Source organism: Butyricicoccus porcorum, from assembly GCF_002157465.1.
Classification (GTDB): domain Bacteria; phylum Bacillota; class Clostridia; order Oscillospirales; family Butyricicoccaceae; genus Butyricicoccus_A; species Butyricicoccus_A porcorum.
The window spans coordinates 1-57,220 of record NZ_NHOC01000011.1; the positions used below are offsets into that span (position 1 = coordinate 1).

Consider the following 57,220-nt stretch of genomic DNA (forward strand, 5'->3'; position numbering starts at 1 on the left):
TCGTTAAAAATAAACAGGTAAAATCAGTGCACCATTTCTGGTTAATGGATTCTGCCTTAAAATCCTGATGGAGCTTATTCTCAAACACTTTATGAGGTGCACCGTATTCATAGTCCGGCTTGCGTTTCCTTACAATTGAGAATAACTGAAGCTCTGTATTCATGTATTTATGGACAGTTATGCGACTGATGTTATATCCTCTGCGAAGGAGATAAGCATGCATGGTTCTGTAACCATCTGTGCCGTTGTGAGAGTGGTATATATTCACAATTTCACGCTTGATTTTGTCCTTATGCTTATGATAATCACATTTTCTGTTTTTCAGAAAATTATAATAAGCATTTGGTAAGATATTCAGTCTTTTCAACAACCAACGGACACCATATTTGTGCCCATACTGCTGAATAAATCGATAAGCCGCTAATCGATTTCCTTCGCAAAGAATGCCGCCGCTTTTTTTAGGAAGTCATTTTCCTTCTGAAGTTCTGCCAACTGCTTTTTCAATTGCAGATTCTCCTTCATGTAATCATAATCAGCTTTGGCTTCTTCATTTGTTTGGCATTCTTTGCGGAACTGCTTGATCCAGATAGATATACTTGCCTTGGATACACCATATTCGGCAGCAAGCCCTTTGAGGGTTCTTCCCTCCTCAAGATGAAGACGAACTATCTTCTTCTTGAATTCTGGTTCATAGTGTTTACTCATTTGTGACATACCTCGTTTCCTCCTAAGATTATATCCTATTAGGTCGAGGTGTTACAACTATATTATATCACAACATATATTATATTATTGGGTCAAAATTTTTGACTACCCTGAGTAAAAAATTTTGACTACCCCCAGTCAAAAAATTTGACTACCCCACCCAAAAATTTTGACTACTCAGTAAAAATTTTTTACCACCCCCCTGCCGGTGCTTGATGCACCAGCAGGGGATTTTTTGTTCTTATCAGACATATTCGTCTGGAACCTTTCCAAGCACCTCGCCAACAACGCGGATATATTCGCTACCGGGAATATCGTCGTAGTCGGGATTATGTGATAATAATCCAAATTCGCCACATTCTTTGATATACCATTCATTACCTAAAGTAAAAATGCCGATATCACCATGACGAACGTGATCCGTTTTTCTTACATACACCAATTCTCCATCAAAAAAAGTTGGCTCCATACTATCACCAAGCACACCTATCACAAAATCTGCGCCCGGCATATATGGCACTAATTTTTGTTCTGTAGGGATATCTTCAAAAGCAAATGATGTTCCTGCACAGGCAATTCGATGCAAATAAGGGTATGGGTGCATGTCTATATCTGAGGTATTGTTTGCTTTCGTTTCAAGCTCTGCAATTCGCTCAGTCTGCTGTTGGACGATTTTTGTCCGTTGCAACTCTCTATCCAATACAATTTGTACCGTTTCCTGGCCATGTTGGTCAAGGGAACGGTATTTTTTTATTAGTAGTTTTTCCGACGGTGAAAAATCATCAGACGAAGATGCCAGCAAATAGTTGGGGGAAATTTCTAATACACCACACAGTAGCTCGATGGTATCTGGATCAGGCTTATTCTTGTCGTTTTCCCAATCACTAACAGAATTGTGTGCAGCACCGATTTCTTTTGCAAGTTGCTTTTGTGTGAGTTTTTTTAATTTTCTAGCGGATTTTATTTTTTCTCCGAACGAGAGTGCCATACAAACACCTCCTTTTCAAATAAAAGTATATCATGGGATTTCGATTTTGTAAATGGAAAAATTTCGAAAAAGTCGAAAAAATATATTGACATTTCGAAATTACCGTATTATTATAAAATAAACTTCGAAGAAATCGAAATGAGGTGATAGAATTGGAAGTAGGGCAGAAAATCAAGGCATATGTCGCTTGTCCTGTATGGCAAACTCGATGCTTTGAAAGCCGGTGTTGTATACGATATCAAGTTTTCCTCCGGATATGAAAAGGGAAAATATTTCAGCAGTACCCAGCATCCAACATATCTTGAACTGATTCCTGAAGCATCGGAGTTTACATATCTTGTAAGCAACGGAAATTCGGTATGGTATGAAACATACCGCAGAGATGAAACGCCCAGCATTATTCCAATTATCTGTGACTTCTTTGACTGGCTGAGAGCATAATTCTTTGATCGTCATAATAATAGCTTCCTCCTTGATTTTCTGCCTTACGTTTGATAGAATCAAGGTGTCCGGGGAGTAAGGCTTCCCCGGAGACCTTTTTGGTTTGGTGAGTAGCGAAGTTTCCTAGGCTGGGCTACTCACCATTTTTATGCCTTAACCTTGCTGTCACGGACAATCTTTGCCGCTTCCGCTGGGTCTTTGGCAGTCGCTTCAATCAGTTTGGCGATATTCTCAAGATACTGATTGAGTTCTGCACTTGTCATTTCATCCATTTCCTCACTTCCCTTCATAAGAGGTTTCCCTCTGCCTTACAAGTATATTATAAATGATTCCGTTTATTTTGTCAATGATTATTTTAAGAAAATCCTTAAATTATCAATATATAATTGACATAAAAAAGAAAATCATTTAAGATAATGTTGGAGGTGAGATAGTGGATATCATAAAAAAAATTAAAATGGCGATTGCGTATTCGGAAATTACGCAAGGAGAACTTGCTAGTCGCATGAATATGAGCCCTCAGGCTTTTAGTCAAAGAATGAAAACCGGAAAATTTTCATCGGATGATTTAGACAAGATTGCTGAAGCGTTAGGTGCTGAGTTTTCGTTCAAGATTAAGTTTCCTGACGGAACAGAAATATAAAATCCCCAGACGAGCAAACGCCTGAGGATAAAATATGAGCCGGTTTGACTTAAATGCCTGAAACAGCGGCTGAGAGCCGTTGCAACGGGTAGTTTGAACGATGTACAGGAAAATTTACCCTTGTGACGTAGAAAATGAAATAGGGAGCGTCTGAGGAGGACTTTCCTGATAAAAGAAAAATCCCGGATGCGGTAACATCCGGGAAGGGGAGAGAGCAGCTTGTTATTCTGGTCGCTCATGGCCTGTACGTGTCTTGGTCGTTTTGATAGTATTTGGTTTGTACTCAACGATTTCGGATAGGTTACAGTCTAAGGCTTCACAGATCAAATCAAGGTGCTCAAGGCTTACTCTTGCTGCCATGTCATGGTATAGATCGTTGATCGTATTGTAACGAATACCAGTGGCACGTGCAAGGTCTTTCTGCGTCCAGCGAAGTTCGCCCAACTTCTTGGACAGTAAAATCTTAATCATTCGCCAGTTCTCCTTTGCGTTTAATAATACCGTATTTCGGATTAAATATCCTGAAAACGGATAGAATAAACAAATATCGTTTATTACCTTTGGCGTATTTTGGACATGATATGGTATTTGGACATGAACTGGACATAAGTTTTTTATTAAGATGTGTTTTGTTTTGATATTCTTATATATTTGACAAATATGCAAGAATACTGGCATGAAATGTTGAATGTTTTGCAGACTGTAAATCTGTTGTCAACGACTTCGGTGGTTCGAATCCACCACCTCCCACCAAGCTTTGAAAGCCCGAATCTTTACGATTCGGGCTTTTTTCTGCACATTTCATGCAAATAAAAATCCGAGCGGAATCGAAGAAAAATTTCCGTCCGGATTTTTGTCGTAGTATTGTCGTAAATTTTTTCCGTTACAGCGTGAGGATATCCCCGTCATCCGGCACATGCACCACAGGCGGCTCAGGAACGCCGCTGAGCCATTGATTTGCTTCCGCCAGGTATTTGCCCTTGCGGATTTTTTTGTCCGTCCTGTCCTCCAGATGCCACAGGACGGCGTTTTTTACCTGCATGTCAGCGGATTCCATACACGCTTCCTTCATTGTCGCGTGTTTTTTCTCGTAGGCGTGGAATTGTCCCTCGTCGGCATGGCAACAGAGCACTTCGCGCAACAGCCAGTCCGTATTGCGCCCGATTTCGGCGGTATGGGGCTTTAACGGTTCGTCGCCCGCAAAGACCAGTGTCCGATCACTGTGCAGCCGCAGGGTGTAGCCATATTGCAGCGTTTTTTTCGAGCCGATATCAAAGAAGGTTACCGACCAGGAGGCAATCTGCCGCGTTTCGCCGGGCTGGACGGCCTCAAAGAAAATATATTTCCCGATCATGCGGTAAAATTTCGGGCGCAGCATCATATTACACATAGCGTCAACCGTGTCCAGAACCTCTCTGTGCCCGTAAAAGGAGAGGGTGCCGTTATAATGACCCGCCTGCATTTTGACAGACAGCACGCGGATGAGCCAGAGGGCGCCGAGACAGTGGTCCATGTGGGCGTGGCTGAGAAAGACATGATGAATGTCTTCCGGTGCAATGTCCATGTCCCGCAGGCGTTTTAACAGGCCGTTGCCGCCGCCCGTGTCGGTCAGAAAAAGCTCGTCTCCGTCGCGGATCAGAAAACAGGTGTTAAACGCTTCAACTGACGTTGCATTTCCGGTTCCGAGTACATACAGCTGTTCCATTTTTATCTCCCTTCGCTTTGCGTCTGTGCCGGTCTCTGCTATTATTATAGGGGAAACGTGATCTGTCTGCAACCGATCGGCCTGCGCCTGTGCTCTGACGGAATTGTGCAGGCAATTGACGGAATGCGGCAAGAATTTTGGCATGGGATTGTATTATGATAACGATATCATGATGTGGAGGAGAAAAACAACATGCAGATGGAACTGATTCAGAATGTTACCAACGATGGGGAATGGCTGATTGCCACCGATGACACAATGCGTGAAATCAGGTCACATGGTACGGGAGATTTTCCGTTCCAGTGTTACAGCGAGCTTTTTGACTGGAGATACAATATAGGGGATATTGGATGGCACTGGCACCGGGAGCTGGAATTTGTGCTGGTACAGGAGGGGGCCATTGAATATCAGGCAGGGGACAGGGTCGTCAGCCTGAAAAAAGGCGACTGTGCCATGATTAACAGCGGTGTAATTCATCATGGGGGAATGCATAATGCGGGAGAAAAATGGTGCAGATTCATCAATTTCCTGTTCCTGCCGGAGCTGGTTGCGCCGGGAAATTCAGCTATTTACAGGAAATATGTGGAACCGGCGCTGGATTCGGGGGCGGATGTCATTGTATTTAACCGGGACATACCGTGGCGAAAACGTATTTGCGAATGGCTGGAAAACCTCTGGAATATCTGCCGGACGGCGGAGAGCATGCCTGAGCTGCAAATCCATATCAACGTGTGCAATCTGTGGCTGGAGCTGGCGGCACATGTAAATGAATACCGGGAACAGCCGAAAACAGACCGGAATATTGTCATGCAGGCACGCCTGCGCAAAATGATGCAGTTTGTCTGGGAGAATTATACCGAGCGCATTTCTGCGGACGATATTGCCGGTGCAGCCAATATCAGCCAGAGTGCCGCGCTGCGGTGCTTCCGGGCAGGAACCAATATGTCTCCGGTGGAGTATCTGAATGATTACCGGCTGCGGTGTGCGAAGGAAAAGCTGCTGACCACACACAGCATGATATCCGAAATCGCGCTGTCTGTCGGTTTTGAGTCGGTCGGATATTTCAACCGGCTGTTCAAAAGAGAGTTTGGCATGACGCCGCGACAGTTCATTCAGCAGGAGACAAGCTGCAAAAAATGATACATGACGGAATTGTGCAACCATCTGACTGAATTGCGCAAAAAATTGAAAAACAAAAACGGTCTGCCGGAAATGTGCAGGAAAATGCCGGGATAGTGGAATTACATACGGATAAAATGCACTATACTGAAAAGCGAAGAAAGACTTCTGAATGGATATGGCATCAGGAGGTGTTCATAGAAATTTACGTAGTTTCGCTGTTTCTTTTCTTTCTGTCATGATATGACAGAATCTCTTTTGTATCAAACGACAGATAAAGATGGGGCAGCAATGGGAAGCCGCAATACAGCCCATCTTTATCTGGCGGTTTGATCCAAATCCCGACACAAAATGAGAAAGCAGAGGTAGACCACATGAAAATGAAAAAGTTTTTTGCACTGTTGATGGCAGGCATCATGACAGCTGGCATGCTGGCCGGCTGCGGCGGTTCGGAGGATCAGGCTGCACAGGCGAGCGACCCGGCGCCCGATACCAAATTATCGTTTATTGTTTCTTATAAGGATGAATATCTTGGCATGCTGGACATGGCAGTGAAGGCCGCTGCAGAATCCAAAGGGTGTGAACTGACATCGACGGGTTGTGCCGATGATATGGATAAACAGCTTCAGTATGTACGTGCGGCTGCCAGCAATGGGACAGATGCCATTCTGGTCGTCCTTGCGGACGACATGCGTGCCGATGAAGTGGTTGAAGCGGCAGGTGATACAAAAATTGTATTTATCAACCGTATCCCGCAGGATGAATCGGTACTCGACGAAAACCACATCTATGTCGGCTCGGATGAGAGCTGCTCCGGCACCTATCAGGGCGAGATGCTGGCAGGAGAACTCAAAAAGGAAGGCAAGGACAACATCAATTATGTGATGATTGAAGGCACCGCAGGCCTGATCCACACCATCCAGCGTTCGGAAGATGTGCTGAAGGTGCTCGATGAAGAGGGAATCACCGCGACTGCTGCTGTGGAGCCGGTTGACTGCGGCTATGACCGCATCACGGCAATGGATCAGATGACTGTCATGCTGGCAGAGGGGCTGGACATGTCCAAGGTCGACTGCGTGATTGCAAACAATGACGCGATGGCGCTGGGCGCTCTGGAATCGCTCCGGCAGAACGGCATTGATACTTCTGACATTTTGGTTGTCGGCATCGACGGCACCAATGCAGGCCTTACAGCGGTTTCTGACGGTACTATGCTGGCAACGGTATACCAGAACGCGACCGGACAGGCAATTGCAGGCGTGCAGGCAGCGATCAACCTTGCCACAGGCGCCGAACTGACCGAGGGAATGAGCTATGAGACCGATGAGGAAAACAGCAATATTATCTGGGTTCCGTTTGAAAAAGTCACTGCGGACAATGTCGCAGAGTACCTGTAATTCCATATTGTGTAAGACAGAAGGCGCCGGATCCGTCCGGCGCCTTTTTCTGCCTTTTATGGAACATTGTTTTTTTAAATAAAACAGATAAAACCTGCCTGAGCCCCCTGTTCTTTTTTGGTTTTATTTGTTACAATAAAAGAGAATAGAAGAGCCTTGGGATTTCACAGAATTTATGTGAGGAAACGGAGGCTATTATGGAACACTATAATCCATTACTGAAGAACAACGACAGTCCAAAGAAATTTTTTGCGATCGGTGAGATCATGCTCCGCCTGACCCCGCCGAACTATGAAAAAATCCGCATGGCGAGCAATTTTGAAGCGAGCTATGGCGGCAGTGAGGCGAATATTGCGCTTTCCCTCGCCAATCTCGGCGTAGACAGCACCTTTTTCAGCGTCGTGCCGAACAACAGCCTCGGAAAGAGTGCCGTGCGCATGCTGCGCAGCAATGATGTCCACTGTACGCCGATGATTCTGAGCACACCGGAGGAAACGCCATCGCACCGTCTGGGCACGTATTATCTCGAGACCGGCTATGGCATCCGCCCGAGCCAGGTCATTTATGACCGCAAGCACAGCGCAATTACCGAGTACGACTTCAGCGGCGTCGACATTGATGCGCTGCTGGACGGCTTCGATTGGCTGCATTTGAGCGGCATCACGCCCGCACTCAGCGAAAACTGCCGCAAGCTGATTATGGACTGCCTGCGGGTGGCAAAGGAAAAGGGCATGGTTGTCAGCTTTGACGGCAACTTCCGCAGCAAGCTGTGGACCTGGGAGGAAGCGCGTGATTTCTGCACGGGCTGCCTTCCGTATGTCGATGTGCTGCTGGGCATCGAGCCGTATCACCTCTGGCGCGATGAAGACGACCACAGCAAGGGAGATTACAAAGACGGCGTGCCACTCCAACCGAGCTATGAGCAGCAGGATGAGATTTTCCAGGCATTCATCGACCGCTACCCAAATCTCAAATGCATCGCGCGCCATGTGCGCTATGTCCACAGCGGCAGTGAGAACAGCCTCAAGGCATTCATGTGGTATGACGGGCATACGTTTGAGAGCAAACTGTTTACGTTTAACATCCTCGACCGCGTCGGCGGCGGCGATGCATTTGCCAGCGGCCTGATTTACGCGATGATCCATGATTATCGCCCGATGGATATGATTAACTTTGCGGTGGCAAGCAGTGTGCTCAAGCATACCATTCATGGCGATGCGAACATTACCGATGATGCGCAGGGCATCCGCAGCCTGATGAACATGAACTATGATATTCAGCGATGAGCCTGAAAATAGAATGGGAGCGCAGCCAGCGTTGCTGTGCTCCCTTTTGTGTACCGCAAAACCATCGGAATACCGGGGCGTATCTGAAAACCGGTTTTCGGATACCGCCTGCCTTGAGATATGGAAAAGGAGGATAATCTATGGCAAAAAAAGCAAGAGAGAATACGCTGTCCGATGATTTTACACAGGGCAGCATTGCAGGGAAACTCATCAAATTTATGATACCGGTGCTCGGCGCGCTGATTTTACAGGCGATGTACGGCGCGGTCGACCTCATCGTTGTCGGACAGTTTGGTACCAACGCAGGCATTTCCGGCGTTGCCACCGGCAGCAATGTCATCAACCTTGTGACTTTTGTTATCACGAGCCTGACGATGGGCGTCACGGTGCTCATCAGCCGGTATCTGGGCGAACGCAGCGTGGAGCGCGTCGGAAAGGTGATCGGCGGCGCAATCTGCTTTTTTATCGCGCTGGCAGCGGTGTTAATGGCGGTGCTGTTGCTGTTTGCGCCGCAGTTTGCCTCGTGGCTCAATGCGCCGGAGGAGGCATATGACCTTACCGTCACATACATCCGTATCTGTGGTGCAGGCATTGTGTTTGTCGTCGCGTACAACGTCATCAGCGGCATTTTCCGCGGGCTGGGCAATTCTCGTCTGCCGCTGATCTTTGTGCTGATTGCGTGCATCGTCAACGTCATAGGCGATCTGGTCTTTGTCGCAGGGCTTCAGCTGGATGTCGCGGGTGCGGCACTGGCGACGATCCTCGCACAGGCGGTCAGTGTTGTTCTGTCGTTCGTCATTATCCGCCGGCAGAAGCTGCCGTTTACCGTTTCCCGGCGCGATATCCGGTTTAACAGGGAAATCGCAACGTTTTTACAGCTCGGCATCCCGCTGGCATTACAGGAGTGCCTGACGAATATTTCGTTCCTGATCCTGTGCGCGATTATCAATAATATGGGGTTGGAGGCGTCCTCCGGCTATGGCATTGCGCAGAAGGTTGTATCATTTATCATGCTGATCCCGTCCTCGCTGATGCAATCGATGTCCGCCTTTGTCGCACAAAATGTCGGCGCGGGGCTGGAAAAGCGTGCGCGCCGCGCTATGGTCACCGGAATGGCAATCGGCGTGACCATTGGTGTGTTCATCTGTGCACTGTCGTTCTTCAAGGGCGATATCCCGTCGTCCCTGTTCACTTCCAACGAGGTATTTATTGAGAAATCGGCGGAGTATCTGCGCGGCTTCAGCCCGGAGGCAGTTTTGACCTGCATTGTATTCAGCTACATCGGCTATTTTAATGGCCACAGCAAGCCGCTTCCGGTCATGGTGCAGGGCATTACAGCATCGTTCCTTGTCCGCGTGCCGCTGTCCTATCTGTTCAGCCTGAAGCCGGGCGCTTCGCTGGTCGATATCGGTATTGCTGTCCCGCTGGCATCGGTTTACGGCATTCTTTTCTTTGCGGTCTGCTATCTTTTCACGACCCGGAAGATGAAGCGAGACGGTACGCTGTAAGTGCAAAATCGCATAAAAAGAACGGAGCGGATGTGCCGAGGCACATACCGCTCCGTTTTCCTATGTACAATGAAAGAGACAGCTGATTACTGGCTGATGGTTGCCTTGAGGGCGTCGATGGAGGTCTGGAGGCCAGCCTCTACGCTCATGGTCAGGTCTTCCATCTCGAGGGATACATAACCATCGTAGCCCATCATCTTGCAGACGGAGAAGAATTCCTTCCACCACTGCAGGTCACGACCGCAGCCAACTGCTACGTAGTTCCAGGTGCGCTCAGCGGAAGCGTCAACCGGCAGGTTCTCCAGCAGGCCGTCAACGTCAGAGTTGTAGCGCTCGATGCGTGCGTCCTTGCCGTGGATGTAGAAAATCTTGTCGCCCAGTGCGCGTGCAGCAGCGATCGGCTCTGCACCCTGGAGCATCAGGTGGGACGGGTCGAGGTTCAGGCCGAGAACATCGGAATCCTCGCCGACAACTTCACACAGCTTGTTGAAGGTGCGGACGTTGTGTACCAGTGCGCCCGGGAATTCCTCGATTGCAATTCTTTCAACGCCGTTTTCCTTGGCGATCTTGCAGGTTTCTTTCCACCACGCAGCAGCGACTTCCCACTGATACTTTACGCCTTCAACCATGTAGTTGAAGCCGTCGTACTCCGGCCAGGAAACAGTGGAGACAAACCAGTTCGGGGTCTTGTCGCCCGGTGCACCTGCCGGCAGGCCCGACATGGTGACAACCGTCTTGACGCCCAGCTTGCCAGCTAGAACGAAGGTGTCACGCATGGTCTTGCTGTGTGCATGCCCCATCGGGGTGTCGATCAGCGGGTTGCCGGAGCAGTTCAGTGCAGAAATTTCCATACCGCGCTTGTCCAGCTCAGCCTGGAAAGCTGCGCGCTTTGCATCGTCGTTGATGAGCTCTTCCGCAGACGGGATGAAGCAGCAGCCGCCCCAGCCGCCAGCAGTCATTTCGACTGCGTCGATGCCATAAGCCTTAACCTTGTCGAGCATTTCAGTGAACGGGATCTTGCCGAATACGTCAGTGCAAATAGAAAGCTTCATAACAAATTCCTCCATACTTTCATACTTTGTTTGTTGCCGGGGCGCTCAGATCGGCGCCCCGGCAGGGCATGTTGTTGTGTAGAAAAGTGGTATGTGAAGTAAGTTAAATTACTTTACGTCAACCCAGACAGCACCCTTGTCAGCGGACTCTGCGCATGCATTGATCCACTTGATGCCGTCGATGCCGTGCTCCAGATCCGGGTAAACCAGGTTCTTGAGCGTCTCTTCGTCGCCGCGGTTCTTTGCGTCCATTGCAACAGCGAAGCGGCCGTACAGGTTGGACCAGGACTCGATGAGGCCGGTGTAGTGCAGCGCACCCAGACGCTCGTCTTCCTGTGCCTCCGGAGAGAGGTAACCCATGCCACGGTACAGAATCTGCTCCGGCTGGCCCTGCGGCTGATAATGCAGTTCGTCCGGATGCATGTCGTTCCACTCCAGGGAAGCCTTGGAGCCAACGATGCGGATGTGCTGGGAGCTCATGTCGCCGGCGTTGACGCAGGAGCACCACATACGGCCAACCGCACCGTCTTCATAACGCATCAGGACATATGCATTGTCCTCCAGCGGATAACGGGAGCCGACAAAAGCCTGACGGTCACACAGAACCTGCTTCAGCTTCTGATCCGGGCAGATCATCTGGGACATGTAGTAGGTATGGGTGGACAGATCGCCCAGAACGAATGCGCGTCCTACCTTGGACGGGTCAACACGCCACTTCTGGCCTTCGGACTTGACGTCGCCTTCCGGATCACAGCCGAAGCCATGTGCATAGCGCAGGTCGATCATGTTGATCTTGCCCAGCATGCCGGAGGTAACCATCGAACGCATCTGCTGGAGCAGCTCGAAGCCGGAGAAGCCATAGGTAACACAAACGATCTTGCCCTTCTCTTCTGCCAGTCTCTTGATCTCCTCGCCCTGCTCAACCTCGAAGAACAGCGGCTTCTCGCAGATGACGTGCAGGCCAGCTTCCAGAGCTGCCTTGGTTGCTTCGTAATGCAGGAAGTTCGGGGTAGCAATGTCAACAGCCTCAATGCCGTCCTCGCGCTTTGCCTCTTCTGCGAACATGGTCTGATAATCCGGATACAGACGATCCTCATCCATGCACAGGTTCTTGCCGAACTCCTTGCAGCGATCGAAGTCAACGTCGAATGCCGCAGCAGTCAGAACGAACGAAGTGTTGTCGCGCATTGCGCCCAGACGATGCTTATAGCCGACCTGAGAGGTCTTGCCGCCGCCTACGATGCCCCAACGGAAGGGGCGCTCAATTTTCTTTTCACCGATCTGCATACTAGTAATTCCTTTCCTTTTCTGTCTCTTTGTTTCTGTTTTTTTTGGGTATTTCACCCAGACTATAAAATCGCCGGTTCAAAGGCGGTTTTCACTTGGAGAATGTTTGGATTTGCTTTATGTGCAATTCAACAAAAATATGATGGGTTTTGGTAAAAACTTACGAAAAAACACTGTTTTCTTTGTTATATTTGTTACTTGTGTTCTTTCTGACTGTAGTATAATCTATTATTATATAATCGTAAATACGCGTGGTTGCTATAAAATCCATCGCATTTGCTTTTTGAAATGGAGGCCAGTTTAAGCATGAAAAGTGTTGATCCCGGAATCCTTCCGCAGTCCCATTGTTCCACCTTTCAGCCATCCGAAAGTGCGAGAAAGTCACTGATTTATATGACCTGGTGCGGGCATTATTTTTGCACCAGGCAGTACTATATGAGCCGTGATACATATCCATACAACCTGCTTCTGTTTGTCCGCAGGGGAGAGATGGATCTGCGCTATCAGGGAAGCGAATACCTGGTGCAGAAGGGAGATGTCGTCCTGCTCGACTGTGTGCATCCGCATTATTATCGCGCGCATGACGGACTGGAGTTTGTGTACATTCATTTCGATGGGCTGAATTCCCACGATCTGGTCAACTGGCTGGTTGATCTGAACGGCGGGCCGATTTTCCGGCAGGAAAAAAATCTGGAGGTCGGCAAGGAACTGTATGATACCGCGCTGATGCATGAGCGCGGCACGGTACAGAATGCACTGCATGTGCATTTCTGGATCAATCAGCTGCTGCAAAAGCTGTCGCTGGTTGCGGTTCCGCCGGTGACGGAGGGTTCACCGATTGATGAAGCCATCCAGTATATCATTCACAATGTCGGAGAACAGATCACACTGGATGATCTGGCGCGGCTAACCAATTTCAGTCCGTGCTACCTGTCGCATTCATTTAAAAAGCAGACAGGCTATTCGCCGTCAGAGTACGTCATCAATACACGGCTTGAGAAGGCTCAGCGTTTGCTGACTCATTCGCGTAAGTCGGTCAATGAAATTGCGTTTGAGGTAGGTTACAGCTCGGCCAGCAGCTTTATCAATGTGTTCACACGCAAGGTTGGTTACACGCCGAAGGCATTCCGCACCATGCAGCAGGGCGGCGGTGCGGCGGCAAAAGCGCAAGATTAAATTTCAGAACAGACGCAAAAACAGCCGTTGTCGATGGGGGTCGACAACGGCTGCCTTGCTTGTCATATTAAGGGTGGCGGTCATCATAAAATTCCAAGCAGATGACCGCGCGGATTCCAAATAAATAGAAGAGAAATTCTATGTTCTGAAGAGAAAATACAGCTGATTATGAATGATAGTTGGGGGAAACATCGTCAGATTACATGTAATCCGCAACGTTGTCCTTGGTAACCGGCTCAAACGGTACCCAAGCGATGGAATCGCTGTAGGATTTACCGGAGTCGTCAAGTGCGTACTCTTCCATGCCCTTGTTCACAGCATCGCCGTTAATCATGTTCATTGCTGCGATAACAGCGCCGCGACCCTGACCAACCGGATTCTGGAATACTGTCATAGCGAGCGAGCCCTCTTCAACTGCCTGTGCGCCGTCCTTGGTGCAGTCGATGCCGACGATCGGGAAATCGATGTCAATGCCGACATCCTTGCAGGCCTCAACACAGCCAAGTGCCATTGCATCGTTGTTCGCAATAATGCAGTCGAACTTGGTACCGCTGGACAGAAGCGGCTGAATCATTTCCTGCGCGGTCGGACGGTCATAGTCGGCAACCAGCGGAGCAGAAGCTTCGGTAGCCGTAATGCCATTGTCTTCAAACGCCTTCAGAACGCCCGCGGAACGCTTGGTGGTGGAAACCTGACCCAGCGTGCCCTGAACCATCAGATACTTGATTTCGTTCTGGCCCTTGTCCTTAAAATACTGTGCAAGGTATTCACCCTGGTAGTAGCCCGAGGTATCCTCATCGGAACCGACGTAGCATACGTTTTCTGCATCCAGTACGTGGAGATCCGTAGGCGGACGGTTTACGAAGACCAGCTTCATATCGCCGGCTGCGTCAACCAGAGACTGTGCAGCTTCTGCGTCTACCATCAGGCAGATAGCAGCTTCCTGTCCTGAGTTTGCACAGGTTTCAAGATACTGAATCTGCTTCGCAGCATCGTTGATTGCGTCCTGGGTAACAATCTTGTAGCCCAGTTTTTCAGCTTCTGAGGACATTGCCTGCTCGAGGCTGGACATGAATTCATCGCGCGATGCGATGACGAACGTCAGCTCTTTCAGATTTTTGTTGGAGGCTGTCGAGCCGCTATCCGAAGAACTGCTGCTGCCGCCGCAGCCTGCCAGCATGCCTACACTCAGCGCACCGGCCAGTGCCAATGCCATCACTTTTTTCAGTTTCATCCTTGTTTCCTCTCTTTCTGTTATAAATATGACAAGTATGTAAAACGGATCAGCAGGTTACGGATTGTAAAATACTGTTCCGATTTTACCGGAATACAGAATGTTTCTTTTAGACACTCTGATATTGTTGAGTTAATTATAATTGATTTGCGAAAATAGTAAATGCGCCTTCTTGTTACATAATTCATTGAATTTACGGATTTATACCGATATAAATTGCGAATAATTGCAGAAAAATTGATTGAATTTGCGACAGAGTTCATCGATTTTGCTGTTATATGTAGTACATGAAAATACTGGAATTGAATCGAAAAATGCACAAGAGTGTGGCAGAAGCCGGGCATCTGCCGACACGGACTGGTTTCTATTCGGAACATACGACCCGCAGCTGGAACCGAATGCGTAAACTGCCGTACAGTCAGGAGGAAAAACACGAACTTTTGTACGAAAACCGTTGGATATGTCTGGAAAAAACGAAAAAATCGTGTAAAATCAGGTTACAGGTAGTTTACAAAGTCGTAAAAATTTGTTACTCTGATATCAAACAAATATCAGGTGAACAGTTTATCATACATTCAGTGAGAGGAGTTAGAGGGTTGTACATGAAGAAAATGCAGCGAATCGGTGCGATGCTTCTGGCGGCATCCATGGGAATCAGCATGATGCAGACCGGCGTGCTTGCGGCTGATACCGTACAGGCGGATACAGCCTGGCAGCAGACAGCGGCACAGACCTTTACCGGGTTTGCAAATGCCGGCACAAAGATTGCAGAGGTTTCCTTTACCTTTGGACAGGCGGAATCCGAGCTGACGGCACAGATGCCGCAGACGTTGACCGCATATCTGACAGATGGCACAACGGTGGAAATCCCGGTGAGCTGGGTATGCCTTGGCGACTATGCGAACACCGACGATTATTATTATGAATATGTGCCGCAGTGGGATAAGAGTGCTTATGCGCCGGAGGGCGTGCTCGACAGCACGAGCGGTGTACCGTATGTGCTGGCATACCGTGTGGATGCGGTGGATTCTAATACGCAGCCCGGCGTATCGACTAAGGCAGCGCTGAGCAGCAATGTCTACACGATTTTTAATTTCCTCGTTTCAGAATGCGGATTTCATGCGGCGGCTGCCTGCGGCGTCATCGCAAACATCGAGTGTGAATCCAATTTCAACCCCAATCTGTGGGGCGATAACAATACGAGCTACGGCATCTGCCAGTGGCACAATGAACGTCTGACTGCCATGAAGAACTGGTGCGACAGCAACGGCTACAGCTGGAAGACACTCGAAGGCCAGCTCAACTACCTGAAAAAGGAGCTGTCTGCCAACAACAGCGCCTATCTGTATAACGGACTGACCATTGCCAATAAGCTCAAGGCAAAGGCGAATACGGCGGACGGCGCATATGATGCGGGCTATGACTGGTGCTACTACTATGAGGTACCGGCGAACAAGGAGTTCCGCTCCAAAGAGCGCGGCAACCGCGCGAGAGATACATACTGGCCGCAGCTGAAGGATTCCAGCGTCACGGTTGCCCCGGATGAGACACAGTCCGGTCAGGTCTATTCTATTTTCTCCGATGTAAAGAAGGGCGCATGGTACTGCACGCCGATCCAGTATGTATATGACAATGGAATTATGACTGGCACGAGCAAGACCAAATTTGAGCCGAATACCTCGCTGAATCGTGCGATGGCGGCGACTGTACTGTACAAGCTGTCGCAGACCAACAGCAAATTGAAGCTCAGCTCGACCAATAAGGCCAGCTTTTCCGATGTCCCGTCCGATGCATGGTATGCAACGGCGGTCAAATGGGCAGCCGGTGCAGGCATTGTCAAGGGCTATGACAACGGTACCTTTGGGCCCACGGACAAGATCACACGCGAGCAGTTCGCCACGATCCTGTATGCTTATGCGAAGAAGCTCGGCTGCAATGTGTCGGCAACCACCTCGCTGAGCAGCTATTCCGACAGCGGAAGTATTTCCAGCTATGCGACAACCGCGATGAAATGGGCGGTTGCGAAAAAGATTATGAGCGGCAGCGATGGAAAGCTCCGCCCGAAGAGCTCACTGACCCGTGCAGAGGCGGCAGCAATGATTCGGAGCTTTGCGGCAACGGTTGCCTGATAATTCCTGATAACGGAAACCGGAACAGCTGGAATCGACAAGATTCCAGCTGTTTTTGCGCATGTAGCGGGAAGAATATTGTCGATGTGCGGAAAATACAGTATAGTAAAATCAATCTTATTGAGGAGACATATGGAGCTTTTGAAATGTGCCTGCATCGAACCGATGTATGCCGAGCTGCCGTTTCTTGACCGATTTCAGGCGGCAAAAGAGGATGGCTTTGATTATGTGGAATTCTGGAGCTGGACAGATAAGGATCTGGACGCGGTGAAAGCTGCGGCAGAGAAGGCGGGGATCCGGATCAGCGGCTTTAACGGCGACGCGGATTATTCGCTGATTGATCCGACACATAAACAGAAATATCTGGACTTCCTGCGCCAGTCGGCTGCGGCGGCGCAAAAGATCGGCGCAGAAAGCGTCACGATTCATTCCAATGCGCTGGGTGACGGCGGTATTGTCGTCAACCATTATGATGAGCTGTCCGACACGGTCAAGCTGTGTTCGATGTATGACATGCTGCTGGAATGCGCGAAGATTGCGGAGGAGAGCGGCATTTCGATGAATCTTGAGGCGCTCAACATCACGACGGATCATGTCGGCAATTTCCTCAAAAACACGCAGATGGCAGCGGAAATGATCCGGCTGATCGGCTCGCCGAAGCTGAAAATTTTGTACGATGCGTATCACATGCAGCTCAATGAGGGCAAAATCTGTGACACCATTACGGAGTATTTCGACACTATCGGACATATTCATATTGCGGACGCGCCGGGGCGGCATGAGCCGGGTACGGGTGAGATCAATTATAAGCATGTCATGGATGTGCTCAAGAAACTGGGTTATACTGGACGGGTCGGCTGTGAGCTGTTCCCGGCGACCGATACCCCGACTGCGGTCAGGGCAATCATGGAAATTTTCTGATCTGCCGATTTACAGGCAAAAAAAGACAGGCGGCTGTGATTTTTACAGCCGCCTGTTTGCGTCGATTGGGCGTTTGATGTATGGTGTATCTTATGCGTTTTCCGCAGCGGGTTCCTTTTCAAACAGCTTGCGAATACCCATGACGGCAACGATGACGCCGAGTGCGAACAGCAGGACAGCGAAGACCAGCTGGAGGCCGTCGCCGAAGGCGTTGGCAGAGGTGCCGGCCAGCAGACCGCCGCCCAGAGCGATAATCTTGAGCGTCAGGGCAGTGAACGTGATGCCCAGCATGCAGACCATCGGGAACCACAGCATGAAGCCCTTGCGGTGTGTGTGCTTGAGGAAGACGGCACAGGCGATGAGCGACAGTGCACCGAGCAGCTGGTTGGCAGAACCGAACAGCGGCCAGATGTTGGCATAGCCCATCTTTGCCAGTGCAAACGCCAGAATCAGCGTGGCAGCGGTGGCAACATACTTGTTGGAGAAGAACTTGATGGTCGGGGACAGGTTGTCCATGTCAGTGTCAGCATCGACAAAGAATTCCTGGAAGGACAGACGGCCGACACGAGCGACCGAGTCGAGCGAGGTCAGGCCGAAGGCGGAAACCGCCAGCAGGATGAGCGTGGAGGAAACCGTTTCCGAAATGCCCAGCTTGCTCAGGAAGGTTGCAATTGCGGATGCAAAGATCTGCGGAGGCGTGCCTTCCGGCAGCGTAGCGCCGCTTGCGAGGAAACCGACACAGACGAGCGAAATGACGGCCAGCATACTTTCCATCAGCATGGCGCCGAACGAAACCGGAAGCATGTCGCTCTCGTTTTTGATCTGCTTGCTCGCCGTACCGGAGGATACCAGAGAATGGAAACCGGAGATCGCACCGCAGGCGATGGTGACGAACAGCGTCGGGAACAGATAAGAGCCGTTGACATTGAAGGCAGTGAACGTCGGCAGGTTCATCGACGGGTTGTAGACGACGATGCCGACGACAGCAGCGACAATCATGACAACCAGCAGATAGCTGTTGAGGTAGTCACGCGGCTGGAGCAGTGCCCAGACCGGGACAATGGATGCAATAAAGATGTAGATGAAGACGAACAGGTGCCAGAAGCTGGTGGTCTGGTAAACCGGCAGCGCAAGGCCGATTAAGATGCAGGCAACCAGCAGGGCAATTGCAATGACGGTGTTTGCTGCGGTCGGCAGGTGGGTATACTTCAGGAAGAAGCCCAGGCAGACAGCTGCAACGATAAACAGGATGCTGGTGGTGGCAACCGAGGCGTTGGCAGCGATCTGAGAGCCATCCGCTGCGAAGCCGTTGAACGTGCCTGCAACGATGTCTGCAAATGCTGCGACGACGAGAATGGAGAACAGCCAGCAGAACAGCAGGAACAGCTTCTTGCCCAGCTTGCCGACATACAGCTCAATGATGACACCGATGGAGTGACCCTTGTTCTTTACCGAAGCATACATGGCGGAAAAGTCCTGTACTGCGCCAAAGAATACGCCGCCCAGCAGGCACCACAGCAGAACCGGTACCCAGCCGAAAATTGCCGCCTGAATCGGACCGTTGATCGGGCCGGCGCCGGCGATAGAAGCGAACTGGTGGCCGAAGACAACGCCGCGGTCAGCCGGGACATAGTCCACGCCGTCCTCCAGTTCATAAGCGGGCGTCTTTGCGTTCGGATCGACACCCCAGGTTTTGGCAAGCCACTTGCCGTACAGCAGGTATGCGCCGCCGAGTACAACAATGGCAATTACCATCATGGTAAGACCATTCATAGTAAAAACACTTCCCTTATAAAATTCCCTCCTGATTCCCAAAATCAGAAACAGCCCCCGCCTCCGGCGGGAAAACCGCTGGAGACGGAGGCTGGAATTTTTCCTCCGCGATACCACTCCAATTGTCGTGTGATACGACCGCTCTGCCGCAGCTGCCGGCAGAATCTGCCGCAAGTGCGTTTCCCGATAACGGCGGGATACCGAACCGTATTACTGGACTGGAGGGAACCAGTCGTTGTGCGGCCTGCTCGCAGGGGATAAATCTGCCTGTGTCCTGCCGCCTCGCACCGACCGGCGGCTCTCTGGAAGGTTGAATCAGTCAGACCCGGATTCCTGTTCACTGCATTCTGGAAATCTGAGATTGGTTTTAAGTATACTCCGGAAATGGGAAAAATCAATGGAACAATTCACAAAATATTTACACTTTTAGGGAGCTGTACGGGACATCTTGGCAAAAACGGAAATAAGTTACCCATAAGATTATCGTGTTTCCACCAGAAAGTGCAGAAAACACAGCTTTTCATTTTCAGATGATTGTGGTATAATACCCCAAGATTGTAATCCGAAGCGAGGAGATGCGAAAATGAATATCTGGCATGATTTACAGCCGGATCTGGTCCGAAGGGAAGAATATACCGTATTTACGGCCAACAGCATGGGAAGTACGGCGCGCCTGTCGTTTGACGGGGATGCAGGTCTGCTGTGCCTGGATCATTTGAGTGATTCCAATATTGGCGCACCCAATAACACCGGCTTTCTGCCGCGCACATGCACAGAGGACGGGCTGCCGATTGAAACCATCCTGCTGTGCAGCCAGCCGCTGCCTGCGATGACGCTGGTGCGCTGCCGCCCGGTCGGCCTGATTGCACTGCATCTGGAGGACGGCGGCACGCGCAATTACATAATTTCCGCCGCCTGTGCGGATGAGTTCTGGAGTGCCTGCCTGACGGTGGATGAAATCCCGACCGCAACGCGCAAGGCGATTGTGCGTTATCTGCGCTATGACCAGCAGCTGGTACGCCGCCCGGTGAGCGCCACTGAGTTCTGCGGTCTGGAGCAGGCGGAGAAGTATTTTGACGCCTGTCAGCAGAATTATCTGCTCCGCTATTGTGGGAAAATCCCGCCGCAGTCCTGAAAAAGTGAACAGGTGGGGGAGATTGCACGATCTCCCCGTTTTTTTGCGCAGGCGTCAGCTGCCGAAATCCTCCAGAAAGGAAGCAAGCTCCTGCTCGGAATACAGCGGGAAGCCCTGCTGCATCAGCTTCTGGTCGTATGCGCGCAGGGAGGAAAGCCGGATATCGGTCACCTCGGCCGCCGTGTCCGAGCCGTAGGGATAGATGGCGAGTACGCCGTCGGTGACGCGCACCATATACAGGGGCTTGTCTTCCTGCTCCTGCGCGGTGAGCGCCTCGGAAGCCGTGACAGCCGGTGCGGAGAACTGCTGCCAGAGCAGCATGGAGAACAGTGCCGCGCAGCACAGCGACAGCGCGATAACAGTTTTTTTCATGACAGGTTCCTCCTCGGGAACAGCACCGCCGTACCATTTCACGGCAGAGCTGCAAAAAATAATATGGAAATTATCCAAAATCATTTGCTCGTTTTGTTACAGTTTCCCCGAAATTTTGGAGATTATACCGGGGATTGCAACTTTGTGTGGATTTTGGAGCAATTTATGGTATAATAAAATAATGGTTACATTTGAAACAATCTGGCCGTGAGACGGCGACGCGGGAGGGAACAAATTTGGCGAACAACCGAAAGAAAAAAAGCAAAGCCAAACGAGTTGGATTTGTCATACTGACGCTGTTTCTCATTGGCCTGACAACAGCAGCCATGTGCATCGGCGCATTTGTGCTGTATCTCAATATTGTGATCCTGCCGGAGGCGGATCTGGACATCAGCAGCCTGTCCATGAAGTTCAACAGTGTCATCTATTATGAGGACGACAACGGACAGCAGCAGGTGCTGCAAAAGCTGGCGAGCCAGGAAAACCGCGAGTGGGTGGACATGGAACAAATTCCTGAAAATCTGGCCAATGCGTTTGTGGCAATCGAGGATCAGCGCTTTTATGAGCACAAGGGCGTGGACTGGAAGCGCACCTTCGGCGCGGCGCTCAACTGGGTGCTGCCCATCGGCTCCGGCTACGGCGGCTCGACCATTACGCAGCAGCTGGTCAAAAACATGACGGATGATGACGACTACTCGGTTAAGCGAAAGATTACCGAGATTATGCGTGCACTGACGCTGGAGAAGAAAATCAACGACAAGGATACCATCCTTGAGCTGTATATGAACATCATTTATTTCGGCAAGAATGCCTATGGCGTGCAGACGGCGGCGAAGACTTACTTTGACAAGCCGGTCAGCGAGCTGGATCTTGCAGAGTGTGCGCTGATCGCCGGACTGACCCAGAATCCGGCGCAGTACAATCCGTTCAAATATCCGGAAAACGCGAAGGAGCGCCAGCAGGCCGTGCTGTTCAAAATGTACGAGCAGGGCTATATCACCGAGAGCGAGTACAATGATGCCGTGGCGGAAGAGATGGTATACCGCGAAGCTTCCTCCAGCAGTCAGAGCAGCGGCCCGTATTCGTATTTTACCGACATGGTCATTACCGATGTTGTCAATGATTTGCAGGAGCAGCTCGGCTATTCCGAGTCGTATGCGCGCACGCTGGTCACCAGCGGCGGTCTGTCTATTTATGCGACGGTCGATATGGATGTACAGGAAACACTGGAAGATGTCTATGAAGACAGCAGCAATTTCCCGAGTATTTCGGAGGATGGCGTCCGGCCGGAATCCGCGATGATTGTGCTCGACCCGACGAATGGACAGATTCGCGGCGTGGTCGGCGGGCGCGGTGAAAAGACCGACAGCCTCGTGCTCAACCGCGCGGCGCAGAGCAAGCGGTCACCCGGCTCGTCCATCAAGCCGATCAGCACCTATGCACCGGCAATTGATCAGGGTCTTATTACGCCCTATTCGGTCGTCACCGACATGCCGGTGTTCAACAACAGCGGCACGGCGTGGCCGAGAAACGAAAACCGCCGCTATGACGGCCAGACGACCATTATGCAGGGCGTTGCGGATTCTACCAACACCGTTGCGGTTCAGGTGCTCAAGATGCTGACTCCGCAGTCTGCCTATAATTTCCTGACCGAAAAGCTCGGCTTTACGACGCTGGAGAATGCGGATATCGATTACGCGCCGATGGCGCTCGGCGGCCTGACCGACGGTGCGACCGTGCGCGAGATGGCGCAGGCGTATACTGCGTTGGCGAACTATGGCAATTATTCGGAAGCGATCAGCTATACCAAGGTGGTCGATGCGAACGGCGAGACCATCCTGTCCAACGAGGACAACACGCCGACACAGGTGTTTGAACATCCGGAATCTACGCCGTATTATATCAATGACCTGCTGACCAACGCCGTTGAAAACGGCACCGGCAAGCTGGCAAAGATCAATGGCATCGACGTCGCAGGCAAGACCGGTACGACGACGGACAACAAGGACCGCTGGTTTGCGGGCTATACACCGTATTATGTCGGCGTCACATGGTTTGGCTATGACGAACGCTATGGTCTGCCGAGCCTGTCACCCAACCCGGCGGTGGCGGTCTGGTCGGAGGTCATGGATCGACTGCATGAGGACAAGGAAGACAAGAGTTTTCAGGAGCCGGCAGAGGGCGATTTCGTGGAAGCGGAATACTGCCTGGACAGCGGCCTGGAGCCGGTGCGTGCCTGCCGCGGCGATGTGCGCGGAAGCCGTATTGAAACCGGCTGGTTCTACAAGGACGATGTGCCGGAGGACACCTGTAACCTGCATAAGTGGCGGTACAGCAGTGTTTCCATGCTCGACCTGACGCGTCTGTTCCCGCTGGATGTCGAGGTAACCGACGAATACTACTGTTATGAAGGAACCAACGATCCGATTGGCGAGGGTCAGCGTGTTTCCAGCCCGAATGGACACTATGTGAGAAAGATCGTGCGTCCTAAGACGACAACACCTACCACGACACCGGATGACACGGACGATACGACGGAGGAACCGACAACGGATAAGCCGACGACGGAGGAACCGACGACGGAGGAACCGACGACGGATGAGCCGACGACGGAGGAACCGACGACACCGACGGAACAGCCCTCAGAGCCACAGGTGCAGAATGCACTCGAGCAGCTGCACGCCTGGTGGAAGCAACTGATCGCGTCATGAGGTGCACACCCGTATCTATATGATTTCAGCAGGGATGCTGCCGGAATGGTTCCGGCAGCATTCTTGCCATTGTAAAGGAGTACTTACCTGTATGCAAAAATGGAAGGAGCGAATGCGCGGCGGCCCGCTGCGCACCGCTGTGTGTGCCGTATGGATGGCGGCGGCATTTATGGGACTCGAGGTCTTTATGCGCCATTACATCTGCCATGATCTGATCTATCCGCTGGCCTTTTCTGTGGTGTGGGCAGTGCTGCTGACGGCGGTCGTGCTGCTGTTCCCGCGGCGCGGCGGAAAGATCGTATTTGGCGTGCTGTATTTTGTCCTGATGGCATACGCCATCGCACAGGCAGGCTATTATCAGATTTTTGGAAAAATGATGTGGCTGACAGATATCCGGTATGCCAGCGAGGGCGCGGAGTTCGCAAACTCAGTATTTGACTTCCTGTCGAAGGGGTTTTATATTTCCATTGTGTTGATGATTGCCATCGGTGTCGTCGGTGTCAAACTGGTTCCACCGACCCGGCGCCGCTGGTATCACCGTGTGACCTGTGCCGCCATCATCGTCGCAGCCTGTGCGGGTCTGTATGTCCTGCCGGGACAGGTGTTCCGGGCAGATGAGGATCTATGGGGTGCGAAGGACGAATACCGCCGTGCACTGTCGCTCGAGGGAACCTACGATATCATGTATGACGCGCGCAAGGTTTACCGCATCTGCGGCCTGTATCAGTACACCATGCGCGATGTTTACAAGCATTTCATCGTGCCGCACACGCCTGCCTATGCCGCAGAGCTGGAGCAGAACCGCGAGACCATTGATGCCTATTTCGATGCGCGCGGGGATGTGCAAACCAACGAAATGACCGGTTTGTTTGAAGGAAAAAATGTGATCGTCGTGCTGATGGAGAGCATGGATGACTGGCTGATTGACGAGGATCTGACGCCCAATATCTGCCGCATGATGGGAGAGGGCATCAATTTTACCGACATGTATACGCCGGGCTATGGCGGCGTGCGCACGTTCAACACCGAGTTCTGTGTCAACACAGGCATTTACCTGCCGACCGATGGCAATCTGGCGTTTTCCTACTGCACGAATGATTTCTCGCAGAGCCTGCCGAGTCTGTTCCGGGCGCGGGGGTATTCCGCCGAATCGTTCCATTACAATCAGCCGATTTTCTACAACCGCGGCGTCATGCATCCGGCGATGGGGTTTGAAGAATATGTCAGCTATGCCGACTATGTGTCGGACAGCACAGACGCTGCGCTGTTCAGCGATACCTTCCCGTTGGATAACGAGGCGGTATGTGAAAAGTTTTTCGGCGGAGACAGCGAGAGCGGGCAGTTTTGCAGCTTCCTGATTACGCGTTCGGCGCATATGCCGTATACCTATGACGATGAACTGAGCCAGTACGCGCTGGAGCAGTATCCGGAATTCAAGGGCAAGACCGGACATGAGGAGGTAGACTGCCTACAGGCAAAGGCGAAGCTGGTGGACGACATGTTCGGTGCGCTCCGCGACAAGCTGGAGGAAACCGGGCATCTGGACGATACAGTTATTGTCGCGTTTACCGACCACTATGTATATGGCATGACGGATAAGGAGAAGCTGTATGAGGAATCCGGCGTGGACGATACGCTGCTGGTGGAAAAAACGCCGTGCTTTATCTGGGCGGACGGCATGCAGCCGGTGACAGTGGACAAGACGCTGAACACGGCGGATATCCTGCCGACCGTGTGTAACCTGTTCGGCATGCAGGGCGAGTATGATTACCTCGGACGCGATGCGTTTGACGACAGCTATGACGGCTATGCGATATTCCCGGACGGCGACTGGATCAGTGGCGGCGTGTTGTACCGCGATGGCGCAGTGGTAAAGGAATTTTATGACGGCGCGGCGGAGCAGGTCGATCTCGACGCGATGAATCAGACCGCACAAGACTTTATTGACATCAGCAATCTGCTGCTGAAATGTGATTATTATGCGAAAAATAATTCCAAATAAAAGAAATTGATTGCATTGAGGTGCTTTCTATAGTATAATATCCTTGCATGTGGGAAAACGATGCTCCGCGTGGCTGCGCTAGCCGGGACGGCAGCGGTGTCCTGTACCTGCAATCCGCTATAGCAGGGGTGAATCCCGGCCCGCGGGCGGCGCGTGTATTGTTTGACCCGGATCGGAAGGCGATGAAGATTCGGTCCTGCGCAACATCGGACTGTGAACCATGTCAGGCGGGGAACCGAGCAGCATTAAGCAGAACCCGGTGTGTGCCGCGGGAACACCGAGTCTGAGCCGGACGGTACGGGTACCAGGTATTACGTTTCGTTCAACGGCCGGTGCGCGGTCGCGCGGAGCACCGTTCTCTCCATGCGAAACAGCAAACAAACGGGCAATTTCGATTGCCCGTTTTTCCGATTTTCGGGAGAGGAGAGACGCATGTACCAGGCATTGTACCGCAAATGGCGCCCGACCCGGTTCGCCGACGTTGTGGGACAGCAGCATATCACCGATACGCTGCGCGCACAGCTGGAGAGCGGGCGCCTGTCGCATGCCTATCTGTTTACCGGGACGCGCGGCACCGGCAAGACCACCTGCGCCAAAATTTTGGCGCGCGCGGTCAACTGCACCAACCTGCAAAACGGCGATCCGTGCGGCGAATGCCCATCCTGCCGCGGTATTCTCGACGGCAGCGTGCTCGATGTTGTGGAAATTGACGCGGCATCCAATAACGGCGTCGACAACATCCGCGACATCCGTGACGAGACGCGCTATACGCCGGCATCGGTCAAAATGCGCGTGTACATCATCGACGAGGTGCACATGCTGTCACAGGGCGCGTTTAACGCGCTGCTCAAGACGCTCGAAGAGCCGCCGGCGCATGTGCTGTTCATTCTGGCGACGACGGAGATCAATAAAGTCCCTGCGACGATTTTATCGCGCTGCCAGCGGTTTGATTTCCGCCGCATTTCGCCGCACGATATCGCGCACCGACTGACTGAAATCGCGGAGCAGGAGCACATCGCGCTGACCGAAGGCGGCGCGCGCATGATTGCGCGGCTGGCGGATGGTGCGCTGCGCGACGCACTGTCCATTCTCGACCGCGCCGCTGCGGGCAGCAGTGAGCCGATTGATGAGGAACATGTGGCGTCCGGCGTCGGAATTCTGGCGGGTGACACAGCAGTTGATCTGATGCAGCACATCCTGACGGGTGATCTGACGGCGGCCATCGGCCAGCTGGCGGAGAGCTATACTGCCGGGCGTGAGCTGGGTGCGGTGCTCGACCAGTTGCTCGGGCTGATCCGCGACATGCTGCTTGTCAAGACCAGCAAAAGCGATGTTTCCACGCTTCTGTCCCCGGCGTATTCGCTCAAAACGGTACAGCGCCTGTGTGAAGGCGTACCTGCGTCGCGTCTGCTCGCGTATACCGGTATTTTGCAGGAGGCGCTCACGCGCATGCCGCATGCGGCCAACCGCCGCATAGAAGCGGAGCTGTGTGTCGTGCGGCTGTGCCAGCTGACGGCGGAGGATTACGATACGCTGAGCGGGCGTGTGGATGCGCTGGAGGAAAAGCTCGCGCACGGTGTGCCTGTTATGGCTGCTGCGCCTGCGGCACAGCAGCCATCGGACGACAGGTTTCCGTCGGATCTGGACGCACCACCCCCGGGCGATGAAGACATGCCGCTTTGGGACGACATGGATGCACCCGCGCAGGTGCCTGCAAAACCAAAGCAGCCGGAAAAGCTGGAATGCAGCCCGCAATGGAATGACATCACGCTGGCGGCAAAAAAGCTGCTGCCGATGAGCAAATTCGCACAGCTGACCTTTGCCAAAGGTGTGCTGCATGGCAAAGACCTGCTGGTTGTGTGCGAGGATTCGTTTACGTATGAGCTGTGCAACGAGACCAGCGTCAAGCAGGCGCTGGCGCAGGCCGCACAGACGGTTATGGGCAGGGACTATCGCGTAAAGGTACTGGAAGAAAGCAATGTCAGTGCGCTGTCCACAAAGGCAAACCCGGTTGACGATATCATCCGGCGCGCCGGAGAGTTGGATATTGCATGTGAAATAGACGATTGACAGGAGGATATATCAATGGCAAAGGGTTTTAAGAGCCGCGGCATGGCCGGCAGAGGCGGCGCTATGGGCGGCATGGGCGGAATGAACATGAACGCCATGATTAAGAAGGCACAGAAGATGCAGGAGGAAATGGTCAAGGCACAGGAAGAGCTGGGGCAGAAGGAATATACCGCGACCTCCGGCGGCGGCGCTGTCACCGCGGTGGTCAAGGGCTCCAATGAGATTGTCAGCCTGAAGCTCAACCCGGAGGTTGTTGACCCGGATGACATCGAAATGCTGGAGGATCTGATTGTCACGGCAGTCAATCAGGCGCTCAAGACCGCAGATGAGGAGAGCGCGGCAATCATGCGTCAGGCGACCGGCGGCGGTATGCCGGGCATGTTTTAAGCATCCATGAAATTTTTTGCACCATCGGTGGAAACGCTGATCGATGAGTTTGCCAAGCTGCCCGGCATCGGGCGCAAGACGGCACAGCGGCTGGCGTTTCATGTGCTCAACCTGCCGAAGGAACAGGCGGATGCGCTGGCACAGGCAATTACCAATGCCAAGCAGACCGTACACCTGTGCCCGAAATGCCAGAATTTGACGGATGAGGCGCTGTGCCCGATCTGTTCCGATCCGGCGCGCGACACGCATACCATCTGCGTGGTTGCCGACCCGAAGGATGTACTGGCGTTCGAGAAGACGCGCGAATATCATGGGCTGTACCACGTGCTGCACGGCACAATTTCGCCGCTCAACCACATCGGCCCGGATGATTTGCGCATTCGTGAGTTGCTGCACCGCGTCGCGGAGGAGGACATCCAGGAGGTTATCCTGGCAACCAATCCGGACACGGAGGGTGAAGCGACAGCGATGTATCTGGCGCGGCTGTTAAAGCCGTTCCACATCCGCATCAGCCGTCTGGCATATGGCATTCCGGTCGGCGGTCAGCTGGAATATATCGACGAGGTCACGCTGATGCGTGCGCTCGACGGCAGACAGAGCATTGAATAAACGACAGCGGACGGATTCCTTTGGAGTCCGTCCGTTTTTTATCCGGTTTTGTACCAGTGATATGTCGATATTGTGATAGACTTCCCGTATTCCGCCGTGATATAATCGCAACAGAAGGGGAGGAAAGAAACATGAAGGGAAAAAGACTGAAAGATATGTCGAAACGGCAGCGTTACCTGATTTACGACTTTTTCATTGCATATTTTGCAATGGGACTGTATTTGATTCTGATCGGTTCGGCACTGCCGTCCATCAAGGCGGACTATGGCATCAGTTACCGCATTGGCGGACTGATGATGTCCGCGCAGCAGATTGGCTATCTGGTTACCGGTGTGTGTGTCAGCATGATTGCACAGCGGCTTTCCGTCAAGGCAGTTTATCTTGGCTTCGGCATTCTGGCGTTTGTCGGACTCGCACTGATGATGGTGACAGGCAATCCGTTTGTACTGTTGTTTGCCATGCTGCTCACCGGCATCTGCAAGGGCAGCACGTGCAATTTTGGAAACCAGCTTGTCAGCACGATGTCAGGCAGCAATGCGAGCCTGCTCAATCTGGCGCAGGCATTTTTTGCTGTCGGTGCCTGTGCGGCGCCGCTGGTCGCCATGGTGTGCGGCACATCATGGCGTCTGGCATTTGCCATCACAATTGCAGTCGGTATTGTGATGTTTCTGCATGGCATGCGCGTTGAGATCAGACCGGAGGATTCTGTAAGCAACGAGGACAGCGGAACAGTAGACTTCGGCTTTTTCCGCACAAAAATATTCTGGCTGTGCGCAGCGCTTATCATGAGCTATCTTGCCATTGAGGGCTCGGTCATGGGCTGGCTGGTCACTTATTTTGTCGATTCCGGCGTCGCGAAGGAATCGACGGCACAGCTGCTGGCAACTGCGCTCTGGGGAGCCCTGTTGGTCGGGCGGTTTGCAAGCGCCTGGCTGTCCACGCGGTTCCGCCCGCACCATATGATTGCGGTGATGTCGCTCGGTGTCGCAGTGTGCTTTACCGGGCTGATGATGAGCCATACGCTGGTTCCGATGACGGTCAGTGCGATCGGCCTCGGCCTGTTCATGGCAGGCATGTACGGCACGGCACTGGGCGGAAGCGAAAACCTGATGGAGAAATACCCGATGTGCATGGGTATGTTCATTGCCATTCCGGGCATCGGCGCGGCATTGACACAGAGCGCCATCGGCACGATTGCCGACCACATCGGAATTCGCGGCGGCATGTGCTTCCTGTATGTGCTGGTTGCCGTTCTGCTTGTCGCGGCAGCACTGTTTTTTGTGTATCATCAGAAAAAGACGGTAAAATAAGGCAAATAAGAAGAGCAGGTAACCGGAAAAACGGAAACCTGCTCCTCTTTCATATCAATGCATGGAGGTGGTAATGAGATCCAAAAGATTGTAGGAAGAAAAACTTACTCAATGGCAATCCGGTGACTCTGCGGCAGAACCTGCTGTGCCTTCGGGAGGGTCAGCTGAAGGATGCCGTTCTGATAGGATGCGGAAATTGCATTCTCATCAATGCCGGAGATGTCGAAGGAACGGCGGAACGAACCGTAACGGCGTTCGCGGCGGATGTAGTTGCCATTGTCGTCCTTCTGGTCATTGCTTTCGTTGTGCTCGGCAGAAATGGTCAGGATGCCATCCTTGATGTCGAGGCTGATGTCTTCCTTGTTGAAGCCCGGCAATTCGGCATCGAGCAGATACTTGTCACCCGCGTCGCGGATATCGGTGCGAAATGCAGGCAGGTCAACATTGCTGTTGCCGAAGAAGCTGCGCTCGAAGTTGTCAAATGCGTTAAACAGATTGTGGTCACGGTATTCAAACGGAATCATTCCAAACATAAGTCATTGTCCTTTCGTAATAAAGTAATCAAAGTGATGTGAAGTAAAATGGGGGGATGGCACGGTGTGCTAGCAATTAGACAAGCTAAGTGCTAACAACAGGTAAAGATGAACTGTGTCACGGGACACGCCTTCCTTCTTCTGCGCCCGGTGGTTTGTACTTTCGGTGCGCTCTTTTTTTGTATGACTATAGTATAGAAGTGGATTGTGAATAAAATTCGCAAAAAATGTGACAAAATTGTTAAAATTAGCACTCTCGATAAGAGAGTGCTAATTCAGATCTGATCGCGCTCGCCGTGCAGCGATTCGAGGTATTTTTTGCGGTATCGGATCGGCGTGGTGCCGACAATGCGGGTGAACAGTGAATTGAAATAGTTCGTGTTGTCATAGCCGACCATGGTCGCGATGCGCGTTGCGGAGTAGTCGCTGGAGATCAGCAGCGTCTGCGCAAGCCCGATGCGGCGGCGGATGGCGTATTGGATGGGAGAGTAGCCGGTTGCGTCCTTGAACGTGTGCGCGAGATAGGGGACAGAACACGACAGAGCTTGTGCAATATTCTCCAGCTTGAGCGGTTCGGTGTAATGCGCATCGATGTATTCCTTGATGCGGGTGGTCAGTTGGGAAGCGGTGTCGGAGATATGTTCTTCTTGCGGCGTGGTCGGCATCTGCGCCGCCAGCATGAGCAGGGATGCTCCCAAAAGCTGTACCGTAACCTGGTCAAACGGATTGCTGTTATAGCGGTCAAGAATCTGCTCCGCGAGATCGCGCAGGAAGCAGAACATGCTCTGTGACGGACGCACATGCGGGCTGTCCTGCGGGATGAAGTGATTTTTCGGCATCCCGCGGAAGTGTACATCAGAAAAGCCAAAGCAGTATGTGCCGATTTCCGTGTCATAATTGGACACGACTTCGTGTAGCTCACCCGCATTGTAATAGATGAGATCGCCCTCCTGGATCATATAGGAAAAGGAATCGATATTATAGGTGCCGAAGCCGCGATAACACAGCAGCAGCTCGCAAAGCGAGTCGTGCCCGTGCATGGGGCGGTCGTGTTTTTCGCGCCCGTAGTCCTGCCGGTTTGCATAAACCAGTGTGGGAAGACGGTTGCCTTCAAAGATGTTTGCGAGGGCAGCGTTCGCTTCGTTCATGGGCTTTTGCTCCTTTCACACGCAAATGACAACAAGATAGTGTAGTGTTCAAAAATTGAAGCTGAAATTTGTGCAGAATAACGGCAAAACAAGCGGTCATCCAGACAACTTACTAGAGGTCAGCCGCTAAAATAGGAGTATAATAAAAGCATAACACAGGAAAACAACACAGTCAATCAATGAAGACAGGATACAAACACAGCGGGAGAAACGTAAAATCGTGTAAAAACCCGGGAATATATGGGGTGACAACAAGATACCGTGTTTTCTGCCGCAACAAAGACTTAGAGGATGATAAGGAGTGTGTAAGCTATGAGTATGAATATTTGTGGAGCACCGAGCTGCTGGGGTGTTGATGATCCAAAGAATCCGTATCTGCCGCCTTGGCAGAGAGTCCTTTCCGAGGCGAGCCAGGCAGGCTACCGTGCCATTGAGCTTGGCCCGTGGGGATATATCCCGAACGACGTCGATACCGTTGCGGCAGAACTGGAGAAGAACGGTCTTGCCATTGTCGTTGGCACGATTTTCCATGATCTTGTCGATCCTGCCAACCAGCCGAGCGTCCTTCAGGCAGTCGATGATATCTGCAAGCTGATTACCGATCCGAAGATGCCGAAGCTGCCGGTACATGAGGGACAGAAGTGGCCGACCCCGTACCTGACTGTCATGGACTGGGGCCATGATGAGCGCGACTTCGCGGCAGGTCATTTCGACCGTGCACCGCGCATGAACGACGAAGAATGGGCAGCATTCGTCGGGAATGTCCGCGCTGTCTGCGACCGCGCAAACAGCTGGGGCGTCCGCCCGGTTATCCATCCGCATGCCGGTACGTATATTGAATTCGCTGACGACATCGAGCGGATTACCCGCGATATCCCGTATGAGGTTGCAGGCCTCTGCCTCGACACCGGTCATCTGTATTACTCCGGCATGGATCCCGTCGAGTACCTGAAAAAGTATCAGGACAAGCTGGATTATGTCCATTTCAAGGATGTCAATGAGAAGGTTTACCGTGAGGTTCTCGGTGAGCACATCCGTTTCTTTGATGGCTGCGGCAAGGGCGCAATGTGCCCGATCGGCACCGGCGCGCTCGATTATCCGGCAATCAAGAGGACACTGGAGGAAATCGGTTACAGCGGTTACATTACCATCGAACAGGAGCGTGACCCGCGCAACTCCGATACGTCCCTGCGTGATGTCAAGCGCAGCGTGGATTATCTCAAGTCGGTCGGCTACGCAATCTGAATAACGTACACAATCTGAGCAAACACAATGTGAAGCATGTAATCTGACATAAGCGAGTCCGTTTGGGATTCTGAGTTTGAGGAGGAAATGACTATGATTAACGGTTCCAAGGTACTGGATCATCCGATTCGCTGGGCAATGGTCGGCGGCGGCAAGGGCAGCCAGATCGGCTACATTCATCGTTCCGCAGCGCTGCGCGACAACAATTTCCAGCTGGTTGCAGGTGCATTTGACATCAATCCGGAACGCGGCATGGCGTTTGCCGCAGAGCTGGGTGTCGCACCGGACCGCTGCTATCCGGACTATAAGACCATGTTTGAGGAAGAGGCAAAGCGTGAGGACGGCATTGAGGCTGTTTCCATCGCTACCCCGAACGGCATGCATTACACCGTCTGCAAGGCTGCCCTGGAAGCAGGTTTGCACGTTGTCTGCGAGAAGCCGCTGTGCTTCACCTCTGAGGAGGCAGAAGAGCTGGTTGCCCTCGCAAAGGAAAAGAACCGCGTTGTCGGTGTCACCTATGGCTACTCCGGCCACCAGATGATTCAGCAGGCACGCCAGATGATTCAGCACGGCGACCTCGGCGATATTCGTGTCATCAACATGAGCTTTGCATTCGGCGGCTACAACTACAAAATTGAGGAGACCAACCCGGCAGCCAAGTGGCGTTTTGATCCGACCAAGGCAGGTCCGTCCTTTGCACTGGGCGATGTCGGCACCCATCCGCTGTTCATCATCGAGGCGATGATCCCGGATATGAAGATCGACAACCTGATGTGCACCAAGGATTCGTTCGTCGAAGGCCGTGAGCTGGAGGACAATGCATTCGTCATCATGAGACTGAAGGGCAGCAAGTCTGTCCAGGAGGGCGCAAAGGTATACTGCTGGGCAAGCTCCATCAACTGCGGCGCACGCCATGGCCATAAGATCCGTGTCGTCGGCTCCAAGGCATCCATTGAGTGGGATGATGAGCGTCCGAATCAGATGACCTATGAAATCGAAGGCGAGCCGGTACGCACGCTGGAGCGCGGTGCAGGCTATCTGTATCCGGAAGCACGTGTCGAGGATCGCATCGGCGGCGGTCATGCGGAAGGCTTGTTCGAGGCATGGGCAAATCTGTACCGCAGATTTGCTGTCGCAATGGACGCGGCGAATAACGGCGAAGAATACGGCGACTTCTGGTATCCGAACGTCGAGTCGGGTGCACAGGGCGTGAAGTGGATTGAAAAGTGCGTTGAATCGGCAAACAATGGCGCATGCTGGGTAGATTACGAGTAATCCAGCTTTCTCCCGGGTGAATCACTCCCTTGGCGGCAAGAACCTCGCAGAGGGTCAGAAGGGCGCCATCTGGGCGGACTTCTTCTCCATGCCGCTGCTGACCGCTGTCCTGTTCGGTCTGCTGAGCAAGAAGGCACCGGCCATCGCGCCGAAGATCATTGTTCCGGTACATATGGTACTGTATGGACTGACCAAGGTCATCCCGTTTTTCAGCCAGTTCCATTATCTGTATGTCGTTTTTGCATTGTTTGTCCTCGAATGCATCATTTATTTCGTCTGCATCAAGGCTGCACCGCGCAAGACCGACTGGGAGATGCCGGACGCAAAGGTTCTGGATATGACACCCTGGAAGACGGGCAAATATTGGGCCATTGCAGGCATTGCAGTTGTTGTCCTGATGTACATTATCTTCTCGCCGCTGGTACTGGCATAATCCCCCTGAAAGCGAGCCACTCTCTCTTTATACTCCAAGACGAAGCAAGACCCGCCAGAACTCCAACCGGCGGGTCTTATTGTATGCTGCTGTTGGTTCAGATGCCTTCGATCTGGTTGCGGATGGCCTCCATCTGGCTGTCAAGCGTGGCACTCATTTCGGCACAGGCTTTGAGCTTTTGGGAGATCTGGTCGTAATGCTCCACATTGCGGATATCTTTTTTATACCGCAGCTTGTGCTCCAGGCTCGCCCAGAAATCCATGGCAATGGTGCGCAGCTGCACCTCCACCTTCATCATGCGCTTTTCATTTTGCAGGAAAATAGGGATTTCAATGATGAGATGCAGGCTGCGGTAGCCGTTTGGTTTGGGATTCTGGATGTAATCCTTGCGCTCGATCAGCGTGACATCATCCTGCCGCAGCAGGCTGTCTGCGAGACGGTAGATGTCCTCGGGGAACGAGCAGATGACACGAACCCCTGCAATATCAAACAGGTTGTTTTCGATGGCTTCCAGTGTAAATGGAAGGCCGCGCCGCTGGATTTTTGCGGCAATGCTTTCCGGACGTTTGAGGCGGGTTTTGATGGTTTCAATCGGGTTGTTTTCACTGTTCAGGGACAGCTGGACATCGAGCACGCGGAATTTTGTCTCCACCTCCATGATCGCACAGCGGTAATAGGTCATCAGACGCTGAAAGGATTCCGCCATGGATGCGAAACCCACGAGGTCGGTTTTCTGCGGGATCAGCTTTGTAAACTGTTCTACGTTGTTTTCTATCATATCTCTCAATTCTTTCTCTGTAATTGGGAAAAACTGCAAAAACTGAGGATTTTACGGTGTTTCCCCGTTGTTTTTATTATACCGTGACACGAAAGGACTGTCAACGAACCTGCTGTGACGAAAGTGTGACCGGAATGTAAAAGAAATGCGCCGCCGGTTTACCGGCGGCGCAGTGCATTTTTTTCAGTGAGGGATTACGGCAGAAATCCAAGATGCTCGAGCAGGATCTTACATCCCATCAGGATGAGCACAATACCGCCGCACAGCTCGGCGCGTGATTTATAGCGGACGCCGAAGGCATTGCCAATTTTGAGGCCGATTGCGGACAGGACAAAGGTTGTGCAGCCGATGAACAGCACGGCGGGCAGGATGTTGACCTGGAGGAAGGCGAACGTGACGCCGACGGCCAGTGCATCGATGCTCGTTGCAATTGCAAGCGGCAGCATGGTTGGGAAGGTGAACGAGTCGTTCAGCTCTTCCGCATCGCCGCGCGATTCACGGATCATGTTTACACCGATCAGCAACAGCAGGATAAAGGCAATCCAGTGATCGATGCTGACGATATAGCGCTGGAACTGCACGCCGAGCACAAAGCCGATGAGCGGCATCAGCGCCTGAAAGCCGCCAAAGTATGCGCCGACAATACAAGCATGCCTGGGTTTGATCTGCCGCACGGACAGCCCCTTACAGACAGAAACGGCAAAAGCGTCCATGGAAAGGCCGACCGCCAGAATAAACAGTTCAAATAAATTCATGTCATTTGCTCCTTGTTTTCCGAAAATTGTGGAATTTTGCCGGAGATCGGGACATACAAAAAGACGAACCCTATCTGCGGCAAGTACTACAGATAAGTCTCGTCATTTCAAACAAAGCCAGGAACCGGTGTTCCAGTATGTTGACTCAGTTACGCCGTGCGCTGACTACTCCCTTATATCTTGTTTACCATATCATGAAGCACTCCGGCTGTCAAGAAAAAATTGGTCGGCTGCTGTCGTGCGGGACGGGAAACAGGCTGAAAATCGGATATGGAGAGAGATTGGCGGCACTGTCCAACCCCAAAAAGGGGCGCAGAGCAGAAAATGAATATGCGAACGGAAAAAAGCATTGGAAAAAGTTAATTCTGTCAGCTCGTAGGCACATTTTTAACATAAAATGGCACCCTGAGCGCAAAAAAATAGCGCATTTTTTGTAAAAGTATAGACGGATTTATTGATATTTTATTAAAAAAATGCTATACTTATGATAGTATATAAGGTAATAGGACACCTAGGGAAAACAGGGAACGGCTTGCGGCGGAAACCGCGGCCTGCACGCAATGGGAAGGATCAGCTCGAATTCTTCTCTGAATGCTTTACAGCTTGCATCGGACGGGGGTGGAGGTCTGTCCGGGGTGTATAGTCTGGCTGTAGGCATGTTCGTGAATGGTGGAGATGCAAAATGAACTACAGGAAAAACAAAATAGAGCGGCTTTCCAGGGTCGCTCATATGTATTATGAGGAGGATCGGACACAAGGCGAAATCGCCGATCTGTTGCATGTGTCCCGTCCGCTCGTCAGCCGCATGCTCCGGGAGGCCAGAGATCTGGGCATTGTGGAGATACGTGTGCATCAGCCTGTATGTGATGTGGATGCGCTGCTGGGACGTCTGTGCCAGCGCTATGGCCTTCAGGGAGGCGTATTGATCCCGGAAGCGGAAAACAACAGCATGAGTGATTTCAACTTGGCACAGAAGCTGCTGGAGTATATTGAAGCGGAGCAGCCGAAGGCACTGGGCATTGGCTGGGGCACCATCATCGGCGCGCTGACTTCGTTGCTGGAGCGCGTTCCGCCCCGGCAGAGCTCGGTTCAGACGGTGTGTCCACTGGTCGGAAACAGCAGCGTCTCATCGCGCCGGTTTCACACAGATGAAAACGTCCGCATCATTGCAGAGGGACTGTGTGCACAGCCGAAATTCCTGTACACTCCGGCCTTCCCGGCTGACATGAATGAGCGGAATCTGCTGTCTGAAACCAGCCATTACCGCGCAATCTCTGAACAGTGGGATCAGTTGGATATGGCAGTTGTCGGCATCCATGAGACAACTGCAGCGGTCGATGTGGATTGTCCGCTGGTGCAGGACAACCGCACGGTTGGTCATATGGTAGCGTATTCGTATGACATCAATGGCCGGTTTATCCGTCCGGAATCGGATTATCTGGTACATATCCCGCTGGAGAAGCTGGCGAAGTGCCGGCAGGTCATCGGCCTGTGTGCGGCAGACGTCAGCCCGCGAGCACTCGCAGGCGCACTGCGAACCGGATTGCTGACCCATGTTTTTGCACGGGAAACGCTGGTCGATGCCGTCATGACGGATAAGTGGAATTATGCATAACAGCTTACAAAAATTTTGAATAACGGGAAAAGAAGCGGGCAATCCGCTTCTTTTTTTGTATCCAAAGGGATCAAATGGTTAAATTGTGGTTTTAATACGTTGCTGTTTTGGTTAATTTAGTGACGGAAAACCGTCAAAAATCGTAAAAAAGTCGGCTCAACCTGTTCCAAAAGTACATGATGACAGATGCGCGCAGGTTGACAAAATTTTTGCGGCATGGTAAGATATTGCCAAAGCGAAACGTGACTTTTTGTTGCATCTGCAAATACGGTTTCTCCGTTTTGTGCTGATGACTTTGGCAGGGCATATGCGGGTTATCAGCTTTTTTTGCGACGAAAGCTCCATTTTCAGCATGAAGCCTTTCCTTCCAGTGTGTGGAAGGGGAGAATCTGTTTCAGGAAAGGAAAAAAACTATGCTTTATTCCGTAGAAGTGGAAAACATGTGTCCGGTAGCTAAGGGCGCATACCATGGCCCGGCTCCGATCCCGCAGGAGGGAAAATGGACTCAGGCAATGGAAATCAAGGATATCAGCGGCCTGACCCATGGCGTCGGCTGGTGTGCACCGGAACAGGGCGCATGTAAGCTGACCCTGAATGTCAAGAACGGCATCATCGAGGAGGCACTCGTTGAGACCATCGGCTGCTCTGGTATGACCCATTCCGCAGCAATGGCTTCGGAGATCCTGCCGGGTAAGACGCTGCTGGAAGCACTGAACACTGACCTCGTATGTGACGCAATCAACGTTGCAATGCGTGAGCTGTTCCTCCAGATCGTTTACGGCCGCACCCAGACCGCATTCTCCGAGAACGGCCTGCCGATCGGCGCTGGCCTGGAAGATCTCGGCAAGGGCCTGAGAAGCCAGGTTGGTACCATGTACGGCACCAAGGCAAAGGGCACCCGTTATCTGGAAATGGCAGAGGGCTATGTCACCCGCCTTGCACTGGATAAGGACAATCTCGTAATCGGCTATGAGTTCGTCCATCTTGGAAAGATGATGGAAGCAATCCGCAAGGGTACTGAGCCGGCAGAAGCAATGAAGAAGAACACCAGCACCTATGGCCGCTTCGCTGAGGGTGTCAAGTTCATCGATCCGCGTGCAGAGTAAGGGAGGACAGTAGATCATGGCTTTATTTGAAAGTTACGAAAGAAGAATTGATAAAATCAATGGCGTCCTCGCTGAGTACGGCATCTCCAGCGTAGAAGAGTGTGCCGAAATCTGCAAGGAAAAGGGCATTGATCCGGCAGCTACCGTTCGCTCTGTACAGCCGATCGCATTTGAGAACGCTTGCTGGGCATACACCGTAGGCGCTGCAATCGCAATCAAGAAGGGCGTTAAGACTGCTGCGGAAGCTGCGGAAGCGCTGGGCATCGGCCTTCAGGCATTCTGCATCCCGGGTTCCGTTGCAGACGACCGCAAGGTTGGTCTTGGCCACGGCAATCTGGCTGCTATGCTGCTGCGTGAGGAGACCAAGTGCTTTGCATTCCTCGCAGGCCATGAGTCCTTCGCTGCTGCAGAAGGCGCAATCGGTCTGGCACGTTCCGCAAACAAGGCTCGCAAGGAGCCGCTGCGTGTTATCCTGAACGGCCTGGGCAAGGATGCGGCTCAGATCATCTCCCGCATCAACGGCTTTACTTACGTACAGACCAAGTTCGATTACTACACCGGCGAGCTGGCAATTGTTCGCGAGATCGCATACTCTGACGGCGAGCGCTCCAAGGTTCGCTGTTTCGGCGCTGACGATGTCCGTGAAGGCGTTGCTATCATGCATCATGAGGGTGTTGACGTTTCCATCACTGGTAACTCCACCAACCCGACCCGCTTCCAGCATCCGGTTGCAGGCACATACAAGAAGGAATGCATTGAGCAGGGCAAGAAGTACTTCTCTGTTGCTTCCGGCGGCGGCACGGGCCGTACCCTGCATCCGGACAACATGGCAGCTGGCCCGGCTTCTTACGGCATGACCGATACCATGGGCCGCATGCACTCCGATGCACAGTTCGCAGGTTCGTCCTCCGTTCCGGCACACGTCGAAATGATGGGCTTCCTGGGCATGGGCAACAACCCGATGGTTGGCGCTTCCGTTGCTGTTGCAGTTGACGTAGCTGCTGCTATGAACAAGTAATCCGCTTTCTTTTGAAACTTTTTCGGTAGCTTCATTTCTGGCATAAATAATTTGACCGCACCGTGACCGCAAAATTTTTATCTGCGGTCAATGGGTGCGGTCTTTTTATTTGTTGTAAATTTGATCTATCAAGCTTCCGGCAATGTCACGCATGGTGTCCGTTACCTCAGCATAAATTCCCAGCGTGGTTTGTATATTTTTGTGTCCCAGCCGTTCCTGCACGACCAGCGGCGAAACGCCGGCTTCAATTAACATCGTTGTATGCGTATGCCGCAACGTGTGGAAATCAAATTCCGGCATTCCCAGTTCGCGGTGCGCGACTTTGCACAAGTGCTGTGTTACGCGTGGCTGAATGTATTCGCCGTTTTCGCGCACATTTACCAGATATACGGGCGTGCCGTTCTGCGCCCCGGAGATCGCACCTGACGAATCTAAATACAGGTAGGTATAATAATCGTCATAGTCTAATTGCGCCTGTTGCTGACGATTCTGCGCGTCCCGCAGGGCATTCAACATTTGGCTGTCCAATGTAATCGTGCGGACAGATTCGTATTTCGGCAGTACCAGCGTCCAGTGTCCATTGATCTCCTGCACCTGCCGGTTGACTGTCAGCGTGCGGGTATCAAAATCAATATCATCCCACGTCAAACCGAACACTTCCCCCAGTCGCAACCCGCAATGATATCCCAGCATCAGCGGCAGATAGCACGATGATCCGGCGGGGAAGCGACCGATCAGCCTGTCCCACTCCGTTTCGGTAATCGCGCGCCGGACTTTCTTGCGCTGCGGAACCGGTGGGGTTGCGCGGGTGGAAGGCAGCCGAACCCCGGACATTGGGGATATTTGTATATAGTGCATGGGCTCCACGGCATATCCAAACGCGCTGGTAAGGATGCCCTTTATGTTAGTCAGCGTGTTCCGACTGAATCCCTGCGTAAACATATCATTCAGCAGTTTTTGCAAGGTGGATGCCGTCACCGCTTTCAATTTGTATTTGCCGATCACGGGCAGGATATAGTTCCTGATCCGCTTTTTATACCCTTCTATGGTGGTTTTCTTCAATTCGACGGATCGCAGCGCAATCCATTCGTCAAAATAGTCGGCTACCGAAATTTCAGACGGTACAAAGTGCCGCCCAGCTTGATTGTATTCCACAAACGCCTTGTTTCCGGCAATTTCCGCCTCTTTTTTGGTGCGGAACCCGCCTTTACTGATTTCCTGACGTTTCCCATTTATATTAGCCCCGTAAAACCGGTACTGCCACGTCTTGCCGCGTTTTCGGGTAAAAATATCTGCCATAATATTTATCTCCTTTTATTTACTTTTCGCAAAAAGTGTAGTAAAATAAAAGGGTGAAATTTCCATCGACAAGAAATTTTCACCTCCGCCCCGTCCTGGTGCCGCAACGCCAGGGCGGGGTTTTCATTTATCAGTTAACCGTAAATGTTTTTTCCAGCTTGTCGTTGCCAAGTGAAATCAGTTCCGTGACTTCAACTTCAACTTCGGATTCACTTGTCAATACATAATACAGTTCGCAGGTAAGTGTTGCCCCGGTCTTGATTTCCTTGGACGCGTTTTCGTATTCGTCAGAAAATTCATCCATAAACGCAAGCTCCAGCTGTACGCCGTCCTGAAACGCCTGTGCATTAACGGCAGCGTCAAACATCATGTTTTCCTTCCCGTTATTGGTGTATTCATATTTTACACCGATTACCGGGTTTCCTTCGTAGTCCGTCAACCCGGTTTCTGCATCCAGAATTTTTACATGGTAGTCACCCAGATTGCCTTCGGATGCCGAAGCAGCGGCGTCTTCCTTCGGCGTTTCCTGCTGTGCAGCCTGCGCACTTCCGGCGTCCTGTGCAGCGCTGGTGTTTGTGTCCGTGCTTCCAGACCCGCCGCAAGCGGTCAGCATAGCCACCAGCATTGCAGATGCCATAATCATTGCCAATTTTCGTTTCATTTTTAGTTCCCTCCGTTTTGCTTTTTTTGCACTATGGCTGTCTAAATTATACATATTTACACCAAATTTTTCAATTGAAATTAACATAAATTTTATAATTTTCCATAATTTTGGCAATGACATGCTGCTGGTCGCAGCGCATAATATTTGCATGATAGTCATAAAAATTTGGGAAATGCGGAATTGCAGGGGATATTCGCTGCGCAAACTATCGAAAAAGTGCGGAATATCCAAAACCACACTAAACGATATAGAAAACGCAAAACTATCACCTACACTGGCACAGCTGGAACGCATAGCCGCTGCGCTGGACTGTCAGATGTGGCAACTGTTCGATAGCCCGTACAATAATGTCCGTGATCCCGGACATTTTGATAAAAACGTGGAAATTAAAGTAAAAACTGCTAAAATATAGATGAAGGATGAAATAATAAATGTTCCGTAAATCATTGATTGGAAGTGATACATAATGGAAGAAGAAAGAAAAATGCCGGAGCAAGAAGCTCCGGCGCATAGGAAAAATCTTGAACGGCTGTTACAACAATTAAATGCAACACCAAATCCAAAACAGACGCTTGCGCTAATGTGTTACTTGTTAAACCAATCGCGCACTGCGGACATCATAGCGGATAAAAACCGATAATCGCCATCTGATATGTCCGAATTTTCGGGTATTTTTATTCCGCACAATTTCAAAATGTTTACAAACGTTTCCATTTCCACAGACCCGCCCAAGTCAGGCACATCTTGACTGGGCGGGTCATTTTCGTCCAAATCGTCAACCGTAAAACCAAGACAATTTACGATAGCTTTTAGTGTGGTGTATTGCGGGTCTTTTGTCTGCCCGGCAAAAATTTTGTTTACCGTCCCTTTCGATATTCCTGATTCTGCCGAAATCTGATCTATCGTTTTGCCGCTCTGCCTTTTAAGGGACTTTAGCTTGTCCAGCCACATCTTACGCCCACCTCCTTTCTTAATACTATTATATATCATACGTCTTATGTATTCAAGAAAAAAATTACCGGATTCGGTAAAAAAATTACAAAAAATCTATTGACTTTTACCTTTGGCGGTAGTAATATATAAGCACAACAAACCGTATACGGTAAAAGCGAGGTGACGACAGCGTGAGAAACATCGAGAATGAGATGCCGAGAATGAACGTTACGTACAGAGATATTCAGGGCGTACTGCATTAATCATGCAGAGAGTACCACAGGATTTATTACGGGAATACGTGAAAAGCCAACACTTTACCAGCACAGCCGACATCATGCAAGCTATGAAAGAGATGTTCCGAGACGTCATTCAGCAGGTGATGGAAGTGGAGATGGAGGAGGAACTCGGTCATGAAAGATGCCAGCGTTCTGCCCCTACAGCAGGAGATCAACCCAGGAATTACCGCAACGGCTATTCCCGGAAGAAAGTAAAAACCCAGTTAGGCGAGATTGACATCAGGGTCCCGCGTGACCGCAACGGCAGCTTTGAGCCAAAGATTATTGGCAAGTATAGTCGGAATGCGGAGGGGATGGAGGACAAGATTCTGGCCCTATACGCCTGCGGGATGAGCCAGCGGGATATTGCAGAGCAGATCAAGAGCCTGTATGACGTGGACATTTCTCCTGAGTTGGTCACAAAGATCAGTGAGAAAATTATGCCAGAAGTTACAGCCTGGCAAAATCGCCCGCTGGAACCGGTCTACCCATTTATCTTTATGGATGCTATCCACTACAAGGTCAAGGAGGATCACCGATATGTGACCAAGGCTGCCTATGTAGTGCTGGGTATCACGATGGACGGTCAGAAGGATATCTTAGGTGTCTGGATTGGAGAGCACGAGAGCAGCAAATTTTGGCTAAATGTGTTGAATGACCTGAAAAGCAGAGGAGTTTTGGATGTTTATCTGTTCTGCACCGATGGTCTCTGTGGAATGCCCCAGGCGATTGAGGCGGTCTATCCCAAGGCAAGGCTGCAGCGCTGCATCGTGCACCAGATTCGCAGTTCTACCAAATATGTTAGCTACAAAGACATCCGTCAAGTCGTTGCCGATCTGAAGAAAATCTACACGGCAGTGACAGAAGACGAGGCCATACAACAACTGAAAAACTTTGCAGAAAAATGGTGCAGCCAATATCCTTCCTGCGTCAAGAGTTGGGAAGAGAATTGGGACGTGCTCAGCACCTTCTTCGAATATCCCATGGAGATTCGGAAGATCATATACACGACGAACATTATTGAGGGGCTGAACCGCCAGTTCCGGCAAATGACGAAGAACAAGCCGTCGTTCACCAACGACGATTCCTTGCGCCGGATGCTTTATCTGGCCTCACAGCGGATTGTGAAGCACTGGCATGCCCGGTGCCAGAACTGGGATCTGATTCTGAGCCAGTTGGAGATCATGTTCGCCGACCGCAGCGTTACCTGATTCCCAGGCTGTAGGCTTCCCGGCAGGCTCTGGCAGCATTCACGCCCTGCGGGCGCGCATATTGCAGAGCCTGCACGGGAGAACGGTAGCCAAGGGAATTCAGGCCAGCACATGCGCAGAAAACTGCACCATTCTTGACATTTGTCGAATATCGCTTACACAAAATTCTACGGAGTACCCGTGTTAAACCATGCGGACGTCTGGGTCTGCCGTGAATCAGACCTTTTTCGTGCATAATTCGCCTGATTCTACGTTTTCCTGTGTGGAATCCGTTCTGCTCCAAGGCAAGCTGCATTCGTTCCACGCCGTAATTGTCATTATAATCGGATTCATTCATAATCCTGTCTATTGCCGCCGAAAGAAGCGCGTCCTTAGACGGCTTACTGAGATTCTTCAGATATCGATAATATCCAGATTCGCTTACATGAAGAATTCTGCATAATAGTTCCACACTCCACTCCTTATCTGAATCTGTCTGTATAGAGTGGATAAAGCGGTATCGCTCATGTGCTTTTACTTCTTTCGGCGCGCTGCGAAAAAACCAAGAGCCTCCTGAAGTATATCGTTAGCTCGTTGGAGCTCTTTGACTTCCTTCTCCAGCTCAAGCATTCTTCGTTCCTGCTCGCTTGCCGGCAGTTGTTTATGACCACTTCCTACAAATGCCTGATCTCCGTATTTCTTTCGCTTACCTCGCCAGGTTGTGACTGTATTGTAGGGGATTCCAAGCTGGTCAGCCGCCTTCTTTGCTCCGATTTCATCTGAGAGCTTCAATGCTTCTTCTTTAAAATCTTTATCGTAGCTTCTTGCCATGATTTCTCACCGTTCCTTTGTTCTTATTCTATCATAGTTTGGTGAGTTTTCCGACTCTACTTAAATGATACCACTCCATTATTGAGCAGAACAGATTTAATAGATGATTCTGGAAATCTGACAAATAACGGGCTGGCAACACTGGCATTATACAATGACCAAGTAAAAATTTATACCGAGCAAGCCCAGCGATATGCTGAAGCAATCCGGGAAATTGACAGGCAGCTTGCAGATGACCCGGGAAACCAGAATCTGATTGACCGCAAAGCTGAGTTGGTAGCCGCACAACAGGACGTTATCAAGTCCGCAGCAGATGAAAAAGATGCAATTAAAGACCTGATAGAAGAGGCATATGACGCACAGATTGAATCATTACAGGACATTGTTGACGCTTATAAGGATTCTTTGGATGCTGCAAAAGATTTATATGATTATCAGAAGAAAATCCAGAAGGGTACAGAAACTATTGCATCAATCCAAAAACAGATTGCAGCCTATAGCGGGGATGTATCGGAAGAATCAAAAGCTAAGATTCAAAAATTACAGGTCGAGCTTCAAGATGCGCAGGAAGATTTACAGGAAACACAGGCGGACTATTTGCTTTCCCAGCAGAAAAAGTTATTGGATGACCTTATAAATGAATATGAAACGGCTTTGTATGCTGGATTAGATGATGTTGACGCAACTTTGAACAATATTCTTTCGGCGGTTGAAGATCCGCAAGCAATCAGTGCAGCCATTAAGGATGCAGCAGCAGATTATGGTTATGCAATATCTGATAGTCTGTCAGAAGTTATCCGCTTTGGAAATATAGAGGATGTACTTGACGGAATTGCAGACCACCTTGCATTTATTGTAGATGCAATCTCTATGAGTAGTAACAATGACCCTGTAATAGATTCAAACGGAAATGTATCTACCGTGCAAGAAGTTAGCGGAGTCCGTTCAAAGGTGTTTGGTTTTGCTGACGGTGGATATGTCGCAGACATCAAAAAGGCAGCAATTAGAAATGGGGACAATATCATTACAGTCAATACCTTGAAGAAAGGCGAATCTGTTTTGACTCCGCAACAAACACAGTGGTTTCAGGAATATGCCGATAATATGCCAGCTTTATCAAAATTAATTGATATTCAGAGTGCTGTTCCGTTAAGAAATATACAGCCCGCATTTAACTTTGATGTTAACATGACGTATGCGCCGCAGTTTCATGTCGATAAAGTTAATGACTATAAGGATATTCGCCTGTGTATGCAGGAAGATAGGGAGTTCCCCGAGTTTATTCAGTCTATGTCTGTCAACCTGCTAAACAGAGGATCTTCTTTGGCATATAAAAAATATTACAGGAGTTGATTTTATGCCGACAGCAACCAATATGCAGCAATTGAAGGAAATGCTTCAAAGTGAATTAAAAAATGCTATGCAGGAAGTCAACAAGGAATCTCTGAAAATCATGAAAAGGGAAACAGGAAACTTTTATAAGAGTAGCGTGCCGCCTGCCAAGTATCGTCGAACATATGCTTTAAGCAGAACACCAAGAACCACTACAGTTTCCAGTTTGGGGAATTTGGCAGGTTTTGAAGCTTATCTTGACCAAAACCATACCTATTCAACCGGACGGGATTTGCGTGCAATGTCCGCACTGTTGCCAGCAGCAGAAGCTCATACCTATGGCATCAAGGGCAATGGTGGATTTTGGAGACGCTCTGAAAGTGCTATTGGACAAAAATTAAAAGAAACTATGAAAAGTCACTTTGGATGATAAAAACCCCGATGCAGTTTTTTATTTCTGCATCGGGGGTACATGGTTTTAGGTGGCATGAGAACGCCTGTATTTGATTTTGATGTGGAGGAATATAGTTTGACCAACAACTGCGAAAAACTCGATATGGACGCTCTCAAGGCGGAATATGAACGCCTTGATAGGATTTTACTGGAAGTCATTGCAGACATGGCAGTTTTAAAATACCACATAGATTATATTGGAAAGGAAAATGATTGATGATAAATGAAGTAGCTTTAGCGGAAAACCTTTTAAATGGTGTAGGAATCAATAAAAAATGTATGTATTCCCACATTTATACGCTTGCAAAGTATTACTTATCGCAAGGGAATGACGAAGCGGAGACACGGAAATTGATTTTCACATGGGCAGGGCAGCAGAAAATCTGGATTGCGGACGAATACAATGTTAACCAGATTATCTATAAAGCACGGCATGATGGGCGTTCAATCCGGGATAAAGATATTATCAGAGTATCAAAAGATGATATAGAAGCAATCAAAGCCCGATTTGATGGTAAAAAAGTTCGCAAAGCAGCCTTGGGATTGCTTTGCACTGCTAAGGCAATAGCAGATCAGGACGGCATATTCCCGCTTTCACTGGTATCTTTTAGTAATTGGGTAGGCATTGGCAGCACGCAGATGTGTGAAAAGTACATGCCGGAGCTGATAATGTTTGAATATGTTCAAAAAATCCAATCCGAAGAGCAGAAAACAACGTCATGGAAATTTCAATGGGCTGGTAATTCTAACATAAAGAGCAAATCTAATTCCTATAAGATACTTGTCCCATTCAAAAATGAAGGGGAATATTTACTCAAACATAATGATTTAGATGCTTTGTATGATGAATGCTTTCAATAAAATATTAGTTTTAAAAATAAAATCCGCGCTTATCATGGCGCGGATCGGTTCAATCTATATTCTTTTCTCTCAGAGAATCAACTAAGGCTCTAACCAAACCACAGTCATTTGGAGCAAGGCCGGAGATATCGACAGTTTCTTTCTTTTCCAGACCAAGCAGGTAATCGGAGCTTACATGAAGAACAGACGCAAGTTTAACAATCACTTCCGGGGAAGGAACCCTATCGCCCAATTCGTAAAAAGAAATGATTGTATGCTGTACGCCTATCAGATCTGCAAGTTGTCGTTGCGTTAAGTGCTTTTGTTTGCGTAATCGCTTAAGCTTTTTGCCAAATTCTACCATAATATATACCTCATTCTACATTGATGGTAATATATAAAATTTACAATATGGTAGAAAATATTCATGAAATAGTAGATTTTTTCTGGTGAATATGCTATTCTATCAATGGAGGTGATGTTAAATGTCTTTAATTAAGTGCTGTGAATGTGGGAATCAGGTATCTGATAGAGCTGCTGTATGCCCACATTGCGGTTTTCCAATCGCAAATATTTCATCTAATTCTGAAGGTACTAATGGAACTGTTCGCATTAAATTAGAGCCAACTCCGAAAGTTATAAGCCAAAAAGTTACTATAAGCGGTTGCGGTGCATCTTGGCGTGGAACGACTGGTCAAGTTGCAGAGTTTTGTATTCACAAAGCTGGACAGATCAGAATACTTTATCACTCGACTTTATCGGTTGGCGATGGTGAGTGTACAGCAACTGTCAGTCCAACTTCAAGTAATATATTTGTAGTTCGTCCTAGACCTGTATTTGCGAGGTTGCGAACAAAACTTGATATACAAAGAGTTGACATTATTACCTGATGTTGGATATATGATTGCTTAAAATTCTCTACGTTCTCAAAATTGATATATAGTTGGAGGTATTATTATGGCTAAGAAAATCTGTGCATGTATATTGCTATCATCTTTTCTGGTAGTCGGTCTATCTGGATGTGGAAGTAATGATAAGTATGCCGATACGGTTAAAAGTGGTGTTTCAAAATACTACAGTGGCGAAAGTATGACAAAAGAAGAATATCAAGCAGCAAAGGGATTCCTTGATTGGAAAGAAAAAAATAGTTCGCAGACATATAGCCAATGGGATAATTAATAGAGGTATAGTTTATAGAAAATCCTTGATATTATCCTGCATTTATGTATTCTATATACATAGAAAAGACACACCGATATACGGTGCGTTCTCCCTCAGGCTACATAAAGAAATGACCGCCTAAGTTTGTCACGCTGGGCGGTTATTTCCTTTTGACTTTTTTCTGTTTTTGTGATAAGATAACAATAGAAAAGGAAAGACATACCGATAGACGGTATGTCCAAAATATTTTATCTTTCTTTACAAAAAGAAGTAACTACTTTGGCGGGCGGTTACTTCTTTTTGTTTATCAACTCTATCAACAACATAACAACAATGGAAATGATTGTAAGTACAACCATAAGCATTTCGTAATCGCTCATAGGGCAAGCCCTCCTTTCCTAAAAATCGGAGGGCAAAGAAGTTGCCCTCCGTTTGGAGGACATGCCGCCTACCGTTATGGTATGCCTTTCCCGGAACAAAGTTCCTACAATTATTATACCAAAATCGGCATATAAGGTCAAGATTTATCAAAATTTGTGCAAAAAATAAACCGCTGGGCAATCCGGCGGTTTATTTATCTATGAAAACATAATGAAGTTAATATTTTAAAAATGCTCAATTAAATCCTCTATGTGGCAATGCAGCAAAGTGCAAATCTTATCAAGGGTGTCCAGCGTAACCATTTTATTTTCCCTCATTTTTTGCATACTTCTTTGGGATATCAAGTTTTGGGTTTGGATAATATAGCTGCTGTATCCCGCAGCTTTTAACGCAGAAATGATATCAATTTTATAACGAAACGGCATGGATCTGACCTCCCCTTTACAGGTTAGTATACCATGCCGTTTTTTTAATGTCTATGCTGTTTTCTGTTCGCGCCGTTTCTTTGCCCGTTCTTTGGCAGCGTGCACGGAAGATTTTGAAAGCCCAAATTTATCACCGACTTGTGATAGGCTCATTCCCGCCTCAACCAGAGCAAGAATCTCGTTATCTCTGTCAATCTGGGTTTTGGGAGCAGAAGATTTGACTGTTTCCAGCTGCTGACGCATGGCTTTTAATAATTCCCTTGATTCTGCTAATTGCCGTTCCTTGTCGCGGGCTTCTCTGTAGTATTTTTGGGATTGTTCCGTTAATTCATTATTAGCCTGAATCAGATCAGCAACATCGGACTGTAAGTCCTCCAGTCGTTCCGACATGTCTTCAAGTTTATCTTGTGCATCTTCCAGCTCTTCAAGTTTGTTCTGAAGTCCTTCAGCTTTCAGACAACCATGCAGATAAGCCAGACAGTAAACAGGCATATAAGCCGATGATATCAGATTTTCAGGGCATTCTATACCGATAATCTGATGTAGTAAGGCTCTCGTTTCTGCTGCACCATAGTTTGACCATGCGCCCCGTGCTTCAAATTCACCGGAATATTGAAGATGTTCAAGCACCTTATCAACTTCTGGGGACTGTTTGACCGCTTCTTCCATTTTCCATATACCGGATTTAACACGGCATATCAGTATGATAAAGATGGCAGCAGCCAACAGCCAAATTCTTGCGTATGTAGTGATTGTTGGAAGCTGCACAGCAGCTACTGCAAGTAATATCACAAGTGACAGGCACAGCCGCAGCTTTCCGGCTAATACGTCCAATAACCCAAATGGATTGCATAATAAGAACAAAATCACAAGAGCCGCTATACAGTCCACATACATCTGAATTGTTCCGGCTTGAACAGCCCCATAGTATATGATGACTGGCAACGGTATGAACGGTATGAAATTTTTACATGTTTTCATAGGATCAACTTCCCCTCCCTGCTTTCGTTGACCTGCAAACCATGAGAAATCCTGCAAAATCTTAGTGTATACAGGCTCTAAAGTATTTTTTTACTGCTACTTTTCAGCGTTAAAAACGGTTCGTTCGATGAATTGAACGGTGTTTTCACTACTTTTGAACGGTTTTTCAGTGCATCTGAACGACTTGTTCCGGCTGTAGAACTACCTTGCAAATAAATCATACAGGAATATGAAAAGGAAATCTATTGGCAATATGAACCAAAACGGTTCATATTTTTTTAAATGAAAATTAAGATTTAAAAATCCTTTAAATATTAAGAAAGCCCTCTGGAAAAATTGTTTCTTATGGGCAACATCCAATGGTTGGCGCTTCCGTTGCTGTTGCAGTTGACGTAGCTGCTGCTATGAACAAGTAATTCTTGCTGAATTTACTGGAATAGAAAACTTTTCAGGCACCTGAGATTTTCTCGGGTGCCTGTTTTTCTGCCCGCGTCCACGCAATTGAAAAATGTGGACGTGTGGACGTGGACGGGGAGAGGATTTGATAAAACAAAGGGGCAAATGCAAAAAGCATTTGCCCTTAACTGGTTTGTAGTATCAACATAATCCAAGTTTCCTACACTATGGTTTATTTTTTCAGATGCTGATATATTATATAATATATCATTCGCTTTGATGCTTACCGGAGAAAAGACCGGATTATTTTTTGGGTGTAATACCTTCCAACTTTGTGATATTTTATGTATAATAAAATATGGAGACAAGCAGGGGGAAAGAAACAATTCATCCGACGCACTGTTTCCGCAGTGTGTCGGATTTTTTTATATATAGTTTCACAAAATAAGGAGGAAAAGTATGAAAAAAAGACTGCTGGCGTTTGCTATGACAGTCGTATTTGCTGTGACAGGAATAGTACCAGCATTTGCGGTAGAGCAAACGGACGAAAATGCGGAACAAAAACATCAGCTATCATCTGATGTATCAGTTCCGGCGGATGCGCTTGTCTATAATGGACATGCGTATTATGTATACAGCAATAGTTCTTCATGGGAAGACGCGGTTGCTTTCTGTGAATCTAAGGGCGGTTATATGGCTGCAATCACCTCACAGGATGAAAATGACACGGTATATAAGTATATCAGAGACCAGGGATATGAAAATGCTTATTTCGGTTTGACAGATGAGGGGCATGAAGGAACCTGGACATGGATCAACGGCGAGAAAAGTGCCTATAGAAATTGGGCGAGCGGGGAACCGAACAATTCGGGAGACGAAAACTATGCCATGTTCTATTATAAATTTACAGATGGAACATGGAATGATGGCAATTTTGGAGAAGGTACACAAAACGATTCCAAAACATTTCTGTGCGAATGGGACTTTGCAGAAGGGATCAATGTGGGAGACCAGAGCATTGTTGTTGGAGAAACAAATGATTTAACCATTGGCGTATGTATGAAAGACGGCAGTGCGAATAAACTGGCTCAAAAAGCAGAGGTTTCGGTTGAAAACACCACAATCGCATCTGCCAGCAGGGTAAACGGTATTACCAAGCTGCCGGACAGCAAGATTGCATTTTTCACAGTCCGGGTTACTGGCAAGGAAATTGGCTCCACCAAACTGACCGTTAAATGCAGTGACGATGTGACAAAAACCATTACATTGAATGTCGTGGACAAGCCATCAGTTGATATTCATGCACAGGCAAATACAGCGATGGAGCAGGCTGGCATTAGTGAAGACTGTATTATACCGGATGACATTAAACTTTCTCTGGGAGACATCAAAGGCCCTGTCATCCAACTTGGAAAAAAAGAATTTAATCTGTTTGAATTGTCCGGTTCGGTTGAACTGGGCTTTGGTGAAGCAAATTTTCAGACTCTGGTGGATGGAACAGACAAGACCATCAAGATTATGGCAGGCATGAAGCAGGCGGAAAATGCCAGCATTGAACCGGATGGAAAGAAAACCGGTAATACAGACCAGTGGAAGAAATCATATGACCAGGTAAAATCTATGTATCAGGATGTTACCGGAAAGAAGGTAGATACAACCCGGCTGTGGAACAAATATCAAACCCTGCGTAAAAATCTCAAAAAGACAAAGTCCACAATGGTTATCGGTGTAGATGGACAGCTTGCCCTGTATGCGGAATTCAGTTATGCAAGCGGCGAGCCGGAGTTGCTGGAATGCGGTGCAACGCTAGCAGTTTCTGCAAACGGAAGCGTAGACTGCCACGTACACCCACCGGTTTATATTACATTTGGTGCAAAGGTTGGAGCCGACGGCAGCATTGCCCTGACGCCGAATCTGGATGCAAAAACCGTTGCAGCTTTGATGAAAATTACACCGGCATTCACTGCAAACATTGGCATTGGTGTCGGAGAGAAGAAGGCCAAGACATATGTCGAAGGCGGCTTCCAGGGAACAATGGAAGCACCGATTCAGGTATCGACAAATTCCTCTAAAAACAGCGTAGAGGTAAACCTGAAGGGGTCGCTTTACTGGAAGACAGAGGTACTGGGTATCTTTAAAAAGACCGGCACAATGGATTTGGGCGACCCGGTTCAGATATATTCGTCAAATGAAAAATCCAAAGCGCGGAACACGCTGCAGGATATTACAGTGCGAGAGGACGAGTTGGTACCGGAGCCGCGCACGCGGGCAGCTCAGAGCGCAATCAGGCAAGAACGGGAGTCCGGCATCGATGAACTTTGGATCGAAAATACCTTTGGGCACAGCAGTCCGCAAATGGTTATGCTGGAGAACGGCAACCGTGTGCTGATGTGGCTGGGAGAAAACAGCGAAAAGGCGGACGATGACCGGACGACTTTGTATTATTGTGTATATGATGTGGAAGCAGGCGCATGGGGAGATATTGAACCGGCACTGGAAAACAATGCATATAACGGCGTTCCGCAATTGTGTGTCAATGGGAATACTGTATTCCTCGTATGGCAGCGGGCAAGCCAGACGCTGGGAACATCCGGCGATTTGGATGCCGTGAGTGCCTGCCTTGATCTGTGGTATTCTGAGCTGAGGGACGGCAGCTTCACCACACCGGTCTGCATTTCCGAACAGGACAACGGACTGGCAAAGGCCGAATACACCGTTGCAACGGATGGCTCGACGACAGCAGTTGCATGGCTGGAAAATTCGGCAAATGATCTGCTGTATACGGAAGGGACCAATGTATTGTACGTTCGCTCCTGCTCGGAGGGCACCTGGCAGACAATCGAACAGATTGTTTCCACAACGGATATTATTTCGGATGTCGATCTTTCGGTAACCGATGGAACTGTTTCTGTCACCTATCAGTTGAGCGATGATACCGGAGCGGTGTCTCTGTATGTCGACAACGGACAGACAAAGACGATTGAGGAGAATGCACCTGTTACCAAATCCATGTGGTTTGGCGGCAAGCTGTATTACTTAAAGGATTCTGTATTGTATGTTTACGATGGTATCAGTTCCACACAGACCAATCTGACCGATCTGAGCAATTTCGATCTGACAACCAACGGCACGCAGACCTGCCTGACGACGATTGTCAGTGATGGGGAGTGCGGTGAAATTTATCGCAGCGATTACAATGCAACACAGGACATCTGGTCGCCGCTGGTACAGATTTCGGATTATCATACTTATATCCGCAGCTATAGCGCTGTGATGGAATCTACAGGCAGTCTGGAGCTGGCAAACAATCTGGTGGAGCTGACAGACAGTGACGAAGACCGGTATGGGGATGCATCGCTTCGCGTTACCGGACAGACAGAGTATTTTGATCTGTCAGTGGAGGAGGATCTCTACTATGATACGGAAAATGTTGTTCCCGGACAGGAACTTCCGCTGACTCTGACGGTTCACAACAACAGCAATGAAGCAGTCAGCAGTCTGACTGCGGAAATTCTGGATGCAGATGGAAATGTTTTGCAGACCAATCAGGTTGATGTGTCTATTCCATCCGGTGAAAGCGCAGAGGTTAGCACATCGTATACGCTGCCGGAAGACCTGAACCGCCAGATAATTGCTGTCAGAATCAGCGATGAGCATGCGGAGGCTGTAGAGGATAATAACTCTGCGAGCGCCGAGCTGGGCTATGGAGATCTTGCAGTAGAGAATCTGGAAGCAACGATGCAGGAAGGCGTTCCGGTACTGAAGGGCAATCTGGTCAATCGCGGGTATGAAACGGTTGAAAATATTGCATTGAACATCTTTGACCCGAATGCAGAAGAGACAGAGCTGGATACCCTCACACTTTCGACTGCTCTGGAGGCGGGAGAAAGCTGTGAATTTGCGTATTATCTGCCAGAACAATACTGGTCGCTGTTGAATGACAGCATGATGTATGAAATTTGCGTACAGGCAACAACGGATACGCAGGAGAGCCGCTCAGACAACAATGATGCACGTACTGTATTTGGCGATTTACAGCAGACGGTGGATGTGCCGGAGCTCAGTATCATCACTCAGCCGGAAGATTACAGCGGCATAGTTGGCGAAACGGCCAGCTTTACGGTTGATGCGACAGGCAAGAACTTTACCTGTCAGTGGCAGGTAAACACGACAGGAGAATGGAAAAATTCCACTATGACAGGAAATGATACCTGTACACTGAGCGTACCGATCGCAGCAAAGCGCGATGGACAGAAGTATCGCGTTATACTGACGGATGGTGACGGAAATACAGTTACTTCGGAGGAAGCAACGCTGCATGTTCAGCCGGATCCTATTACGATTACATCCCAGCCGGCTGATTATACCGGTGCGGTCGGCGACACTGCAACATTCACAGTAGAAGCCGAAGGCGAAAATCTGAGCTATCAGTGGCAGTACCAGAATGCGGGCTCCAATTCCTGGCAGAAGTCGTCGCAGACCGGCAACCAGACCGACACGGTATGTGTGCCGATTACGGCAAAGCGTGACGGTCAGAAGTACCGCGTCGTGATTACAGATGGAGACGGTAATACACTTACATCGAACGCAGCAACACTGCATGTGGAGGAAGCTGCGATCACGATTAAAACGCAGCCRGCTGATTATACCGGTGCGGTCGGCGACACTGCAACATTCACAGTAGAAGCCGAAGGCGAAAATCTGAGCTATCAGTGGCAGTACCAGAATGCGGGCTCCAATTCCTGGCAGAAGTCGTCGCAGACCGGCAACCAGACCGACACGGTATGTGTGCCGATTACGGCAAAGCGTGACGGTCAGAAGTACCGCGTCGTGATTACAGATGGAGACGGTAATACACTTACATCGAACGCAGCAACACTGCATGTGGAGGAAGCTGCGATCACGATTAAAACGCAGCCGGCTGATTATACCGGTGCGGTCGGCGACACTGCAACATTCACAGTAGAAGCCGAAGGCGAAAATCTGAGCTATCAGTGGCAGTACCAGAATGCGGGCTCCAATTCCTGGCAGAAGTCGTCGCAGACCGGCAACCAGACCGACACGGTATGTGTGCCGATTACGGCAAAGCGTGACGGTCAGAAGTACCGCGTCGTGATTACAGATGGAGACGGTAATACACTTACATCGAACGCAGCAACACTGCATGTGGAGGAAGCTGCGATCACGATTAAAACGCAGCCGGCTGATTATACCGGTGCGGTCGGCGACACTGCAACATTCACAGTAGAAGCCGAAGGCGAAAATCTGAGCTATCAGTGGCAGTACCAGAATGCGGGCTCCAATTCCTGGCAGAAGTCGTCGCAGACCGGCAACCAGACCGACACGGTATGTGTGCCGATTACGGCAAAGCGTGACGGTCAGAAGTACCGCGTCGTGATTACAGATGGAGACGGTAATACACTTACATCGAACGCAGCAACACTGCATGTGGAGGAAGCTGCGATCACGATTAAAACGCAGCCAGCTGATTATACCGGTGCGGTCGGCGACACTGCAACATTCACAGTAGAAGCCGAAGGCGAAAATCTGAGCTATCAGTGGCAGTACCAGAATGCGGGCTCCAATTCCTGGCAGAAGTCGTCGCAGACCGGCAACCAGACCGACACGGTATGTGTGCCGATTACGGCAAAGCGCGATGGTCAGAAGTACCGCGTCGTGATTACAGATGGAGACGGTAATACACTTACATCGAACGCGGCAACACTGATAGTTTCGTAAAAGGATAGATTATCATCTTTTCATTTGCCTGAATCCGAAAGAATAGGTAAAAAAGAGATCTGGCGGACTGTTTTTCAGTCCGCCGGATTTTTTATGCATCACAGCCTTTTGAATACTGTAATGCTGTTGAAAAAGGGAATGATGTTGTATAATTTTAGTTGACAACTGATTCTCAAGGATTAAAAATATAATCAAGAGAAAAAGGAGACAACAACGATGCCACAAAACAGAACCTATGATATGGAATATAAAGTACAAGCAGTTAAACTGGCGTTGGAAATTGGTACAACGAAGGCAGCCAAAGAACTTGGTATTCCAGCGAACACCCTGCATACATGGATGCGTCAGTACCGTCTGGGCAACTTGAGCCTGGGAGCCGGCACACAGACACCGCAAAGAGCCATGACTCTGAGTGAAGAAATTCAGCTGCTTCGCAAACAGGTTAAAGAGC

54 protein-coding genes, 1 other RNA gene and 1 pseudogene (1 of these 56 cut by a window edge) are annotated in these 57,220 nt (G+C 49.8%); 33 read left to right on the top strand and 23 right to left on the bottom strand.

Features of this window, described 5'->3' with window-relative positions; genetic code table 11:
* From CBW42_RS11845 to CBW42_RS15180, 4 genes and pseudogenes are all read right to left on the bottom strand, one after another.
* Positions 1–714 (bottom strand): annotated as a pseudogene (locus CBW42_RS11845) (IS3 family transposase); the annotation flags it as partial.
* Positions 715–949: 235 nt separating this feature from the next.
* Positions 950–1,693 (bottom strand): helix-turn-helix domain-containing protein, encoded by a 744-nt coding sequence (locus CBW42_RS11850; RefSeq protein ID WP_087021807.1) that lies wholly within the window; start codon positions 1,691–1,693, stop codon positions 950–952.
* Positions 1,694–1,864: 171 nt separating this feature from the next.
* Positions 1,865–2,149, bottom strand: coding sequence for a hypothetical protein (locus CBW42_RS14745; protein ID WP_165761169.1), 285 nt, complete (start codon positions 2,147–2,149; stop codon positions 1,865–1,867).
* Between the two features lie 131 nt (positions 2,150–2,280).
* Positions 2,281–2,406 (bottom strand): hypothetical protein, encoded by a 126-nt coding sequence (locus CBW42_RS15180; RefSeq protein WP_278308596.1) that lies wholly within the window; start codon positions 2,404–2,406, stop codon positions 2,281–2,283.
* 161 nt (positions 2,407–2,567) lie between these two features.
* Between CBW42_RS15180 and CBW42_RS11860 the strand changes: the two genes are divergently transcribed.
* Positions 2,568–2,777 carry a helix-turn-helix domain-containing protein gene (locus CBW42_RS11860; RefSeq protein WP_087021810.1) on the top strand — a complete coding sequence of 70 codons (210 nt, stop codon included), beginning with the start codon at positions 2,568–2,570 and terminating at the stop codon, positions 2,775–2,777.
* Between the two features lie 222 nt (positions 2,778–2,999).
* Here CBW42_RS11860 and CBW42_RS11865 read toward each other — a convergent pair whose 3' ends face one another.
* Both CBW42_RS11865 and CBW42_RS11870 read right to left on the bottom strand, forming a co-directional pair.
* Positions 3,000–3,248 carry a helix-turn-helix domain-containing protein gene (locus tag CBW42_RS11865; protein ID WP_087021813.1) on the bottom strand — a complete coding sequence of 83 codons (249 nt, stop codon included), beginning with the start codon at positions 3,246–3,248 and terminating at the stop codon, positions 3,000–3,002.
* A gap of 412 nt (positions 3,249–3,660) precedes the next feature.
* The gene (locus CBW42_RS11870) at positions 3,661–4,482 is read right to left on the bottom strand and encodes an MBL fold metallo-hydrolase (RefSeq protein WP_165761170.1); all 822 of its coding nucleotides are present in this window, start codon (positions 4,480–4,482) and stop codon (positions 3,661–3,663) included.
* A gap of 192 nt (positions 4,483–4,674) precedes the next feature.
* On the opposite strand from CBW42_RS11870, the gene CBW42_RS11875 reads away from it, so the two are divergent.
* From CBW42_RS11875 to CBW42_RS11890, 4 genes are all read left to right on the top strand, one after another.
* On the top strand, positions 4,675–5,622 hold the full coding sequence (locus CBW42_RS11875; protein WP_087021818.1) for an AraC family transcriptional regulator: 948 nt from the start codon (positions 4,675–4,677) through the stop codon (positions 5,620–5,622).
* A 353-nt stretch (positions 5,623–5,975) separates the two neighbouring features.
* A complete protein-coding gene (locus CBW42_RS11880; RefSeq protein ID WP_087021821.1) occupies positions 5,976–6,998 on the top strand; it encodes a substrate-binding domain-containing protein in 1,023 nt (340 codons plus the stop codon).
* Between the two features lie 197 nt (positions 6,999–7,195).
* Entirely contained in the window at positions 7,196–8,284 is a 1,089-nt protein-coding gene (locus tag CBW42_RS11885; protein WP_087021824.1) for a sugar kinase, read from the top strand.
* 140 nt (positions 8,285–8,424) lie between these two features.
* Positions 8,425–9,792: an MATE family efflux transporter gene (locus CBW42_RS11890; RefSeq protein WP_087021827.1), complete on the top strand. Its 1,368-nt coding sequence runs from the start codon at positions 8,425–8,427 to the stop codon at positions 9,790–9,792.
* 86 nt (positions 9,793–9,878) lie between these two features.
* On the opposite strand, the gene CBW42_RS11895 is transcribed toward CBW42_RS11890, so the two are convergent.
* Positions 9,879–10,844, bottom strand: a complete 966-nt coding sequence (locus CBW42_RS11895) for a sugar phosphate isomerase/epimerase family protein (protein WP_087021830.1) — start codon at positions 10,842–10,844, stop codon at positions 9,879–9,881.
* Positions 10,845–10,952: 108 nt separating this feature from the next.
* On the bottom strand, positions 10,953–12,131 hold the full coding sequence (locus CBW42_RS11900; protein ID WP_087019711.1) for a Gfo/Idh/MocA family protein: 1,179 nt from the start codon (positions 12,129–12,131) through the stop codon (positions 10,953–10,955).
* Between the two features lie 393 nt (positions 12,132–12,524).
* On the opposite strand from CBW42_RS11900, the gene CBW42_RS11905 reads away from it, so the two are divergent.
* Positions 12,525–13,307: a helix-turn-helix domain-containing protein gene (locus CBW42_RS11905; RefSeq protein ID WP_278308598.1), complete on the top strand. Its 783-nt coding sequence runs from the start codon at positions 12,525–12,527 to the stop codon at positions 13,305–13,307.
* Positions 13,308–13,506: 199 nt separating this feature from the next.
* Here the strand turns inward: CBW42_RS11905 and CBW42_RS11910 are convergent, their stop codons facing one another.
* On the bottom strand, positions 13,507–14,541 hold the full coding sequence (locus CBW42_RS11910) for a sugar ABC transporter substrate-binding protein (RefSeq protein WP_087021836.1): 1,035 nt from the start codon (positions 14,539–14,541) through the stop codon (positions 13,507–13,509).
* A gap of 602 nt (positions 14,542–15,143) precedes the next feature.
* On the opposite strand from CBW42_RS11910, the gene CBW42_RS11915 reads away from it, so the two are divergent.
* Complete coding sequence (locus tag CBW42_RS11915) at positions 15,144–16,670, top strand: phage tail tip lysozyme (protein WP_165761172.1); 1,527 nt, start codon at positions 15,144–15,146, stop codon at positions 16,668–16,670.
* Between the two features lie 132 nt (positions 16,671–16,802).
* Positions 16,803–17,591, top strand: a complete 789-nt coding sequence (locus CBW42_RS11920; protein WP_087021842.1) for a hydroxypyruvate isomerase family protein — start codon at positions 16,803–16,805, stop codon at positions 17,589–17,591.
* A gap of 90 nt (positions 17,592–17,681) precedes the next feature.
* Here CBW42_RS11920 and CBW42_RS11925 read toward each other — a convergent pair whose 3' ends face one another.
* A complete protein-coding gene (locus CBW42_RS11925) occupies positions 17,682–19,364 on the bottom strand; it encodes a carbon starvation CstA family protein (RefSeq protein WP_087021845.1) in 1,683 nt (560 codons plus the stop codon).
* A 583-nt stretch (positions 19,365–19,947) separates the two neighbouring features.
* Here CBW42_RS11925 and CBW42_RS11930 point away from each other — a divergent pair.
* A complete protein-coding gene (locus tag CBW42_RS11930; protein WP_087021848.1) occupies positions 19,948–20,499 on the top strand; it encodes an inorganic diphosphatase in 552 nt (183 codons plus the stop codon).
* Between the two features lie 54 nt (positions 20,500–20,553).
* On the opposite strand, the gene CBW42_RS11935 is transcribed toward CBW42_RS11930, so the two are convergent.
* A complete protein-coding gene (locus tag CBW42_RS11935) occupies positions 20,554–20,871 on the bottom strand; it encodes a hypothetical protein (protein ID WP_087021851.1) in 318 nt (105 codons plus the stop codon).
* A 236-nt stretch (positions 20,872–21,107) separates the two neighbouring features.
* Between CBW42_RS11935 and CBW42_RS11940 the strand changes: the two genes are divergently transcribed.
* The 7 genes from CBW42_RS11940 (at position 21,108) to CBW42_RS11970 (ending at position 29,960) form a co-directional block, all read left to right on the top strand.
* On the top strand, positions 21,108–23,582 hold the full coding sequence (locus CBW42_RS11940; protein WP_087021854.1) for a transglycosylase domain-containing protein: 2,475 nt from the start codon (positions 21,108–21,110) through the stop codon (positions 23,580–23,582).
* A gap of 91 nt (positions 23,583–23,673) precedes the next feature.
* Positions 23,674–25,584: an LTA synthase family protein gene (locus tag CBW42_RS11945; protein ID WP_165761173.1), complete on the top strand. Its 1,911-nt coding sequence runs from the start codon at positions 23,674–23,676 to the stop codon at positions 25,582–25,584.
* 73 nt (positions 25,585–25,657) lie between these two features.
* An RNA gene (gene ffs / locus CBW42_RS11950) (signal recognition particle sRNA large type) lies at positions 25,658–25,924 on the top strand.
* 92 nt (positions 25,925–26,016) lie between these two features.
* Entirely contained in the window at positions 26,017–27,654 is a 1,638-nt protein-coding gene (gene dnaX / locus CBW42_RS11955; protein ID WP_087021860.1) for a DNA polymerase III subunit gamma/tau, read from the top strand.
* Positions 27,655–27,669: 15 nt separating this feature from the next.
* Positions 27,670–28,041 (top strand): YbaB/EbfC family nucleoid-associated protein, encoded by a 372-nt coding sequence (locus CBW42_RS11960; RefSeq protein ID WP_087021863.1) that lies wholly within the window; start codon positions 27,670–27,672, stop codon positions 28,039–28,041.
* Positions 28,042–28,047: 6 nt separating this feature from the next.
* Positions 28,048–28,650, top strand: a complete 603-nt coding sequence (gene recR / locus CBW42_RS11965) for a recombination mediator RecR (RefSeq protein ID WP_087021865.1) — start codon at positions 28,048–28,050, stop codon at positions 28,648–28,650.
* Between the two features lie 131 nt (positions 28,651–28,781).
* Positions 28,782–29,960, top strand: coding sequence for an MFS transporter (locus tag CBW42_RS11970; RefSeq protein WP_087021868.1), 1,179 nt, complete (start codon positions 28,782–28,784; stop codon positions 29,958–29,960).
* A gap of 104 nt (positions 29,961–30,064) precedes the next feature.
* Here the strand turns inward: CBW42_RS11970 and CBW42_RS11975 are convergent, their stop codons facing one another.
* The gene (locus CBW42_RS11975) at positions 30,065–30,493 is read right to left on the bottom strand and encodes an Hsp20/alpha crystallin family protein (protein WP_087021871.1); all 429 of its coding nucleotides are present in this window, start codon (positions 30,491–30,493) and stop codon (positions 30,065–30,067) included.
* A 275-nt stretch (positions 30,494–30,768) separates the two neighbouring features.
* Positions 30,769–31,641, bottom strand: coding sequence for a helix-turn-helix transcriptional regulator (locus CBW42_RS11980; protein WP_087021873.1), 873 nt, complete (start codon positions 31,639–31,641; stop codon positions 30,769–30,771).
* A 312-nt stretch (positions 31,642–31,953) separates the two neighbouring features.
* On the opposite strand from CBW42_RS11980, the gene CBW42_RS11985 reads away from it, so the two are divergent.
* The 3 genes from CBW42_RS11985 (at position 31,954) to CBW42_RS11995 (ending at position 34,594) form a co-directional block, all read left to right on the top strand.
* The gene (locus tag CBW42_RS11985) at positions 31,954–32,886 is read left to right on the top strand and encodes a sugar phosphate isomerase/epimerase family protein (protein WP_087021876.1); all 933 of its coding nucleotides are present in this window, start codon (positions 31,954–31,956) and stop codon (positions 32,884–32,886) included.
* Positions 32,887–32,979: 93 nt separating this feature from the next.
* Positions 32,980–34,161: a Gfo/Idh/MocA family protein gene (locus CBW42_RS11990; protein WP_087021879.1), complete on the top strand. Its 1,182-nt coding sequence runs from the start codon at positions 32,980–32,982 to the stop codon at positions 34,159–34,161.
* A gap of 16 nt (positions 34,162–34,177) precedes the next feature.
* The gene (locus CBW42_RS11995) at positions 34,178–34,594 is read left to right on the top strand and encodes an SLC5/6 family protein (RefSeq protein WP_133058307.1); all 417 of its coding nucleotides are present in this window, start codon (positions 34,178–34,180) and stop codon (positions 34,592–34,594) included.
* A gap of 97 nt (positions 34,595–34,691) precedes the next feature.
* On the opposite strand, the gene CBW42_RS12000 is transcribed toward CBW42_RS11995, so the two are convergent.
* The gene (locus tag CBW42_RS12000) at positions 34,692–35,372 is read right to left on the bottom strand and encodes a GTP pyrophosphokinase (protein WP_087021884.1); all 681 of its coding nucleotides are present in this window, start codon (positions 35,370–35,372) and stop codon (positions 34,692–34,694) included.
* A 194-nt stretch (positions 35,373–35,566) separates the two neighbouring features.
* A complete protein-coding gene (locus CBW42_RS12005; RefSeq protein WP_087021887.1) occupies positions 35,567–36,127 on the bottom strand; it encodes a manganese efflux pump MntP in 561 nt (186 codons plus the stop codon).
* Between the two features lie 137 nt (positions 36,128–36,264).
* On the opposite strand from CBW42_RS12005, the gene CBW42_RS14750 reads away from it, so the two are divergent.
* From CBW42_RS14750 to CBW42_RS12025, 4 genes are all read left to right on the top strand, one after another.
* A complete protein-coding gene (locus tag CBW42_RS14750; RefSeq protein WP_087021890.1) occupies positions 36,265–36,564 on the top strand; it encodes a hypothetical protein in 300 nt (99 codons plus the stop codon).
* A gap of 245 nt (positions 36,565–36,809) precedes the next feature.
* Positions 36,810–37,742, top strand: a complete 933-nt coding sequence (locus tag CBW42_RS12015) for a sugar-binding transcriptional regulator (protein ID WP_087021893.1) — start codon at positions 36,810–36,812, stop codon at positions 37,740–37,742.
* A 413-nt stretch (positions 37,743–38,155) separates the two neighbouring features.
* Positions 38,156–38,848, top strand: a complete 693-nt coding sequence (locus tag CBW42_RS12020; RefSeq protein WP_087021896.1) for an iron-sulfur cluster assembly scaffold protein — start codon at positions 38,156–38,158, stop codon at positions 38,846–38,848.
* Positions 38,849–38,864: 16 nt separating this feature from the next.
* Entirely contained in the window at positions 38,865–39,866 is a 1,002-nt protein-coding gene (locus tag CBW42_RS12025) for a GGGtGRT protein (protein ID WP_087021899.1), read from the top strand.
* Between the two features lie 105 nt (positions 39,867–39,971).
* Here the strand turns inward: CBW42_RS12025 and CBW42_RS12030 are convergent, their stop codons facing one another.
* Both CBW42_RS12030 and CBW42_RS12035 read right to left on the bottom strand, forming a co-directional pair.
* Complete coding sequence (locus tag CBW42_RS12030; RefSeq protein WP_087021901.1) at positions 39,972–41,165, bottom strand: site-specific integrase; 1,194 nt, start codon at positions 41,163–41,165, stop codon at positions 39,972–39,974.
* A gap of 130 nt (positions 41,166–41,295) precedes the next feature.
* On the bottom strand, positions 41,296–41,826 hold the full coding sequence (locus CBW42_RS12035) for a DUF5067 domain-containing protein (RefSeq protein WP_165761174.1): 531 nt from the start codon (positions 41,824–41,826) through the stop codon (positions 41,296–41,298).
* A gap of 175 nt (positions 41,827–42,001) precedes the next feature.
* On the opposite strand from CBW42_RS12035, the gene CBW42_RS12040 reads away from it, so the two are divergent.
* On the top strand, positions 42,002–42,241 hold the full coding sequence (locus tag CBW42_RS12040) for a helix-turn-helix domain-containing protein (protein WP_242969876.1): 240 nt from the start codon (positions 42,002–42,004) through the stop codon (positions 42,239–42,241).
* 173 nt (positions 42,242–42,414) lie between these two features.
* On the opposite strand, the gene CBW42_RS12045 is transcribed toward CBW42_RS12040, so the two are convergent.
* Positions 42,415–42,780, bottom strand: a complete 366-nt coding sequence (locus tag CBW42_RS12045; protein WP_165761175.1) for a helix-turn-helix domain-containing protein — start codon at positions 42,778–42,780, stop codon at positions 42,415–42,417.
* Positions 42,781–43,027: 247 nt separating this feature from the next.
* Here CBW42_RS12045 and CBW42_RS12050 point away from each other — a divergent pair, with 247 nt between their 5' ends.
* Positions 43,028–44,251, top strand: coding sequence for an IS256 family transposase (locus CBW42_RS12050; protein WP_087018140.1), 1,224 nt, complete (start codon positions 43,028–43,030; stop codon positions 44,249–44,251).
* Here the strand turns inward: CBW42_RS12050 and CBW42_RS12055 are convergent.
* Together CBW42_RS12055 and CBW42_RS12060 are read right to left on the bottom strand one after the other, a co-directional pair.
* A complete protein-coding gene (locus CBW42_RS12055) occupies positions 44,244–44,702 on the bottom strand; it encodes an IS3 family transposase (RefSeq protein ID WP_087018656.1) in 459 nt (152 codons plus the stop codon). The two genes, CBW42_RS12050 and CBW42_RS12055, sit on opposite strands and share 8 nt — an antisense overlap.
* A 62-nt stretch (positions 44,703–44,764) precedes the next feature.
* On the bottom strand, positions 44,765–45,061 hold the full coding sequence (locus CBW42_RS12060; protein ID WP_087017840.1) for a transposase: 297 nt from the start codon (positions 45,059–45,061) through the stop codon (positions 44,765–44,767).
* A gap of 81 nt (positions 45,062–45,142) precedes the next feature.
* Here CBW42_RS12060 and CBW42_RS12065 point away from each other — a divergent pair, with 81 nt between their 5' ends.
* The 4 genes from CBW42_RS12065 to CBW42_RS12075 are packed head-to-tail and all read left to right on the top strand — an operon-like array spanning position 45,143 to position 47,707.
* The gene (locus tag CBW42_RS12065; RefSeq protein WP_087021910.1) at positions 45,143–46,414 is read left to right on the top strand and encodes a coiled-coil domain-containing protein; all 1,272 of its coding nucleotides are present in this window, start codon (positions 45,143–45,145) and stop codon (positions 46,412–46,414) included.
* A 4-nt stretch (positions 46,415–46,418) separates the two neighbouring features.
* The gene (locus CBW42_RS12070; RefSeq protein ID WP_087021913.1) at positions 46,419–46,823 is read left to right on the top strand and encodes a hypothetical protein; all 405 of its coding nucleotides are present in this window, start codon (positions 46,419–46,421) and stop codon (positions 46,821–46,823) included.
* Between the two features lie 42 nt (positions 46,824–46,865).
* A complete protein-coding gene (locus CBW42_RS14495; protein ID WP_133058308.1) occupies positions 46,866–47,063 on the top strand; it encodes a hypothetical protein in 198 nt (65 codons plus the stop codon).
* A complete protein-coding gene (locus tag CBW42_RS12075; RefSeq protein ID WP_087021915.1) occupies positions 47,063–47,707 on the top strand; it encodes a hypothetical protein in 645 nt (214 codons plus the stop codon). The genes CBW42_RS14495 and CBW42_RS12075 overlap by 1 nt, the downstream gene beginning before the upstream one ends.
* Before the next feature lie 49 nt (positions 47,708–47,756).
* Here the strand turns inward: CBW42_RS12075 and CBW42_RS12080 are convergent, their stop codons facing one another.
* Positions 47,757–48,050, bottom strand: a complete 294-nt coding sequence (locus CBW42_RS12080; protein ID WP_087021918.1) for a helix-turn-helix domain-containing protein — start codon at positions 48,048–48,050, stop codon at positions 47,757–47,759.
* 121 nt (positions 48,051–48,171) lie between these two features.
* On the opposite strand from CBW42_RS12080, the gene CBW42_RS14500 reads away from it, so the two are divergent.
* A complete protein-coding gene (locus CBW42_RS14500; RefSeq protein WP_133058309.1) occupies positions 48,172–48,576 on the top strand; it encodes a hypothetical protein in 405 nt (134 codons plus the stop codon).
* A 67-nt stretch (positions 48,577–48,643) separates the two neighbouring features.
* Positions 48,644–48,865, top strand: coding sequence for a hypothetical protein (locus tag CBW42_RS12085; protein WP_087021921.1), 222 nt, complete (start codon positions 48,644–48,646; stop codon positions 48,863–48,865).
* Between the two features lie 587 nt (positions 48,866–49,452).
* Here CBW42_RS12085 and CBW42_RS12090 read toward each other — a convergent pair.
* Together CBW42_RS12090 and CBW42_RS12095 are read right to left on the bottom strand one after the other, a co-directional pair.
* Positions 49,453–49,653: a helix-turn-helix domain-containing protein gene (locus CBW42_RS12090; protein WP_087021924.1), complete on the bottom strand. Its 201-nt coding sequence runs from the start codon at positions 49,651–49,653 to the stop codon at positions 49,453–49,455.
* A 51-nt stretch (positions 49,654–49,704) separates the two neighbouring features.
* A complete protein-coding gene (locus CBW42_RS12095; protein ID WP_087021927.1) occupies positions 49,705–50,634 on the bottom strand; it encodes a hypothetical protein in 930 nt (309 codons plus the stop codon).
* Positions 50,635–51,489: 855 nt separating this feature from the next.
* On the opposite strand from CBW42_RS12095, the gene CBW42_RS12100 reads away from it, so the two are divergent.
* Both CBW42_RS12100 and CBW42_RS12105 read left to right on the top strand, forming a co-directional pair.
* Entirely contained in the window at positions 51,490–56,769 is a 5,280-nt protein-coding gene (locus tag CBW42_RS12100; RefSeq protein WP_087021930.1) for a lectin-like protein, read from the top strand.
* Positions 56,770–56,985: 216 nt separating this feature from the next.
* Positions 56,986–57,220 carry the 5' portion of a transposase gene (locus tag CBW42_RS12105; RefSeq protein WP_087021933.1) on the top strand. It continues 104 nt past the right edge of the window, so only the first 235 of its 339 coding nucleotides appear in the window; the start codon lies at positions 56,986–56,988; its stop codon lies beyond the right edge, outside the window.

What these genes read in the sequence shown, in the direction of transcription:
- CBW42_RS11850 (WP_087021807.1), bottom strand. Translation starts at nt 1,693, where the DNA reads ATGGCACTCTCGTTCGGAGAAAAAATAAAATCCGCTAGAAAATTAAAA.
- CBW42_RS14745 (WP_165761169.1), bottom strand. Translation starts at nt 2,149, where the DNA reads ATGACGATCAAAGAATTATGCTCTCAGCCAGTCAAAGAAGTCACAGAT.
- CBW42_RS15180 (WP_278308596.1), bottom strand. Translation starts at nt 2,406, where the DNA reads ATGGATGAAATGACAAGTGCAGAACTCAATCAGTATCTTGAGAATATC.
- CBW42_RS11865 (WP_087021813.1), bottom strand. Translation starts at nt 3,248, where the DNA reads ATGATTAAGATTTTACTGTCCAAGAAGTTGGGCGAACTTCGCTGGACG.
- CBW42_RS11870 (WP_165761170.1), bottom strand. Translation starts at nt 4,482, where the DNA reads ATGGAACAGCTGTATGTACTCGGAACCGGAAATGCAACGTCAGTTGAA.
- CBW42_RS11875 (WP_087021818.1), top strand. Translation starts at nt 4,675, where the DNA reads ATGCAGATGGAACTGATTCAGAATGTTACCAACGATGGGGAATGGCTG.
- CBW42_RS11880 (WP_087021821.1), top strand. Translation starts at nt 5,976, where the DNA reads ATGAAAATGAAAAAGTTTTTTGCACTGTTGATGGCAGGCATCATGACA.
- CBW42_RS11885 (WP_087021824.1), top strand. Translation starts at nt 7,196, where the DNA reads ATGGAACACTATAATCCATTACTGAAGAACAACGACAGTCCAAAGAAA.
- CBW42_RS11890 (WP_087021827.1), top strand. Translation starts at nt 8,425, where the DNA reads ATGGCAAAAAAAGCAAGAGAGAATACGCTGTCCGATGATTTTACACAG.
- CBW42_RS11895 (WP_087021830.1), bottom strand. Translation starts at nt 10,844, where the DNA reads ATGAAGCTTTCTATTTGCACTGACGTATTCGGCAAGATCCCGTTCACT.
- CBW42_RS11900 (WP_087019711.1), bottom strand. Translation starts at nt 12,131, where the DNA reads ATGCAGATCGGTGAAAAGAAAATTGAGCGCCCCTTCCGTTGGGGCATC.
- CBW42_RS11905 (WP_278308598.1), top strand. Translation starts at nt 12,525, where the DNA reads ATGACCTGGTGCGGGCATTATTTTTGCACCAGGCAGTACTATATGAGC.
- CBW42_RS11910 (WP_087021836.1), bottom strand. Translation starts at nt 14,541, where the DNA reads ATGAAACTGAAAAAAGTGATGGCATTGGCACTGGCCGGTGCGCTGAGT.
- CBW42_RS11915 (WP_165761172.1), top strand. Translation starts at nt 15,144, where the DNA reads ATGAAGAAAATGCAGCGAATCGGTGCGATGCTTCTGGCGGCATCCATG.
- CBW42_RS11920 (WP_087021842.1), top strand. Translation starts at nt 16,803, where the DNA reads ATGGAGCTTTTGAAATGTGCCTGCATCGAACCGATGTATGCCGAGCTG.
- CBW42_RS11925 (WP_087021845.1), bottom strand. Translation starts at nt 19,364, where the DNA reads ATGAATGGTCTTACCATGATGGTAATTGCCATTGTTGTACTCGGCGGC.
- CBW42_RS11930 (WP_087021848.1), top strand. Translation starts at nt 19,948, where the DNA reads ATGAATATCTGGCATGATTTACAGCCGGATCTGGTCCGAAGGGAAGAA.
- CBW42_RS11935 (WP_087021851.1), bottom strand. Translation starts at nt 20,871, where the DNA reads ATGAAAAAAACTGTTATCGCGCTGTCGCTGTGCTGCGCGGCACTGTTC.
- CBW42_RS11945 (WP_165761173.1), top strand. Translation starts at nt 23,674, where the DNA reads ATGCAAAAATGGAAGGAGCGAATGCGCGGCGGCCCGCTGCGCACCGCT.
- dnaX (WP_087021860.1), top strand. Translation starts at nt 26,017, where the DNA reads ATGTACCAGGCATTGTACCGCAAATGGCGCCCGACCCGGTTCGCCGAC.
- CBW42_RS11960 (WP_087021863.1), top strand. Translation starts at nt 27,670, where the DNA reads ATGGCAAAGGGTTTTAAGAGCCGCGGCATGGCCGGCAGAGGCGGCGCT.
- recR (WP_087021865.1), top strand. Translation starts at nt 28,048, where the DNA reads ATGAAATTTTTTGCACCATCGGTGGAAACGCTGATCGATGAGTTTGCC.
- CBW42_RS11970 (WP_087021868.1), top strand. Translation starts at nt 28,782, where the DNA reads ATGAAGGGAAAAAGACTGAAAGATATGTCGAAACGGCAGCGTTACCTG.
- CBW42_RS11975 (WP_087021871.1), bottom strand. Translation starts at nt 30,493, where the DNA reads ATGTTTGGAATGATTCCGTTTGAATACCGTGACCACAATCTGTTTAAC.
- CBW42_RS11980 (WP_087021873.1), bottom strand. Translation starts at nt 31,641, where the DNA reads ATGAACGAAGCGAACGCTGCCCTCGCAAACATCTTTGAAGGCAACCGT.
- CBW42_RS11985 (WP_087021876.1), top strand. Translation starts at nt 31,954, where the DNA reads ATGAGTATGAATATTTGTGGAGCACCGAGCTGCTGGGGTGTTGATGAT.
- CBW42_RS11990 (WP_087021879.1), top strand. Translation starts at nt 32,980, where the DNA reads ATGATTAACGGTTCCAAGGTACTGGATCATCCGATTCGCTGGGCAATG.
- CBW42_RS12000 (WP_087021884.1), bottom strand. Translation starts at nt 35,372, where the DNA reads ATGATAGAAAACAACGTAGAACAGTTTACAAAGCTGATCCCGCAGAAA.
- CBW42_RS12005 (WP_087021887.1), bottom strand. Translation starts at nt 36,127, where the DNA reads ATGAATTTATTTGAACTGTTTATTCTGGCGGTCGGCCTTTCCATGGAC.
- CBW42_RS14750 (WP_087021890.1), top strand. Translation starts at nt 36,265, where the DNA reads ATGTTGACTCAGTTACGCCGTGCGCTGACTACTCCCTTATATCTTGTT.
- CBW42_RS12015 (WP_087021893.1), top strand. Translation starts at nt 36,810, where the DNA reads ATGAACTACAGGAAAAACAAAATAGAGCGGCTTTCCAGGGTCGCTCAT.
- CBW42_RS12020 (WP_087021896.1), top strand. Translation starts at nt 38,156, where the DNA reads ATGCTTTATTCCGTAGAAGTGGAAAACATGTGTCCGGTAGCTAAGGGC.
- CBW42_RS12025 (WP_087021899.1), top strand. Translation starts at nt 38,865, where the DNA reads ATGGCTTTATTTGAAAGTTACGAAAGAAGAATTGATAAAATCAATGGC.
- CBW42_RS12030 (WP_087021901.1), bottom strand. Translation starts at nt 41,165, where the DNA reads ATGGCAGATATTTTTACCCGAAAACGCGGCAAGACGTGGCAGTACCGG.
- CBW42_RS12035 (WP_165761174.1), bottom strand. Translation starts at nt 41,826, where the DNA reads ATGAAACGAAAATTGGCAATGATTATGGCATCTGCAATGCTGGTGGCT.
- CBW42_RS12040 (WP_242969876.1), top strand. Translation starts at nt 42,002, where the DNA reads ATGCGGAATTGCAGGGGATATTCGCTGCGCAAACTATCGAAAAAGTGC.
- CBW42_RS12045 (WP_165761175.1), bottom strand. Translation starts at nt 42,780, where the DNA reads ATGTGGCTGGACAAGCTAAAGTCCCTTAAAAGGCAGAGCGGCAAAACG.
- CBW42_RS12050 (WP_087018140.1), top strand. Translation starts at nt 43,028, where the DNA reads ATGCAGAGAGTACCACAGGATTTATTACGGGAATACGTGAAAAGCCAA.
- CBW42_RS12060 (WP_087017840.1), bottom strand. Translation starts at nt 45,061, where the DNA reads ATGGCAAGAAGCTACGATAAAGATTTTAAAGAAGAAGCATTGAAGCTC.
- CBW42_RS12070 (WP_087021913.1), top strand. Translation starts at nt 46,419, where the DNA reads ATGCCGACAGCAACCAATATGCAGCAATTGAAGGAAATGCTTCAAAGT.
- CBW42_RS14495 (WP_133058308.1), top strand. Translation starts at nt 46,866, where the DNA reads ATGGTTTTAGGTGGCATGAGAACGCCTGTATTTGATTTTGATGTGGAG.
- CBW42_RS12075 (WP_087021915.1), top strand. Translation starts at nt 47,063, where the DNA reads ATGATAAATGAAGTAGCTTTAGCGGAAAACCTTTTAAATGGTGTAGGA.
- CBW42_RS12080 (WP_087021918.1), bottom strand. Translation starts at nt 48,050, where the DNA reads ATGGTAGAATTTGGCAAAAAGCTTAAGCGATTACGCAAACAAAAGCAC.
- CBW42_RS14500 (WP_133058309.1), top strand. Translation starts at nt 48,172, where the DNA reads ATGTCTTTAATTAAGTGCTGTGAATGTGGGAATCAGGTATCTGATAGA.
- CBW42_RS12085 (WP_087021921.1), top strand. Translation starts at nt 48,644, where the DNA reads ATGGCTAAGAAAATCTGTGCATGTATATTGCTATCATCTTTTCTGGTA.
- CBW42_RS12090 (WP_087021924.1), bottom strand. Translation starts at nt 49,653, where the DNA reads ATGCCGTTTCGTTATAAAATTGATATCATTTCTGCGTTAAAAGCTGCG.
- CBW42_RS12095 (WP_087021927.1), bottom strand. Translation starts at nt 50,634, where the DNA reads ATGAAAACATGTAAAAATTTCATACCGTTCATACCGTTGCCAGTCATC.